The organism is Nonomuraea sp. NPDC001636, assembly GCF_040298265.1.
Taxonomy (GTDB): Bacteria; Actinomycetota; Actinomycetes; order Streptosporangiales; family Streptosporangiaceae; genus Nonomuraea.
Genome location: NZ_JBEOZT010000019.1, coordinates 112,580 through 170,250, shown reverse-complemented (window position 1 = coordinate 170,250; position 57,671 = coordinate 112,580). Strand labels below are relative to the sequence as shown.

Sequence of the window (57,671 nt, the reverse complement as noted above, 5' to 3'; positions counted from 1 at the left end):
CGGCAGGGTGGGCGCACTGCCCACCTGGTACGGGACGGGCGAGAACCAGACGCGCGGCGCGGGCCCTGCACTGGTTCAGCGGATCACCGGCATGGACTCGATCCGGGCCCAGGTCGAGGAGTATCTGCGCCGCGAAGGCGTGTTGCCCGAGCTCAGGAACGGCGTCCCCCGCTACTCCCTCGACGCTTCGGTGAGGGCGAGCCAGATGGCCAACGAGCAACTGGTCGCCGAGCAGTTCTCCGCCGAACGCCTGGAGACCGGCTACGACCAGGCAGCCCAGGCGGGCCTGATCGTCAACCTGGTCCACCACAGCCCCCTCGGCCCGGCCGAGCACTACACCCTGCGGATCAGCCTGAGGCAGGACTTCGACAACGCCGTCTACGAGGGGGTGACCGGCGCCGAGCCGGTGGTGAACCTGGACATCGGCTCCGACACCTACACCTCGTCCCGGAACACGACCGGGTCGTGGGGAGCGGGATTGGGAAGCGGCCTCTCCCTGAAAGATGACCCCGGCCTCGATCTCGGAAAATCCAACCTCTCCGTCGGCCTCGGCCGGAACCGCCAGGTGGAGCTCACGACGGGCAGCACCGTCAACCAGGTGAAACTCCTGGAGGGCACCGGGCAGAGCGCGGTCTTCCGCATCCCGCACGTCGTCCAGGTCGAGCGGCTGACCGGGGCGAACCTCGTACGGCCCGTGGCGGAGGGGCGGGCCGGGGACGCGCGGATCGTGCTCCCCTCCGATCTGCTCCCGCTCGCGCTGTCGTCCGACGGGCACCCGCGTCCGCCGGGGCCGCGGCACCCCACCTCGACGTCGGTGCTCCGGCGGGCCACCGTCGCCCACCTCGACGTCGGCGACATCGCGACGACCGTCGCGGACCTGCTCGGCGGTTCGTTCGACCGCGGCTCGCCCGCGTTCCAGCACCTCGCGGCGTTCTTCAACGTACGCAGCCTGGTCAGCCACCCCGAGGTGTTCACCACCGGTCACCGGACCGGGGTGGACCGCCAGACGGCGAAGGGGACGGCGCGGCACCAGCCGGTCCGCCTCCGCCTGACGCAGGGCCAGTCGCGCTTCCTGTCCGCCACCGACATCCTGGTCGGCGACATCAACCTCACCCTCAGCTCCCAGAGCAGCACCACCCGGATCTCCAGACCGCGCGACGTCGGGGGCTCCATGGGAGTGCCGGCGCCCGGTGAGCGGGCGGAGGAGGGGAGCGGCACCACCTCATGGGGGCGTACGACCTCCAACGAGCGGAAGCTGATCTCCGGCCCCGAGCGACTGACCATCGACACGGGCAGGCACTACGCCTTCGTGATGGACGTCGCCGCGGAAGTGACCGTGGGTTCCGGCATCAGAGCGAAGACGGTCACGCGGAACGACGGCACCGCCGTCTACCTGCTCGCCGAACGCGACGCGCTCGACCTGTACGCGAACGAAGAGGTGGAGCTGCCGCTGCACCAGCTCGCCGACGCGGCCGAACGGGTGATGAACGGCGACCTGAAGCTCGGCCGCCGGGTCGCGGTCAGGTTCATCACCCGGTACCTCCAGGACCTGAAAAGCGCGAGGACCGCCCATCCGTCGGGCGTCCCGGGCCTGACCACCCTGCCCGGCGTCCCCCTCAGCCAGCGGCACGACACCGGCAGGGCCCTCGCCGCGCTCCTCGAACTGTTCTCCTCCGAGACGCTGGCCGAGATGATGCCGCCGGGGGTTCCGCCGGGCCGGCCCGGCGAGCCGGCCGCCGAGACCATCGACCGCATGCTGAGCCGGCCGGAGTTCCGGGACCACGTCAAGGCGCAACTGGAGGCGGCCGCCCGGCGCCTGGAGAACGGCGAGGTGGCCGCAGAGCTCGCGCCGACGTACCAGGACGCCATCGGCATGAGCACCGTCAAGGGGGTCAGCCTCCATCCGGAGGACCGGCCGCGCGCCGAGGTCGAGCTGCTGGACGAGATCGCGGAGGCGGTCGAGGCGGTGGCTCCGGGCGCGCTCGCACAGGACACCGACCTGTGGCGCGCGCTGTCGGCCGACTTCTCCGGCAACAGCTGGCTGGGCAAGATCGACACTCTGCTCGACCCGGACTCCCCGCCCGCCGAGTACACCGTCAGGGGCGACGGGGTCACGGACACCCTTGAGGTCACCGTACGGGCCGTGCTCAGCGATGACGTCCAGTATCGGGGCGAGGTCTCCGACGTGGGGCAGATCCTCCAGCTCTACACCATGCACGAGGAGAACATCTCCGAGTCCTCGGCGCTGACCGGCACCCTCGGCGGTAAGGACACGGAAGACGGCGCGGACTCGGGTTCCACGGGCACCGACCGCGGACGCGGCGCCTCGGCCGCGAGCAACCTGCAAGAGACCCGGGTGCAGCGGGCGGCCTCGTTCGAGGGGACCAGGGCGGAGGTGCGCCAGGGCATCAGGCTCGTGGTCGACGTACGGCGGGTGAGGTCCACGTCGCCTGTTGAGGACGCGTCGCCGGTGGCAGAGGCTTCCCGACGCGTCTCGGGAATCATCGACCGGCTCATCCCGCCCGGCATGGTCGCGCGCGCGGGCACCGCCCCGCAGCCCGCCGTGGCCGATCCGCGGCCCTTCCCCGTGCCCGAGAACTTCATGGTCGAGAGCACGCGGGTGAAGGACCTCGCGAAGGCCGTCGAACGGCACCTGAAGGCGACGATGGACCTCGACCTCTCCCGCCAGGCGTCCCGTGCGCTCGCCCGGATCCTGACCGGCAACAACCGGAACACCAACTTCGAGCTCATGACGGCCGAGGACGGGCTCATGGTGCTCGAAGTACCGCAGGGGCACGGCAGGGTGGCCCGCGTGCACGTCGGAGCCGTGTTGTCCGAGCCCGTGACGATCGCCCAAGGTCACAAGGACTACGAGATCGGGCAGGTCGACCGCAGGCAGTGGGGCACGTCCGCGAGCTCGGACCGTACCCGGTGGCTCCCGGCCGGGATCGCCGTCGGGAGCAACGACATGCGGAGGTGGCTCCCGTTCGACCTGAAGTTCGGCCTGGGCGGCAGCTACCGCAGCCAGGGCGGCGACGGCGTGTCGGTCGGCGGCGGCAACCGCAGGGAGACCAGCGTCTTCGAGAAGGCCGACAGCAGCTCGGTCAGGTTCCGGGTCGACTACACCGTACGCGTCGAGGTCTCGCCGGCCCCGAAGCCCGGGCGGAGGCCGCCGCAGGGGGCCGTCCGCGTCGCCACGGGCCACGCCGATGTGATCGTCTTCGACGAGGTCATGCGGGAGCTGGCCGAACAGGCCGAGAACCCGCCGCCGGTCGCCGGCCACGAGGCTCCCGGGCCGGTCGCCCCCGCTGCCGCCGCCCTGCCGGGGCCGGTCGGCTCGGGGACCGGGCGGCCCGCTCGTTCGTACGGGGAGCTCAGGCAGGCGCAAGTGGACGCCCGCGATCGGAACGAGAACGTCCTGGTCACGCTCCTGCCTCCGTACGGGCCGCCCCTGACCTACGTCGCCACCCCCGACGGCCGCCTGACGGCGCAGGGGGACGACGGAAGATTCGGGCGGCGCTTCGCCGGACTGCCGTCCTCCCTGATCGCGGTGGCCGAGCAGCACGGCATGGACCTGCTGGCCCTGCACGAGCGCACCATGCCGAGGACGGACACGAACCCCGCCACCTCCATCGACCCCGCCGACCCCACCGGACGCCCCGAGCGGCAGGCGGAGGCGGATCAGGCCCCCAGCCTCGCCGAGCACCTGAGGAACGAGCTGAGCAGGCGCGGCATCCTGCCGGCCGCGGATCCGGCGGCCTGGCCGGCCAAGAACAAGCCCGACGACGCGGAGAACGGGCCGGGCGGCGCGCCCCGTCACACCCACGCCTCCCCGCTCAACTCCGCGTTCGTCGCCGACGGCCGCCCGGCCGACGAGGGCGACCTCACCGTCGACGAGGCCAGGAAGGCGTTCAACAACGAGCTGCTGCTGGAGGACTTCGGCGGCGTCGCCGGCGCCTGGCGGGTGGTCTGGGACGGCGGCGACACCCTCGTCCTGGACTCCGACCTGCTCGGACAGGTGCACTTCAAGTTCCAGGTGGGGCCGGTCGAGGGCGGCTACCTGGGCGAGACCACCGCGACGAACACCGGCGAGCGGGGCGATCCGCACCTGGTGACCCTGGCTCCCCGCGTCGCCTCCGACCAGGTGGCCCGGCTCGTCCTGCACGAGATCAGCGACGTGCTCCAGTTCCGTACGGCAGGCGAGCACACGCACCCGCACACGCCGGGAGAGGCCACGCGCGACGAGTGCGTCACCGCCCGCCGCAACGAGCTGCGCTTCCTGGAACGCAAGCAGCACGAGGCCCTGGCGGCGGGCGACACCGCGGCCGCGGACCGGCTGGCCGTCGAGATCGCCGCGGTGGAGGCCGACCTCGCCGCGCGCACCGGCCCCTCGCACCCCATCGACGCCCTGATCAACTGGACGGAAGAAACCGACACCCAGGAAGCTTCAGACCCCCGAGCCGCCCAGGGGCCGGAGGTCCTGGGCATCCCGAGTGATCCGGAGCTGGCGGCCCTGGGTGTCCTTGGCGAGCCGGAGCCCCTTGGCGCGAACGTCTCCAAGGTGACGCTGGCCGACGGCTCTTCCGCCCTGCTCCTTGAGGAGTCCACTCCCCAGAGCAGGGACCTGACCCTGGTGATGACCGAACTGGCCCACCGCCTGGGCCTGGTCGGCCCCGCCAGGGCGGCCGGCGACCGGCACATCCTGATCGACTGGACACCTACCGCCACCTCCGGCGGCTTCCTCGGCACCCGCGAGGCGGTGCTTGCCGGATACCTCGCCGCCCTGGCCGACATCACGCCGCTGGTCACCAGACCGGCCCTCCATGTGCTGCCCAGCACCCGCCCGCTGCTCGACCTGTTCCTGCGCGAGGACGCCTCCGGCCGCCGCGACTGGGCGAGCAACCCGCTGTCCCCCTCGGACGTGCGGGTGCTGGGAGCCATGCTGGAGACCGCACGCGAGGACTTCGCCCGGATGGGCCTGCAGTCCCACTACGACGAGATCATGCGACGGCACCAGGGCATCGCGGGTGGCCCGTTCGCCGGGAACGCGGTCGGCCTGGAGAGCGTGGTGGCCGCCGTGCCGGGGGCCGAGCTGCCCCTCGCCCGTGTCGCGCCGCTCAGCGCCATGGACCAGAGCCCGTCCGCCTCGCTGACGGGCCTGGGCCCGGTTACCGAGGGCCGGGCCATCAACGCGGCTCGCCGCCTCCGCCTCAACGTCGAGCAGACCGTCAGGCAGGGCGTCCCGTCGAAGCGGGCGTCGGCCCTGGGCGAGGTGGTGACGTTCGCCGACGGGTCCCGCGCTCTCAGGATCCCCATCGTCGACGCCCCGGAGGTCCTCGTCCGCGCGCTGGCCAGACAGGCGCTCGGCCTCGCCGGCCCGGCCCTGCACCTCGACGAGGACGGGTACGTGTGGCGTACGTTCGGCAGCGACGCGTTGCGGGCCAGCGTCGCCACGGGCGTCTCCCGAGTGCTCGACGTGCCGGGCTCACACGGGCGGACGACCGAGGTGGTCTTCGGCGACGGCCGGCGGGCCCTGCGCCACGAGTTCCCGACCCGCGCGGCGGCGGACGAGCACGAGGCCAGGCTGGAGGAGGCGTACGAGGCCGGTGACGGCCTGCCCGGCGCGCATCGGGCCACCCCCTACGTCCTCTACGAGGAGCTCCGCCGGCCGGCGGAACCCACTCCCGAGACGCTGGCCCGCCTGGCCACCCGGGCGCTGTACACCTTCCTCGCCCACGGCGAGCCATTGGACCACGCGACACTGCGACGGCTGCTCGACGTCAACCCGCTGCTCGTCCTGTTCGGTGAGGCGGGCGACTGGGAGTTCCGGGGCGGCGCCCCGGTCCTGGCCCCCGGTGACGTCGCCCGGGTCACCGCCGCCTTCGAGGCGCTGCGTGACACCTTCGGCGCGCTCTCCCTCGGCGACCGGTACGAGCGCTTGCTGAACATGCTGAGCGAGTTCACCGGCTCCGACGACGCGAGGCTGATCCCGCTGGCGTTCTCCGAGGACCGGACGACCGTCGAGTATCGCGCGCCCGCGTGGCGGCCCGCACCGGGAACGGGCCCGATCCTGGGCGACCTCCTGCGGAACGATCACCTGGCGCTGGTGATCGCGGAGAACCGGACCGACGTGATCGCCCGGGCCGACGCCGAACTGGCGGCACGGGCGAGCGCGGAAGGCCACGTGTTCGCCCGGGTTCCCGACGGCCTGGTTCCCCGGGGCATCCTTGCCGGGGAAGAGTTCACCGTGGACACCTTGATCGACGGTGTCGACGACGCCGGCCATCTGGCCGAGGGCCCCCACGGCACGCGAGTGACCATCCTGGCTTCCGACTACGTACCGGTCGCGGACGTGTCGGGCAAGCCGCATCACGCGCTGTTCAGGTCCGGCGCCCGGTTCACCGTGACGGCGGTGATGACCGCCGACAACGGTGAGGTCCATTACTTCCTCAAGCAGCACCAGGCCCAGGAACGAACGGGACCGGTGGTCACGCCGAGGATCGGGCTCACCGATGAACTGGCCCGGGACATAGCGCACCATCTCCGGCGGAACGCGGTCACCCCGACCGCGGCGGGCCTCCACGTCCGCAGCGGTCTGGACGTCGGCGCGGCGAAGCGGCACACGGTACGGCCCGTCGAGGGCGCCTTCGTGGTCGAGGGCCGCTACTCCCGGCGGGGGATGATAGTCGACGACCGGCTCCTGCGGGCCGAGGTGGTCGCGGCGATGCTGCTGTGCTTCCCCGACCTGCCGCAGGACGCCGCGATCATACTGGCCGGCCCCCATGACGGGACGACGGCCTTCGCGCAGGAGCTCGCCTGGTACACCGGACGGGTCGTGCTGGCCGCGGACGGAGCCGTGGAGACCACCTCTCTGGGCAACCTCCGTGTCGGGAACGCCGCCCAGGCATCGGCGCAGTTCCGGTTCTTCCTGCCCGGCGACACCTCGGCGGTGGTCGGGGAGCAGCTCAGGGCCTGGCTCGGTCCCGAGCTGGCAGCGATGCCGGAGGATCCGCGGTCCAGTCGGGTGGAACGCAAGGGAGCCAGCCGTCCCGTCCCGCATCTGGCGGCCGTCAGTCCCGTCGAGTCGTCCGGCCCGGTGTCCGCGCCACCGCTGAGCGCCCGGCACCGGGCCCTGATCTCAGAGCATCGCCGCGAGGTCAACGCGGGCATCTGGTACCGCGACGAGAACTCCGCGGTCATGCCCACGGCCGATCCACGCCTGCTGCGACGCACCATGGACACCGTAGACGTCGCGATCGCCGGTGACGGCACCGGATTCTTCATAGGCTCCGAACGACTCAGCGCGGCCGACCTGGGCACCATGCTCGCCCACGACCCGCGCGTGCTCGCGCAGCCGAACGCGTGGATACGCATCCTGGGCTGCGAGACGGCCCGCGACCCGGCGGTGCTCCAGGAACTGGCCGACCTCACCGGCCGGTCGATCCTGGCCGGCAACGAGATCGTCTACATCGGCGCCGACAGGCACGCTCACACCGCGGCCGTTCAGGGATACGACGCGGACGGGCGGCCGGTCTTCCCGTTCGACGACGACGGCCAGTGGTTGCAGGCCCACCCGTCCAGGAGGGTGACGCCCGCCACGCCCTTCGCCGTCCCGACACCGCCGCCCGTCCTCGAACGGCGTGGCCTGCCCCAAAGCGTCGTGGACGAAGCGCTCGCGGCCGATCCGAACGAGTGGGAGTTGTTCGGAGAGCAGGGAGTGGACGGCACCGTGGCGCACCTCACCCTGCGGGACGGCACCAAGATCGTACGGAAGCGGACCGGCATCGTCGAAGCCAAGGCCGAGGTCCTCGGGTCGCTGGTGGGACGGCTCATCGGCGCCGACGTCCCCATCGTCGTCGCGCACCCGGCGGATCCACGCACGGTCTTCATGGAGTACGTCCGCGGCACGCACCCCGCCGACAGCACGGACACGAACGCCAAGCGCAACGCGATCCTGCTCGAACTCCTCGACCTGTTGATCCTCAACAACGACCGGCACCCGAACAACCTCTACGACACGGGCCCCGGCATGGCCGGCGTGGATCACGGACGCGCCTTCATCGTGCCCCGCGTCGATCGCGGACGCGCCGCCTTGGTGTCCGGCACCAACACCAGCTCTGTCCCGGCAGTCGGTAAGGTTCTTCGCGGCAACTTCGTCGCGGCCGGACCCGAGAACCGTCCCGTATGGGTCGACAACCCACTGAGCCGGCAGGACGTGGACTTCCTCACCGACGTCATGGTGTCGCTGGCTTCCCATTACCGGGACAGCGGCTTCATCCCCGCCTACGAAGAGGCGCTCGAGAGGCTGTACCACATCGGGATGCACGCCAAGGGCGAGATCTCGCTGCTGGCGCCGCCGGCGCCGGCGCCGGCCCGGGTCCAGAGCCATTTCGGCTGGGACTTCGACAACCACAATGAGGTCGTCGAGAACGTGACCCGGCGGCTGGCGGCCGGCGAGGACGTCGCGTCCGTCGTGCCGTACATGACGCGAAACGCGATGACCACGGACGTGGCCTTCGGGCTGGAGCTGGAGTTCGCCCACGCGGGCGGGACCATGGACGTCCGGGCCGGCGACGTGCGCCTGATGGCCGCCGAGCTCCACCGGGCGGGGCTCGCCGCCAGCCCGGAGGTGTTCGGTCACCACAAGGCCCCCGACTCGATGAGCGGCCGGCCGTACATGGAGCGGGAGGCGAACCCGCGTCTCATCGCCGGCGAGTTCGTCTCCGGCATCCTCCGGGACACCGAGCGGACATGGGCGGAGCTGGCCCGGATCACCGAGATCATCAAGTCCCACGGCGGCGAGATCACTCCGGCGACGGGCGGGCACATCCATGTCGGCGCCCCGGGTCTCGGCACCGACGTGAAGGCCATGCACCGGCTGCTCACGCTCTACTACGGCTACGAGGACATCCTGTTCCGGCTCGGGCAGGACCCCAGGGAGCCCTTCGGCATGCACCGGCCCTACCGGCACTGCGAGCCCAACGAGGTCACCGGCGGCACCGAGCGCTCGACGGAAGCGCTCCGCGAGGTCCACCGCCGCCCCTCCGCGCTCAACCTGGCCCATGTCATCGGCACGGCCGACGATCACGTGGAGTTCCGCCACAACGACGGGCACCTGGATCCCTCGATCATCCAGGCACGGATCAAGCTCGTCGCCGCCATCGTGGACTACGCGCGCAACGGCGAGGAGCACCTGCCCGCGCGGGAACAACTGGGCACCCACCTCGAACATGACCGGGACCCGCGGCGGGACGCGGCCTCCTTCATCGAGATGGTGAACACCCTGTTCCCCCGCCAGGCGGACAAGGAACAGCTGACCGCCCTGTTCGCGATCACGACATGGCAGCCGGCCTCGGACGACGGACGATGGTGAGCGAGATGAGCGTACGCATCAGGAACACGTCGGCGGCCGAGGCGCCGCCGCCACCCCCGGCCAGGGCCGACGGCACGCCGTACGCCTACGAGGTCATCGACGGCTGGTGGCGGATCTACGGGGACGAGCCCGCCGAACTGATCACGGAGCTGATCCCCGGCTATGCCGGCACCCTGGAGGACAGGGAACGTTACGCGCTCGCCGCCGCGGCGCGGCTGCAGGCCGAGCTGGCGGCGGCAGGGCGGTTCGGCGACTGCACGGACGGAGAGCGTGAGGTGATCCTGGCCGACCGCGCGCGGATGCCCCCCGTCGAGCACTGGACCGCGGCCGTGCCGCTCGTGCTCGTCACCACGCTCTGCCCGCCGCCGAGGCCGACCAGGGAGATCGTCTGGATCGACCCCACGGACGACCTCTCCCTGTTGTCGAGCCTCGGGCAGGCGGGGTTCGTCCATGTGAGCGGCGCATGAGCACGCTCAAGGTGGTGGTCATCGCCTCCGGCACGGTCATCGGCAGGCTGATGCGGGCCGGGGACCAGGTGGAGTACAGCTCGGCCGACGTCCGGTCGTTGATCGAGTCGATGGCCGCCGCGCGGGAGTGGAGCCCGGCCGAGGCGTTCGACGGGTTGCGCGGCTGGAGCGACGGCTACGTGGAGATCGTTCCGGAGATCTCGGTGGCCAGGGTCTTCGACGGGGTCAGGGACGGCGTGCCGTACTTCCTGCCCGACCGTCCGCGGATGCGGGACCCGCGGCTGGTCGACTACCTGAGGGCCGGCGCGGCCGTTCTCTCCACGGCGAATCTCGACCTCGATCGGCTCGACCCGGCGCGCGGCGCGGTGGTGCCGCTCAGCTTCCGGACCGACGGCACCTGGGTCTGGACGGACACCGTCACCTACTACCTGGAGGAGCACGGCATCCGGCCGGACGAGGAGCTCTGCGCGCACATCGTGGCACAGGACTTCCGATGTCCGGCGGTGAGCCAGGCCGTCGCCCAACGAACTCTGCGGGAGCTGCGACGGTCCTCTGGTGGTTAGCCGATTCTGCCGGAGACGGCGTCGTCCGCGTCGTTGCCCCAGACGTCGTCGTCCTCGTGCAGCCAGGTGCTGTTCTCCGTCTCCTCCTGCTCGCCGGCCGCCCCCGCGCCGCCCATCGGCAGGTACGGGAGGCCGTTGCCGGTCGCGGACGCGGATCTGGCGTTGAGCGGGAGCGCGCCGATGCCGGTCATGGTGCCGCCGACGCCGTTGCCGGTGCCGCTGCCCGCGGGAGGGATGCTCCCGTTCGGGAAGGAGGTGGAGGTGTCCGGGGTCCAGCCGGCCGGACGCCGGAAGTCCTCCAGGGTGGTCGAGCCGGAGGTGTCCGGCAGGCCGCCCGTGTCCGGCAGGCCGGTGTCCGGGCCGGTGCCGCCGCCGGGGTACGGGGCGCCGCCGCGGTCGGCGCCACCGGGATCGCTGCCACCGGGGGTGCCGGTGCCGGGGTGGGTTCCGCCGGGGTCGGTGCCCGTGCCGGAACCCTCCGGGGTGGTCCCGTCCGGAAAGCCGTCCGAGCTGAGGGGGTCGCCGGGCAGGCCAGGCGTGGACGGGCCGCCGGGCGAGGTGTCGTCGATGCCGTCGAAGTCCTCGTCCTGGAAGTGGTCGTCGGGACGGGTGAAGGAGTCCGGATCGATGCCGTCGCTCTCGGTGCGGTCAGGCGTCTCCGCCGGGGGGGTCGGAGCCGTCGGGTCCTTGAGGTCGGGCACGACCTTGTGGATGGTGAACGGCCACTGCTCGTAGGCATGGCGCAGGTCGTTGTTGAGCAGCCGGAGATGCTGGCCGGCCAGTTCGTCCGGAGAGCCCCACTCGTATCCGGCGTTCATCGTCCTGTACCAGGCGGGGATGCTGTCGTCCCAGGTCTCGCCGTTGTCGCTCCACGCCTCGCCCCTGTGCTCCACGAAGTACTGGTGGGCCTGCAGCCGCTTGCAGAGCGCCTCCAGCGGCCCGCCCACCGCCCTGAACTTCTCGGCCAGCTCGCGGATGGTGGCGTGCAGCGTGCGCAGCGACTGCTGCGACTCCACCGACGAGGGCCCTTCCCAGACCTTGGCCATCGCGGTCGCGCCCGACACCAGGGCCTCGTTCATCGAGGTGAGCCGGTCGGCGGCCGACAGGTAGGACGCCGCCACCCCCTGGAGGGAAGACACGTCGATCTCCGTGATCACCTTCTTGATCCCCTCCACGCTCCGGCCGTCGTCGTCGACGGAGAAGGACGCACCCCCGGCAGGGCGGATCGGGTGGTCCGCGGACACGTCTACGGCCATCTCTAGCCTCCGTTCGCGGCGTCGGCGCGCTTGTAGTTGCCCGCGCCGGCGTCGATGAGCGCGAAGGCGATCCTGAGCTTCTCGTTGACCTGCTCGTAGACCGCGGTCAACTCCTTGTGGCCCTGCATCAGCGCCGCTCCGAAGCTCTTGCCGCCGTCCCAGCGATTCACCTTCGCGAGGTGATCGGCGAACACCTGCAACGATCCGCCCTGTTCCGCCACGTCGGGGTGGGAGCCCTGACGTGGCGTCGTGGCGGTGGTCAGTCGGGCGTTCGGATCGCTGCCGTACAGTTCTGGAAATTTCGCCCAAAGGGCGTTGGCGACTTTTACCAGCTCCGCCGGAGCGTACTCGACACCGTCCCTGTCGGCGACCAGACCGGGCCAGCTCTGCTCCAAATGCCAACCATTGCCGGTTGGTGCCATGACAGCCTCCCGCATGCGATTGATCAAGAAGCCTACTAGGCGGCCATGTCGTATAAAAGCGTGATATCCATCATCATTAAATTTCTTTCGCAACCTGCGTAACATTGTCCGTCATGCAGACCCGGAAGGATCTTTACCAGGCGCACAAACTGATGACCCAGCGCCTGGGTCTGGCGCTGCTGCAGGGCGAGCCCGATCTGCCCGAGTCCCCCATGCGGCGGTACAACGTGGCGACCTTCGCCGGCATCATCCTGCTGGTGCTGATCACCGCCGGGTTCGGGATCTGGGGCATGCTCAGCCCAGGAGGGGCCACCAAGCTCAAGGAGGCGGGCCAGCTGCTTGTGGAGGAGGAGACCGGCGCCTCCTACATCTACAACCAGAGCGACGGCAAGCTCCAGCCGGTGGAGAACTACGTCTCGGCGCGGCTCCTGCTGGACAGCCAGGAGATCAAGGTCCGTACGGTGTCGGCCGAGTCGCTGGCCGGCTTCGCACGGGGGCACAAGGTCGGCATCTCGGGGGCACCCGACTCGCTGCCGAAGCCCCAGAAGCTGATCAGATCTCCGTGGACGGTCTGCGTGGTCGAACAGCAGGACGCGACCGGGGTCCGCCGTCCGTACGTCACGTTGCTGGGCGGGATCGACGTCGGCGGCACGCCGGTGGGCAGCGACGCGCTGCTCGTCGACGACGGGCAGCAGAACTGGGTGTTGTGGAACAGCTACCGCATGCTGGTCAGGAACCCGCGCCGGCTCACCGACCAGGCGCCGCGCCGCGTGCCGATCTCCTGGGTGAACTCCATCCCCGCGGGTCCGGACTTCGCCGCACCGGCGATCGCGCAGCGCGGCAAGCGGGTGCCGGGCCCCGGCGGCCGGCCCGCGCGGGTGGGGCAGGTCTTCACGCCGGCCGCCGTGCCCGGGGTGCCGGAACGCTGGTACGTGCTGCTCGCCGACGGCCTCGCGCCCGTCACCCACACGCAGGCGACGCTCCTGCTCCAGGACCCGGACACCAAGATCGCCTACGGCGGCGGCCGGGTGCGCCCGATCGCCGTGGACGCCGCCACCGTCAACGCCGCCAAGATGTCGGCCCTTCGCCTCCTGGGCGGCGGGCTGCCGGTCACCATGCCGCGCTTCCGCGCCCCGGCGGCGGACGCCCCCTTGTGCGCGGTGTACGCCGACACGGTCAGGGGCTCGGTCCGGGCACGGCTGACGACCGGGGCGACGCTGTCCATCCCGAAGCCGCCGAGCAGCGGCAACCCCGACCGCGTCGACCAGGTGCTGCTGCCGCCCGGCGGCGCGGCGCTGGCCGGCCAGCTCCCGGGCGAGGGCCGGACCGACGCCATCCACGAGTACTCCCTCATCACCGACGAGGGCAGACGGTTCCGGCTGGCCTCCCCCGACCTCGTCGGCACGCTGGGCTACGACGCCAGCCAGGTGGCGCCGGTGCCCGCGCATCTGCTGCGGCTCATCCCGGAGGGCCCGCTCCTGGACCCCGCCGCCGCGCGGAATCCCGTCGCGGAGACGTCGTCCGAACGCCTCCGCGGCCGGTCCTGAAGCCCGTCCGCTCAGGTGCGGGGTAGACCGGCCTGCGTGTCCTGCTTGGGCATCAGCGAGTGGCTCTCCACGCTGTACTCGAGCGCGGCGGTGCTGAACTCCGGCATGTCGCCGGACTTCAGGGTGTCGAGCTCGTTCGGTATGCCCTTCATCGTGGGGAACATCTTCCCGCTGGCCTCGGACTGCTGGACGGCCTGGTAGAACAGGGTGCCGAGGACGGTGACCGCGATGCCGTGCTTGATCAGCACCTTCTTCATCGACGTGGTCGTGGTCCTGCTGACTTTGAGGTCGAGCGCGTACGCGATGAAGTTGCCGTAGACGCTGTGGCGAAGCGCCAACAGAGTCATGGCGTAGAGCGCCAGGTATCCGGCGACGCAGACGCAGGTGAGCGCCCCCACGTGGTACAACTTCGCGCTCTGGTCGACCGCCTCGCCGGTGGCGTTCCGTGTCGACCTGAGCGTGGCCAGGGATTTGGTGAAGTCCGCGTAGGCCTTGTCGAACTGCTCCCGTGCCGTGCCCTCCCAGGTGGTCCCCGTGCCCGTGACCGTGGCCTGCAGTTGCTTGAGCTGTTCCTCCAGCGCGGCCAGTTCGGAGGTCGTTCCGCCGTTGTCGGTGGTGCGCCAGGTCTTGGACGACCCCGACATGCGCCCCGGATCGGAGATCATGAGCCCGATCATGGCCACTATGTAGAAGGCCCAGGGACGCCTGATCAGGACCGCCGCGCCCGAGGCGGTGAAGAAGGCCTTGTAGTACAGGCCCTTGCCCTCGTCGTAACTCATCTACATCTCCTTGCCGATGATCTCGGGGGCGATGTCCTCGTCGTCCTCCCAGACGCCCTCGTCCTCCGACAGCAGCGAGCCTTCCTGCCGGTCGCGGTCGTCGAGGCCGTTGCCCGAGCCGCTCATCGGCATCATGGGCATCATCGGCATGCCGCTGCCCATCCCCCCGGACGCCCCCAGGCCGGGAACCTTCGGACCGGCCGCGGCGCCACCTCCCGAGCCCGCGCCGCTGCCGGTCGGCGACCCCCATGTGGTCCCCGGCCGGGTGCTCAGGTCGGTCAGGTTCGGGTTCGGCGTCCCGTTCAGGGCCCTGGGGTCGTACGACGACAGGCCGGTCGTGTCCCGCGGCGAGTTGATCGCCGAGTCGATGTCGGGGACCTTCATGTTCGGATCGCCGGCGCCGGACAGGCCGGAGTCCGGCCGGTCGATCCCCGGCAGGTCGGTGCGGGGAAGGTCGCTCCCGGGCCGGTCGGCGTCCGGCAGGTCGCCGTTCGGCGGGGCCGTGCCGGGCAGGTCGGTATCCGGCCGGTCCATGACGGGCAGGTCGGCGTCCGGGAGGTCGGCACCGGGCGGGTCGGTGTCCGGCATGTCGAGCTCCGGCGAGTCGGGCATCTTCGGGGTCGGCACTCCGCCGCCGGTCGGGTCGTAGTCCTGGTCCTTGCGGTACAGGCCGGCGTTCTCCTCCTCGGCCTTGTGGTAGTTGGCGTCGGCCGCCTTCAGCGCGGCCTGCCAGCTCTGCAGGGCCTTCTTGCCTCGCTCCAGGGCGGTGGACTGGGCCGCGATCGCCCTGTCATGGGCCGCGGTGAGCCCGTAGCCGATCACGCCGAAGGCGGGGAAGGGCACCCCCATGTGGCCGGACTTGGCGCGCAGTGTGTCGATGATCGCCGTCTGTCCGTTGATCTGGCCGCTCGCCGCGTTGAGCGCGCCGTCGGTGAAGGAAATGCCCGACGACGGCTGCGGCAGCTGGGTGCTCATCGGGATGCCGTACTGGCCGTAGGGCTGCTGCCCGGTCGGCTGCGCGCCGGCGCCGTTCTTCTGCTGGTCGCTCACCTGATCACCGGATCCGTCACGTCATGGTTGCCGTTCCAGGCCGACCTGTCCTCCGACAGGTAGGTGGTGCGCTCCAGGTCTCCGCCCGCGTCCCCGATCGGGCCCGCGCCGCCCGTCATCGGGAGGAACGGTGTGCCGGACAGGCCCGCCGCGCTGCCGCCGCGCATCGCCCCGAATCGCCCGCCGGGTGTGTACGCGCTGTTCGGCGAACCGATCACCGACGGTACGGGCTGGTTCGTGGCGACCGGCGCCGCAGTCATGCCGGGGGTCGCCACGAGGGGTGGACGGTCGCCGATCGCAGGCTGGTAGAACGAGCTCTCGGTCCGGCCCGGGTCGGACTCGGGAGCGGCGTCGTCGAGCTCGGTCCTGTCCTGGGCGCCGATCACCGGCGGGGTGGTGCCGTCCTCCGTGCCCGTGCCCGCGCCCGTGCCGGTGTCGCCGGCCTGAACGCCGGGTTGTTGTCCGGGTGTGTGACCGACGGCTGGCTGGTCAGAGCCGGCCGGCTGGCCGTCCGGGGGCGTCCCCGGAGCGGCGTCGTCCGCGCCGTCCAGGGAGGATTGGTCCTGCGTGCCCGGGTCGCCGGCGCCGGTCGTGCGCCCGTCGCCCGTGCCCGTCCCGGCCGGGTCGCCCGCGCCGGTCGTGGGATCGTCGCTCCTGCCCGTCCCGCCGTAGACGACGCTCGTCGTGGCGAGCGGGCCGCCCGGGACCGTGACGGCCGGCAGCTCGTAGGTGATGTCGTACGGGACCGAGCCGAGATGCAGGTCGCGGATCTTCTCGTTGAGCTTCCGCAGCGCCGCCTGCGCCCGCATGTTCTCCAGCAGGGCGACGGCGTTGGCCTCGTCGTCGCCCTGCCGGTCGAGCCCGTACAGCGCCCGGTGGACCCGTACGGCCTCCTGGACGTCCGGGTCGTTCTTGTCCAGTTTGATGCCTTCGACCTCGGCGATGGCCACGGGAATGGAGGCGGCGTAGCCCTCCAGGCTGCGGCCCATCTCCGCGAGCTTGTGCGCCAGCTCGTTGCCGGTGGCGTACAGGAGCTCAAGGGCGATGCGGGCCCGGTCGGCGTCCGGCCCCTTCCAGATGGTGAGGATCCGGCCCGCGTCGTCCTCGAGCCCGACGACCGCGTTGAGGACCGCCTCGGCCGTGCTGATGTAGGTGGATCCGGCGAGTTTGACCAGGTCCGGCTGTGCCGTCGCCAGCAGGCGCTGGATCTCCGCCTTCGGATGGACCTCCGTCTCACCGGAGGGGACCTGGTCGCCCCGGATGACGAGCGTCTCACGCTTGGAGCCGACGCCGGCCATGGTCACCCGCCCTCGTTCCGGGTGTCCGCCTCGGCGTGGTTGGCGGCGCTCGCCTCGATCGCGGCGATGACGCTCCGGTACGCCTCCACGAACTCGGCGTAGACCTGGCCGAACTTCTGCCCCGCACCGTCCCTGCCCGCGGTCGAGCCGAACACCTTGGCGTCGATCCACTCGCCGAACTGGGCGGCGCCGGGCTGGACGTCGGCCAGGGCGCGCCCGCTGACGCCCGGCTTCTCCATGGCCTGCAGATTCTTCGACATGGCCGCGGCGATCGACCGCATCACGGAGGGTTCGTGCATCCTGCCGTCGCCCTGGAACTTGTCGGCCGTGTGCGGCGGGATGCCGAGCGGGTCGGTTCGTGGTTCGGGTTCCTGGTTGCCCATCGCTCACCCCTGCTGATACGAGACCCCGGTCACCACGCCGCCGCGGCGACCGGGAGGCGGAGGCGCGTCAGTCCGTCCAGATGGCGATGTTGCGCCGCTCGGCGGCCTCGTAGTTGCCCTTGGCGATGTTGACCGCGGTGGCGGCCTCGAAGAGCTGCCTGCCCATGGCCCGTTCGTGGGCGTCCCACTGGTCCTTCTTGGTGTTGAAGAACTGCTCGGCCTCGCCTTCCCAGCTGGTCGCCAGCTCCTTCTTGATGTCGGCGAACAGGTCGTCGGTGACCTTGTCGAGCTCGGTCACGACCTTCTTGAGCTCCTCGTAGGCCTGTTCCATGCTGCCGAACTTGACGTATGTGTGATCATCGGGAACGGTCACTGGGGTCTCCGTGGCGTCGGCCGGCTAGTTGCTGTTGATGACGTTGTCGATCCGGCCCGTGAAGCCGTCCCTGCCCAGGGACCCCGACAGGTCCATGTTCTGGTCGGCGGCGTTCCGGTAGACCCCGGCGCCCATGTTGAGCCGGTCGTGGATGTCCTCGAGGATCTTGATCACGGCCTTGAACTCGACGTCCCACTCGTCGAGGGCGTGGCTGAACTTCTGGGCCGCGCCGCCCCGCCACCCCTGCGTGGTCAGGTCGCCCTTGATCGTCTGAACGCGCTGGCGCATGCCTTCGATGTACTGCGCGGTGTCCTCGCAGTACCCGGCGGCGTTGGTCAGCTGCGTCGGACTTGCTCCGTACAGTGCCACTGGACCTCCAAGTGGACATTTCCTTGTCTCGCATACCGGTTGGCCGACATGAATAGGGCGAACCCCTGCGAAACAACATCGACTCGCATGTTAACCACCACCCGTCCCAGCGATCACAACGGTCCGGTCGACGAGAACAGATCTGCGCTCAATGCCAAAACATTCTGCGCTCTGTGCTAAAGACGCGAAGAACCCGGCATCACAGGATTGCCCCTCGAACAAATCGCCTTTTCGCTTTTTGGGAGATGAAGAACTTGAGAATCACGAAGAGGACGGCCGGTGCGGTCGTCGCGACCGTGCTCGGCACGACCGCGGTCTTCACCGCCACCACCGCCTCGGCGTCCCGTCAGACGGCCGAGACGCCCGCCGTCGTCTGCGGCCCGGGTTACACCGTCCAGCGCCAGGCCGCGTTCGCCGGCGGCGTCGCCTACCTGCTCTACAACCCCGGCAAGCAGAACGCCTGCGCGGTGACGTTCAAGACCAAGGACGTGGGCACGCGCAGCATGGTCTGGTCCGCGGTGGACGTGAAGGGCGCGGGGGTGGTGAAGAACGAGGAGATCACCCCTCTGCACACCGTGCCGGTCTATCACGCCGCGCCGACCGGGTCCTGGGTGAAGTTCTCCGGCGGCGTCAGGACCGCCGACTCCGGCGGCGCGTACGAACGCATCGGCTGAGACCCGCGGGCGGGCCTCGCGACAGCCGACCTGTACGGCTGACCGTTCACGCGGTTAGTGTTTCTGATCGTTTGGGCGGGTCGCAGGCTTTGGGGGCGCGGATGGCCGAGTTCGGGAGCATCGACAGCCTGGTCAACTGGACCACGGACGAGGACCCGGCGGTGACCGGGCGCATGTCCGCCACAGTCGTCATGAGCGACGGCGACACGGGCGAGCCCAGACCGGTCACTCCTGCGACGGCCGTCGCCGGCCTCGGACAGGAGCCGTACGTCCGGGAGGTCGAGGACGACGGCGAGCACCGGCCGGACGACGGCACCGTGGAGCCGGGGAACCCGGGCGACCTCGTCGAGATCTCCGGCGACGAGGCCCCACCCGAGCCACACGACCCGCCCCCCACCGCCCCGACGGCCTCCACCGACCCGACGGACCCCGCCCGCGAGGACACCCCGGCCGCCGAGGACGACCCGGCCCCCCAGAGCCCGCCCACCCGGGAAACCGGCCCCTCCGACTCCACACCCTCGGATCCCCCCGCCGCCCCCGAGACGCCCGCACCCACCACCCCACCCGCCGACTCCGCGGGCACCGGCACCCCCGACGCCGAGCGCCCCCCGTCGCCCACGACCCCCGACCGTCCTGAGAAGACCCCGTCGTCCGGGGAGCCGACGCCCGACCGACCGGCCGCGACCACCCCCGAGGACACCACGAAGGCGCCCGACGCCGCGAAACCCCCCACGGTCACCACCCCCAAGGCTGACGACACCGAGAAATCCCCCAAGGCGACCACCCCGGCGGGCGGCGGCGGCGGGATGCCGAGCGGCGCGACCCCGGACCCCACCACCACCGCCACCCCCACCACCCCCGCCGCCGCGAACAAGGACGGCTCAGGCAGGGAACGCCCCCAGGACCCGAAGGCGACCGCGCTGAGCGACGGCGGCGTGTCCGGCGACTGGCGCAAGGCCCGCCCGGAGGCCATGGAACAGCTGGGCCAACGCCTCGCCCCGACGCAGGCGGGCGGTACGCAAACGCCGGGAGACCGCTTCAGGGCGGTGGAACGCACGGTCAGAGGCGCCACCCCCGGCTTCCCGGGCTTCGGGCTGGTCGGCAAGTTCGCCTTCGACGGCGCCTACGACGCGGCCCGCAACTCCGCCGCCGACTACCTCAAGCACGCCAAGAACCAGCTCGGCCGCTGGCAGACCCAGCTCAACGAGGGCGCCAAGGTCATCAGGGACGCCAACGACAAGAGCACGCCGAAGAAGTAGGGACCATGGACCATTACCGCAACGGCACAACCCTCTACACGACGGCCGTGGCCTTCTGCAACGCGGGCGCCATGATGAAGACCAACGTGGCGCTCTCCGTCGTGTGCAAGATGTGCGCCGCGCTGATCGGCACGATGCTCTCCAGCCCCGAGGACATCCGCGGCACGGCCCACGAGGTGCGCGCCGCGACGCACGAGGTCGAGCAGGCGAAGGAGAGCGTACGGCAGCTCATCGCCGGGGTCTCCAGCCAGGACTGGGAGCAGATGGCCCGGCCCGAGATGGAGAAGGTCGCCGAGAGGTTCACCCTTGAGGTGGCCAAGACCGGCGGCGTGTACAAGGAGCTGGCCCACACCCTCGACCAGCTCGCGAAGCTGTCCCACACGGGTGCGGTGTCGGCCGTCACCCTGGGCGGGTTGTTGCTGAGCCTCTCGGCCGCCGGGCACTTCTTCCCGGGCAATCCGCTGGCGGCCTCGGCGGCCGTGCGGGCGCAGGGGGCGCTCAGGCGGTTCCTGTCCAAGATGCTCGTGGCGTACGGCTCGGCCGCCGCCCTGGCCTGGCTCGCGAGCGGGCTGATGTCCGCCTTCAAGGACACGGGCATGTCGGAGGCGGTCACGCTCACCGGCAAGGACGCGCCCGCCTTCGAGCAGGTCGTCATCGCCGACCTGCCCACGCAGCGCCCGGCCTAGCTCACAACTCCAGCCGTCGCCGGATGCGGTCGAGTTCGCCCATCACGTCCTCGAACGTGCGGTTGTAAGCGGACTCCGCCTCCTTGATCTGGTTCAGCGCGGCGTCCGGGTTCCTGAGGTACGTCATGGGGTTGTCCTCGGAGTCGCCGAACGTCTCGCTCATGCCCTCGGCGACCTGCCGCTGCAGGTCGGCGGTGGCGTCGTTCAGCGCCGTCTTGATGAGGTCGGCCAGCTCGCCGGACGACAACCGCAGGCCCTTGGGGTGCAGTTGCAGCTCGCGGACGCCCTCCTGGCCGCACTCGACGGTGACCAGCCCCTGCTCGTCCTGGGCCCGTCCGACGAAGGAGTCCATCTTCTTCTGGAACTCCTCCATGCGGGCGAACTGCTGGTCGGCCCCCTTGAGCAGCTTCTCGATGTCGATGTTCGCGAAGTCTCCGAATTCCTGCACAGCCTCACTCCTCCGCTCGAAACGGCCAGCAAAGTATCAGCCCGACAACCCGCGCACCCAGGTGTAGAGCTCCAGCACACCGGCCGCGAGCGGGAAGAGCTCGACGATCAGCAGCAGGTCCAGGATGTCCCCGGCCCGTCCCCAGAAGGGCGACGGCTTGCCCGCGGCCAGCCCCCGCCCGACGCCCACCATCAGCAGGGACGCCCACAACACGCAGACCGCCACCGCCAGCGCGCCGATGACCCCGCCCTTGGAGCTGAGCGCGAAGGCCGTCATGGCGAGCCCCGCCATCCCCGGCCCGAGGAGCCAGAGCCGCTGGCCGACGCCGGAGAACACGCGGGCGCGCATGATGAGCGTCAGCGAGAGCGCGACGGTCATGATGTACGCGATCAGGCCGTCGTGCAGCACCAGCAGCGCCTGGGCGACCAGCGCGGCCAGCCCGACGGCGACGATCTGCGCCGTGGCGTAACGCTGGGCGATCACGGTGCGCTCCTGGATCGCCGCCGCGTCGAGCCGCTGGTTGTCGGCGCGCAGTTCCTCGGCCGTCGTGGGCATGGCCGGCAGCGGCACCCGGGCCAGCCGGAACGACAACGACGGCACCAGCGGGCTCAGCGCCAGCAGCACGGCGATGGCCACGGCCGCCACCCCCGCGGGGACGGTTCCGGTCAACATGACCACCGCCGCACAGACCGCGCCACAGGCCGCGGCGATGGACGTACCGAGAAAGCCGGGAATGCCGTGCGAGATCGTCATCCCGGCGACGGCGGCGGCGAGCGCGGTGCAGGCGAACGCGGCGAGCAGGTGAGGAGCGCCGGCACCGGCCAGGCCGCCGGTCCCGGCGGGCGTGAACAGCCCGGCCAGGAAGGCGTAGGGCAGCGCCGCGTGACCGATCAGCGCGCTCGCCGTGGAGTCGCCCATGGCCCGCGACAACACGGTTCCGGCGGCGATGAGCAGCAGCGCGAGCGTTCCGAAGACGACGGGCCCGACCAGCGGGGGCAGGCCCGCCAAGGCCAGGCCGACGGCCCCGAGGACGAGCAGCCCCGTGGCTCCGGCCGCGCCCACAGTCGCGGTGTGGGCCGCCGTCCACTTGCCCGGCCCCTCGCGCACGCCGGTGGCCACGACGTCGGCGACGTCGTCGAAGACCGCGGCCGGCAGGATCGACTCACGGGGGCGCAGGTAGAGGATCTCGGCGTCGAGCACGCCGAGCGCGCTGAGGCTCTGCTCCAGGTCGAGCGGGGAGCCGCCGAGCCGCTGCAGGGTCCATCCCGGGGACGACGTGGCGTCACCGCCCACCTCGCCGAGCATGCGCAGCAGCCCCGGCAGCACGTGCGGCAGGGGGATGTCGGCCGGCAGCGTCAGGTCGGCCTTGCGGCTCGGGCCCACGATCGTGACGTTGCACAACGTCGGCAGCGGCAACGGCAGTTGCGCGAGCGCGCCCTGCTGAACCGGCCCCGACGGCGCCTGAGCGGGCTCGGCGGCTTCCCCGGCGGTGGGCCGGGACTCGGGCGGCGGGGGCTTCTGAACCATCGATCCCACGGTCCACTCCGTCCCAAAAGGATCACGGACAGCACAGACCATAGCGGGTCGATTCTGGTAAGAACGTCGCGTGAGCAAAGTGGTTGTCCGGCGCCCGGAGCGTCGTCCCGGCCCGAAGCCACCTCGCGGAGAAGTCATGCTGGAGTCTCCGCCGGAGATCCCCGAGGTTCAGGGCCAGGGTTTCATGCTGGTGCTCACCTACCTGCCCATGGTGGCCGGGGCAGCGGCGATGGCGCTGATGTTCACCGCGGGGGGCGCCAACACCAGCCCGGTCATGTACGTGGCCAGCGGCCTGTTCGCCGTCTCGATGGTCGGCATGAGCATCGGCCAGATGGGACGCCAGTCCGGCGAGCGCAAGCACCGGCTGAACGGCGCCCGCCGCGACTACTTCCGCTACCTCGGCCAGATCCGCAGGAAGGCCAGGCGCGCGGCCAGGCAGCAGCGCGAGGCCCTGGAGTGGAGCGGGCCCGAGCCGGACTCCTTGTGGTGGATCGCGATGGGCCCCCGCCTGTGGGAACGCCGCCCCCGCGACGAGGACTTCAGCACGATCCGCCTCGGCACCGGCGTGCAGAAGCTGGCCATCCAGCTCTTCCCGCCTGACTCCAAGCCCGTCGAGGACCTGGACGCGCTCTCCTCCGGCGCGCTGCGCAGGTTCATGCGCGCGCACTCCACCCTCGCCCGGCTGCCCGTCGCCGTCGCCCTCGCCTCCTTCGCGCGCATCCGGCTCACCGGCGACCTCACGGCGATGCGGGACCTCGTCCGTGCCGTGATCGGCCAGGTCGTCACCTTCCACTCCCCCGACGACATGCGGATCATGGTCTGCGCCGACCACGAGCGCATGCCCCACTGGGAGTGGGTCAAGTGGCTCCCGCACGCCCACCACCCCGACCTGGCCGACGCGTCCGGGCCCGTCCGCCTGATGGCAGAGGACCTGGGCGATCTCGATCGCCTCGTCGGCGGCGACCTCAAGGAGCGTCCCAGGTTCCAGCCGGGCTCTCCGGCCGACGAGCTGCCGTACCACCTGGTGATCGTGGACGGCGGGCACATGCCGCACGACTCCCAGCTGGGCAGCGACGCCATCCAGGGCGTGACCGTCATCGACCTGACCGGCTCCACCGGCGCCGTCGAGGAAGGCAACACGCTGCGGCTGGAGGTCCAGCGGGACGACCTGCACATGATCAAGATCGACCACGCGGGCAAGGAGCGCAGGACGCGGCTGGGCGCGCCGGACAGGCTCTCTTACGTGTGGGCGGAAGGGCTGGCCAGGCAGCTGTCCCCGCTGCGCGCCTCGTCCAGGAGCGGCGGCGACGGCGAGGACATGTTGTCGATCAACACGACGCTCACGGACCTGCTCGGCATCAGCGATCCCCGCGGCCTGGACCCGGCCGTCACCTGGCGCCCGCGCGCCGGGCGCAACAGGCTGCGGGTGCCGATCGGGCTCGGCGCGGACGGCCGCATGGTCGAGCTCGACATCAAGGAGTCGGCCCAGGGCGGCATGGGCCCGCACGGCCTGCTGATCGGAGCCACCGGCTCCGGAAAGTCGGAGCTGCTGCGCACCCTGGTGCTCGGGCTGGCCGTCACGCACTCCTCGGAGATCCTCAACTTCGTCCTGGTCGACTTCAAAGGCGGCGCGACCTTTCTCGGCCTCGACTCGCTCCCCCACGTATCGGCCGTCATCACCAACCTGGAGGACGAGCTCCCGCTGGTCGACCGCATGCACGACGCGCTGCACGGCGAGATGGTGCGCCGGCAGGAGCTGCTGCGGGCGTCGGGCAACCATGCCTCGCTGCGCGACTACGAGCGGGCCCGCGAGCAGGGCGCGAACCTGTCGCCGCTGCCCACGCTGTTCGTCGTGCTCGACGAGTTCAGCGAGCTGCTGTCCACCAAGCCCGAGTTCATCGACCTGTTCGTGATGATCGGCCGGCTCGGCCGCTCGCTCGGCGTGCACCTGCTGCTGGCCTCCCAGCGGCTGGACGAGGGCCGGTTACGCGGGCTCGACACGCACCTGTCGTACCGGATCGGGCTGCGCACGTTCTCGGCCATGGAGAGCCGGGCGGTGCTGGGCGTGGCCGACGCCTACGAGCTGCCCTCGGCGCCCGGCAACGGCTACCTCAAGTTCGACACGACCGGCATGACCAGGTTCAAGGCCGCCTACGTCTCCGCCGCCTACCAGCCCGACCCCCGGCACGTGACCGACAGCGGGCAGCCCGCGGCGCGCGAGGTCATCGAGTACGGCCACGCCTACGCGCCGCTGCCCGCCGCCGAGACGCCCGCGGAGCAGGCGCCGGCGGAGCCGGAGGAGAGCGGCGCCCAGTCGAGCCTGCTCGACATCGTGGTCGGCCGGCTGAAGGGACGCGGCCCCGCGGCGCACCGCATCTGGCTGCCGCCGCTGGCCGAGCCGCCGACGCTGGCTCACCTGCTGCCCGCGCTGTCGGTGACGCCGGAGCTCGGGCTGTCCACGCCCGGCTGGGACGGCCGGGGCCGGTTGCACGCCGTCATCGGCATCATCGACCGGCCCTTCGACCAGCGGCGCGATCCGTACTGGCTGAACCTGTCCGGCGCGGCCGGGCACGTCGGCATCGCGGGCGGCACGCAGAGCGGCAAGAGCACCGTGCTGCGCTCGCTGATCGCCAGCATGGCGCTCACGCACACGCCCAAGGAGGTGCAGTTCTACTGCCTGGACTTCGGCGGCGGCACGCTGTCGGCCCTGGAGGGTCTGCCGCACGTGGGCGGCGTGGCCAACCGGCAGAACGCCGACCGGGTCCGCCGTACGGTGGCCGAGATCTCGGGCATCCTCCAGCAGCGCGAGCGGGACTTCGCCGACCAGGGCATCGACTCGATCGCGACGTACCGCAAGCGGGTGGCCGACGGCAGCGTCGAGGACGACGGCTGGGGCGACGTGTTCCTGGTCGTGGACGGCTGGCTGACGGTCCGGCAGGAGTACGAGAGCCTGGAGCCGGTGATCACCGACCTCGCCGCGCGCGGGCTCGGCTACGGCGTGCACGTCATGGCGACCACCAACAAGTGGTCGGAGTTCCGGCCGGGCATCCGCGACCTGTTCGGCACCAGGATCGAGCTCAAGCTCGGCGACGCGTACGAGTCGGAGGTCAGCCGCAGCGCCTCGCTCGCGGTGCCCGAAGGCACGCCGGGACGCGGGCTCACCAAGGACGGCATGCACTTCCTGTCCGCCCTGCCGCGCATCGACGGCGTACGCGGCGCCGACGACCTCGCCGACGGGCTGCGTTCCCTCGTGGAGGTCGTCGCCGAGTCCTGGCAGGGGCCGGCCGCCAGGCCGGTCAGGCTGCTGCCGTCCCTGCTGCCCGCGGCCGCGCTGCCCGGCCCGCGGGAGACCGGCGGGAACCGCATCGCGATCGGCATCGACGAGGCGACGCTCTCCCCTGTCGCGGTCGACTTCGAGGCCGATCCGCACTTCGTCGTCTTCGGCGACACCGGGTGCGGCAAGTCGAACGTGCTGAAGCTGATCATGGAGGGGCTCGTCGCGCGCAAGACCCTCAAGGAAGCCCGGCTGGTCGTGATCGACTACCGGCGGTCGTTGCTGGACACCGCGGCCACCGAGCATCGCATCGGTTACGCCGTCTCCAGCGCGGCGGCCGCGGAGCTGGTGCAGGAGGTGCGCTTCGCCCTGCTCAAGCGCCTGCCGCCCGCCGACCTGACCCCCGACCAGCTCCGCGACCGCAGCTGGTGGCAGGGGTCGGACCTCTACATCGTGGTGGACGACTACGACCTGGTCGCCACCTCCAGCAACCCGCTGCAACCGCTGGCCGAGCTGCTGCCGCAGGCGCGGGACATCGGCCTGCACCTGATCCTGGCCCGGCAGATGGGCGGCGCGAACCGCGCCATGTACGACCAGGCGGTGCAGCGGCTCAAGGAGATGGCCAGCCCGGCGCTGATCATGTCGGGCAACCGGGAGGAGGGCGTGCTGTTCGGCAAGGTGCGACCACAGCCTCTCCCACCCGGCCGGGCCTTCTTCGTGGACAGGCGATCGGGAGACAGGCTGATCCAGACGGCGTCGTTGGAAACGGAGGAAAACGGGTCTCTCCAACCGTGATGATCTCTACTATGCTCGATCTTCATGAGCAAAGGCGTCGTAGATGTTTCCTATACGGCACTCGACGAGTGCCGGACGCGCGTGCACATCGCCTCGAAGGACTTCGCTCTCGACGAGATTCTCAAGGCCAGCGAGTCGCAGACACCGGCCGACACGACGGAACCCAGGCTGCTCGGCATGATGCCCGGCGTGACCGACCTGGCCGCCAAGATCGATGCCGTCTGGGCCGCCGTCCGCGTCGAGCTCGGCAGCGGCCAGCGCAGGCTGGAGGCCGTGGAGCGGGCGCTCGACGAGGTGGAGAGCAATCTCCGCAAGGCGGCGACGGCTTCGGGCGCATGACCGACTACGGCGTACTCGCACCGGACATCAGCGACATTCCCGGCGGGTGGGAGTTTCTGCAGCTGCTCGCCTGGGTCACGGGCGAGCCCAAGACCATCGAGGACATCGCCTACGCCTGGGAGTCGTGCGGGTCCCACGCCGCCATCGAGACCTCCGCGCTCATCAAGAACCTCAACGAGGTCGACGACAAGTGGGACGGCGAGTCGGCGGACGCCTTCGACCACTACATGCGCCGGTTCCCCCCGGCGGGCGGTTCGTTCAACGATGCGGTCCACGACGGCGCAGCGAAGCTCAGGACCGTCGCCGCGGAACTGAAGACGGCCGTGCCGAACATCTCGCAGCTGCGTGACGACACGGTCGGCGCCGCGCAGAAGTACATGGTCAACTACCTGGCCGGGCACCCGCACACCAGTGAGGCCGACGCGCGGGCCGTGATGTTCGCCGACCCGTGCTTCACCGACATCGTGAAGAGCAACCTGGAAAAGGCCAGGGGATTCACCAAGAAGGTCGAGGACGCCATCGGGGCCGCCAGGACCACGCTGGGCGGCATGCTGAAGCCCGACACGAACGCCGGGCTCGGCTTCTTCACCGCCATCCCCGACCCCGGAGGCCCGGACTTCGACCCGGGCGACAAGAAGGTCATCTGGACGAAGGCGGCCTCCAAGGAGACGCGGACGTCCGGCACCGGCAAGGGGTCCGGAGGGGGCTCCGGGGCGGGCGGCGGCCCGTCGGCGGAGAGCACGCCCGCCCCCAAGGCCGAGGTGGTCGAGTGGATCAAGCAGGCGCTCACCGTCATCAGGTCACCGGAGATGGCCGACGTCATCCGCCAGCGCGGCATCGACATCACCGACCTCGACCCGAACGACCCCCAGGACGTCCAGCGCATCTGGACGATCATCTACCACGAGTCCGGCGGCAACCCCAATTCCATCAACACCTGGGACATCAACGCCAAGAACGGCATCCCGTCCCAGGGCCTGATGCAGACCATCCCGCCGACGTTCAACGCGCACGCCCTGCCCGGCCACGGGAAGATCCTCGACCCGGTCGACAACATCATCGCGGGCGTCCTGTACACCTACAGCCGCTACGGCAACCTGGCCGGACACCCGGGCATCTCGTCCCTGGAACGAGGCGGCGGCTACCAGCCCTACTGACCGGCGGCGCCCGTCGGGAAACGGCGACGCACCCTGCCCGGAGCCGTCCGGGCAGGGTGTGTACCGGACCGGGTCAGCCGCAGTTGGCCCAGCCTGCGGCGGTGCTTCCGGCACCGACGCTGCCGGAGAACTTCACGCACCTGCCCGGGGCGGCCAGCTTCACCGGCCCGGCGTAGTACTTGTAGTCGCCGCTGTCGGTCGCGCTGTCCCCGTCCTGGACGTCGAGCGTGGCGCTCACCGGGCTCTCCTTGCCCACACCTACGTACTTCATCGTCACCACGCAGTTCTGCTTGGTGCCGCTGTTGTACAGCTGGAAGGTCTCGCCGCCGTTGAACGACTGTGAACGCTGCACGTAGAAGCCGGACCCGCACACCTGGATGGGCGTGTAGGGGTTCTTCGGCTCCGGCTGCGCCGCCGCCGGCGCCTCGCTCTCGGGCGGCTCCGGCGCGGGGGCCTCCGTCGTGGGCGGCGGGGTGGGCGCCTGCTGGGTGGTCTTGGTGGGAGCCGGAGCCTCCGTGCTCTTCTTGGGCGCCGGGGTGGGGGCCTCGGTGCTCTTCTGGGGGGTCGGCGCCGGGGGTTCGGTGCTCTTCTTGGGGGTGGGGGTCGGCTCCTGGGACTGCTCCGGCGTCCTGGTGTCCCTGGCCGTCGGCGTCGCCGTGACCGTCTTGGTCGCCTGGGGGCTCTTCGGCTGTGAGGCCGTCGGCTGCGGGGTGGTCTGCGGCGGCGTGGTGACCGGCTGGGTGGACAGCGGCGAAGGCGTCGGCACCGTGCTGTACACGGGAGCGGTCGGCACGCCGGACGGCTCCTCGGTGGGCAGGATGAGCGGGCCCACCCCGTACGAGTCGGCGTCGGACGGCGTGGCCCAGGGCACCGCCACGTCGGCCTGGTCGGCGCCCGGCTCGCCCGGCTGCGGAACCGTCCCGTCACCGGGGTCGGTCGTCCCGTTGCCGGCCGAGTCGGCGGACCCGGTGGCCCCGTCGGTGGACCTGCCCTCGGCCGCGACGCCGACCGAGTCGATCCGGTTCGTGTCCGTGTAGCGGCTGGCGCCCCACAGGCCCACCCCTGACAACACCATGAGCGCCGCGACCGACGCCGTCAGGCCGACCGGAAACTTCCGGCGGGGGGCAGCCGGATCCACGACCGACGCCTGCCACACCTTGGGCCGATGCGGCGCCTCCCGCATGGGCTGCTGCACCCTGGGCGGCTCCCAGGTCTGCTGGGGCTGCTGCGTCTGCTGGAGCTGGGGCTGGGGCGGCTGCACCGGCACGCCTTCGAGCGGCGCTGCGCCCTCCGCCGCCGCCAGAGCCGGAGGAACGAAGGCCGGGGTGTTGGCCGAGGCGTTCGGCGACGGCAGCTTCGCCGTGACCTCCTGGTCCGCCGGCGGGCCGCCGAGCAGGCGCAACAGCGCCGCGTCCGTGGCAGGCCGCTGTTTGGCGTCCTTCGACAGCGCCGCGGACACCACGTTGCGCAGGGGCTCGGCAAGTGTGCCCAGCTCGGGCGTGCCGGTCAGCACCTCGTCGGCGTCCTGACCGAACGGCGCCTTCCCGGTCGCCGCGAAGACCACCGTGGCGGCCCACGCGAACAGGTCGGCGGAGGGGCCGTACGGCTCGCCTCTCAGCTGCTCGGGTGAGCGGTAGCCGATCTCGCCGACGGCCTCGCCGAGGTCCAGGTCGGTCACCCGGACGCCGTCGGCGCCCATGATGACGTTGCCGGGGGTCAGTCCCCGGTGCGTGACGCCCGCCAGGTGCGCGGCGGTCAATGCGGTCAGCGTCCCGACGGCCACCCGCTCCACCCCGTCGGGGTCGAGCGGCCCGTCGGCGGCGACGGTCTCGGCCAGGCTGCGCCCCTCGACGTGCTCACGTACGACATAGAGGTGGCCCTCGTGCAGACCGGCGTCCAGCGTCCGCGCGATGGACGAGCTGGACAGGCGCCGGACCTTGGCGAAGCGCGCGACGCCTTCCGCGTCGGCGTCCGGCTTCGCGGCCAGCACTTTGATCACCCGGAGGGGCGCGTCCTGCGACTCGCGGCCGAGGAAGGCCACCCCGCGCGGCCCCTCCGGCAGGCGTTCCAACAGGTCGTGGTCGCCCAGCCTCGGTGGATCGTCTGGCTGTAACGGGTGCATCGTAGGTTCCCTTCGTATCCAGGCGCTGCGCTGCGGGCAGCGCCTGCATCAGTGGTCAACTGACGTCATGGGGCGGTGGGCCCGTGCGCCATCCACGGCTTCTGCCAAGCGGCAGCACCAGCGCGAGGGCGCCGGCCACGGCGGTGAGGATCAGCGCTCCCGCCGTTACGGCCAGCGCGCTGTTCCGGGCCGCGAGGTTCTCCGGCGGGACCTTGGCGATCGCGTCCGCCGCGATGGGATCGGGCGGCGGCGCGGCCACCACGGGGCGGCCCGCGGGCTCGAAGGGCAGCACGGCGCTGACCGCCTGCACCGGGTTCACCATGCCCGCACCTGTGCCCTCGCCGATGGAGCCGTCGGCCGTGGCGATGATGCGCCGCCGTACCTGCTCCTGGTCCAGGTGCGGGAAGCGGGCGCGCACCAGTGCGGCGGTCCCGGACACGTAGGCGGCGCCGAAGCTGGAACCCTCAAGGTCCAGCTTGTACGACCTCCCCGGCCAAGGGGCGATGATGCCGACCCCCGGCCCCAGGACACCGACGGGCGTGGCCGTGTTGGAGGAGTCGGCGCGTCGCCCGTCGGGAGTGGCCGAGCCCACGGCCAGCACGCCCTCGTAGGAGCCCGGATAGGCGGGCACGTCCTCCTTCTTGTCGGTGATGTTGCCCGCGGCGGCGACGATCACGACGTCCCTCGCCAGGGCGTTCCGGACGGCCGCCTTGAGTGCGGGATTGTCGGCCGCCTTGATCGAGATGTTGATGACGTCGGCCTTGAGCTGGACCGCCTTGTCGATGGCCGCCGCCAGGGTGGCGACGTGGCCCTCGGCCTGGCTGCTCTGCTTGAGCACCATGACGGTCGCCCGCGGGGCCACGCCGTGGAAGGCGACGCCTGGATAGACGCGCCCGGCGATGATCCCCGTGACGGCGGTGCCGTGGCCGACGCAGTCGGTGTAGCCGGTCCCGGTGAAGTCGACGTAGTCGGAGAGCCAGGGCAGTTGCGGGTGCTTGACGTCGAGGCCGCTGTCGATGATCGCCACCCGCACGCCGGCGCCGGTGCTCAGCCGCCATGCCGTCTTGATGTCGAGCCGCGTCTGTGCCCAGGGCTCTCCGCCGGGCAGCTTCACCACGCCCGGTTCGGGGCTGCACTCGGCGTCCGCCGTCGTGGCGGCCGCCGGAGCAGCGGCGACGCCGAGTCCCAGCACGGCGGACAGCAGCACCCGGCCGATTGTCCGCGCGCGTCCCGTCCTGCCCGGACGTCTCCAACAGCCGTGCCCCGGGTTCGCGGGGCGTGGTCCCCACTTCCGGGTCATCACAGTGGCGTCGCCCGCTTTCATACGGCGACGGTCACTCCACCGCTCTGCCAGGGTCATCTCAGCCATCCGGGTCCAACCGCGTCTAACCGCCGAACGCAGCGCTCGACACGACCAGCGGGGCGGCGGGGAACGCGGGCGGCCTGGCTCCGGCATCAGCGCCCACGTGTACACCTGTCCCGATCATGTCGATTCGTTCGCAAGGCAGTCTTGCGACGCCGGGTGACCCGTGTCGTTAGCGGAGAGCGCGAGATATCTTGGCGAGGAGTGCATGCCGTCCAGCACCGAGGACGCGTGAAGGTGTACCCCTCCGGCTCTGTCGGAGGACCTGAAGCCGGCATGATCGTGCTGGCGGAGGGGAGAGTCACACTCGGCAGGCGCAGGGTCGGAGATGGTCGTCGCCCGCGCGATGGCCGGACGGGCCACCCGCACCTCCTCGCCGTCGCACGCGAGGAGTCGGGCGCGCCCTTGCCGGCGCTGTCAGGCGCAGCTCACGGGAGGTGAGGAGGGCAGGGAGATCGGCTGCTGCCGCCGGTACGCCTCCAGGTCGACGTGGTTGCCGTTGATCGCGTTGCGTCTCTGGAGCTCCGCCCAGTACGCCGGATCGAGGAAGATCGCGGGGTTCCACAGCGGCTGCGTCAGGTCCTTCAGCTGCCCCAGGTACAGGACGGCGTCGGCCAGCTTCCCCAGCGGGAAGCCGCACAGCCGGGGCGCGTCCATGAACTGTCCCGCGTCGGCCGACTCCAGCCAATTGCCGGAGCACGTGATCACGGTACGCCGTGGCAAGGCCGCCAGGCGGGGATGGCTGCCGGCCACGATCACGTACACGCGCCGGCCGGTCTGCTCCTCGATCAGCGGGACCGCGTGGTCGGCGTTCTGGCCCCGCTCCGGCGAGTGCGTCACGTGCCCGCTGCCGTAGCAGATCAGCGCCCGGCGGTTCCTGGCGAGCACCTCCCGCCGCACCAGGGACGCCATGTGGCTGTCACGCTGGGCGAGGAAGCCGTCCACCTGGTCCTGGGTGGTGATGCGGGACCAGTCGATGGGCGGGTCCCCGAGGAGCACCCGGATCCTCCGAGCGGGGGGCAGCGTCCAGTTGACGGCGCGGACCGTCCGGAAGAACTGCTCACGGATCGGCTGGTCGCCGGTGCCCCCGGGCGATTGCGTGGTGTTCCGCCAGACCTGCCGCAGCACGTGGTCCTCGACGGCCGCGCCGGCGACGAACCGGTCGATGACCGGCTGGTAGAGCGCGTTGCCGAATTCGACGACGATGTCGTCGACCACGTCCGGCAGCCGCGGGTCCGTGAGCAGCATCTGCTGCGCGTCACCGTGTTCCTGCTGGCCGTGCGACTCGCCGACGGCGACGAGCCGGTGGTGTTCGAAGGCCGACAGGACGGCCTGGGTGAGGCCCCGTGCGGACACCTCGCCCATGCCCGTCGAGCTGCCCGTCGAGCTGGACGCCAGCAGTCCGCCGGCAGCCGTACCGGCCCCGGTGACGGCGAGGAACCTGCGCCGGGTCAACCGCGGATCTGTCACGTCTCGTCCTTTCCGAAGGGGGATCACGGACGGTTGTACGGCACGGCCGGTGTCGGCCGGGTGTCAGCCGCTGACACCCGCCCGACACCCGATCCCTGGCATCGTGTCCAGTGACCGCACGCGGTGGACGGAACGGCGCCACCGCCGGGGTGAGGAGGACGGTCGTGCGAGTGCTGGTCGTCGAGGACTTCGAGGTTCTGGCGCGGGCGATCGGGACCGGGTTGCGGCGCGAGGGCATGGCGGTGGACGTCGTCCTCGACGGCGACGACGCGCTGGCCCGCCTGGCCGCCACCCGGTACGACGTGGTGGTGCTGGACCGCGATCTGCCGGGCACGCCCGGCGACGAGGTGTGCCGCGACATCGCCGCCGGTGGCGCGGGGTCGCGGGTGCTGATGCTCACCGCCGCGGGCACCGTGCGGGACAGGGTCGAGGGTCTGGGGCTGGGCGCGGACGACTACCTGCCCAAGCCGTTCGACTTCGCCGAACTCGTGGCCCGCGTGCGCGCGCTGGGGCGCCGCTCGGCGCCCGCCGTGCCGCCGATCCTCCGGGCGGAGGACCTGATCCTGGACCCGGGCAGGAGGGTGGCCTTTCGCGGCGGGCGGCGCCTGGAGCTGACGCCGAAGGAGTTCGCGCTGCTGGAGTGCCTGCTCGCCGCCGGGGACCGGGTCGTGTCCACCGAGGAACTGCTGGAACGGGTCTGGGACGAGGCCGCCGACCCGTTCACCACGGCCGTCAAGACGACCGTGCGCCGGTTACGGGCGAAACTCGGCGAACCACCGGTGATCGGCACCGTCCGTGAGGGCGGCTACCGCATCGGGGTGCCGCGATGAGCCTGACGGTGATCGGCCGCGCCCGGCGCCACTGGCGACGGCCGTCCCTGCGCGCGCAGCTCACGACGTTGTACGCCGGACTGGTTCTGGCCGTCGTCGTCCCGATGATGCTGGTCGCCGGTTTCCTGTTCGGCAGGGACCAGGTCCGCCTCCGGGCCGGGGACGCCGCCCCACCGCCCGGCACCTCCGCCCAGCAGGTCGACGCCGTGCTCACGGTCGCCGGGATCGTCGTCGTGGTCCTGACCGTGCCGGCCGCGTGGTGGCTGGCCGGGCGCTTCCTCCGCCCGCTGCGCGCCATGACCGTGACCGCCCGGGAGATCTCGGCCACCAACCTCAACCGCCGGCTCGGCCTGCGCGGCCCGGACGACGAGCTGACCAGGCTCGGGCGTACGCTCGACGACCTGTTCGAGCGGCTGGACTCCTCGTTCGCGGCGCAGCGCCACTTCGTGGCCAACGCCTCCCACGAGCTGCGCACCCCGCTGGCCGGTCAGCGCGCCGTGCTCCAGGTCGCGCTCGCCGACCCCGAGGCGGACGAGGCGAGCCTGCGGGCCGCGTGTGAGGAGGCACTCGCTCTCGGAGCGCGGCAGGAACGCCTGATCGGCGCCCTCCTCACGCTGGCCGAAGGAGAGAAGGGCATCGAGCACCGCGAGCCGGTCGACCTGGCCGAGGTCACCGAGCAGGTGGTGTCGTCGCGCCGCTCGGCGGCCGCCGGGCGAACGGTCACGGTCCGTACGTCGCTGGACCCCGCGCCCGTCAGCGGTGACCCCGACCTGATCGCCAGCATGATCGGCAATCTGGTCGACAACGCGCTGCACCACAACGTCCCCGACGGACACGTCACCATCGCCACCGGCCTCACCGGCGAGGGCGCCCGCCTGACGATCGGCAACACCGGCCCGTCCATCCGGCCGCAGGACCTGCGGCGGCTCTTCCAGCCGTTCCAGCGGCTCGGCGCCCCACGCACCCACACGACCGACGGTCACGGACTGGGCCTGGCGATCGTCCGGGCCGTCGCCCAGGCGCACGACGCACGGCTGACCGCCCTTCCACGCGCCGAGGGCGGCTTGGACGTGAAAATACTGTTCGGCTGATCCCGGTTCCGGCGGACGGTCACGCGTCCCGGCGGACGGGTTGCGTGATGCGCTCAAGCCATCGTCGTAGAAGGGCGGTCTCGGCCGGTTCCAGGGCCTCGGTCCCGGTGAGATCGAGTTGTGCGTGCAGGCGCAGCGCGGCGGCGTACAGCGGGTCGGCGTCGTTCTGAGCGGCCGGCCCGGTCAGGACGTGCGAGAACACGGCGTCTCGCATGCGGTGGGACAGCGCGGGGTCGTCGAACAGGGCCGGTCTGGCGATGTGGTCGAGGGCGGTGCCGACGTTCGCCGACAGGATCAGCTGGGCGGCGGTCTGCGGCTCGGCCTTCAACGCCCCGGCCGCCGCGCACCGCGTGAGCGCCGCCACCAGCAGGTCCATCACGCGATCTCGCGCCGTCGAGTGTGACCACGGCCGCGGAGTGAACATCAACTGATAGAGGGCCGGCTTCGCCCGCGCGAACGCCATGTGGCCGTCCCAGCCGGCGCGCAGGTCGGCGACCGGGTCGCCGGTCTGCTCCTGGGCGGCCTTGAGCGCGGCGTATTGCTCGTAGCCGTGGTCGGCGACGGCGTCCAGCAGCCCGCGCTTGTCACCGAACAACCGGTAGAGCACGGGCTGGCTCACGCCGACCGCCTCGCAGACCGCGCGCGTGGCCACCTCGTGGTCCGAGGACGACGCCAGCTGCCGCTCCGCGGCCTCGATCATCGCCGCGCGAAGCGGGTCCGTCTCTGCCATGCGATCGATGATACCGCCAACCGCTAGCGGCGATACGAACCTGTGCTACCGTCGATTCACGTAACGCCGATACGGAAGATTCGTATCGCCGCTAGAACCAAGGAGTTTTCATGAGTGACCAGCGTGTGGCCGTCGTCAGCGGCGGCTCCCGCGGGATAGGCAAGGCGATCGCCGTGGCGCTGGCGGCACGGGGCTGTGCGGTCGCAGTGGGGTTCCAAGCGTCGGCCTCCGCCGCGGCGCAGGTGGTCGAGGAGATCGCGGCATCCGGCGGCCGGGCGATCCCGGTCCAGGCCGACGTGGCCGACGAGGACGCCGTCGCGGAGATGTTCGAGGCGACGGAGAAGTCCTTCGGCGGGGTCGACGTGGTCGTCAACTCGGCGGGGCGGCTGTCGTTGTCCCCGATCGCCGACCTCGACCTCCACGAGCTGGACGCTCTGCACCGCACCAACATCCGCGGCGCGTTCGTGATGGCCCGGGAGGCCGCGCGCCGCCTGCGCGACGGTGGCGCGATCGTCAACCTGTCCACCTCCGTGGTCGGGCTGCAGTTCCCCGGCTACGGGGCGTACGCCGCCGGCAAGGGAGCCGTCGAGGCGATGACACTGGTGCTCGCCCGGGAGCTGCGCGGGCGGAACATCACGGTCAACGCGGTCGCGCCCGGCCCGACGGCCACCGACCTGTTCCTCGACGGCAAGGACGAGGCGACGATCCAGCGGCTCGCCAAGCAACCACCGCTGGAGCGGCTCGGCACCCCCGAGGACATCGCCGAGGTCGTCGCCTTCCTGGCGAGCCCGGCCGGGCACTGGATCAACGGCCAGGTCGTGCGCGCCAACGGCGGGATCATCTGATGGCCGCCGCCGCCCTGGGGTGGCCTCCCGCGCCGTTCCCGCCTGATCCCGTCTGATCCCGCCAGGCACCAGGGCACAGTCCGTCGCCGACCGTATCCACGCCGAGTTCTACCGCCGCGCACTCTGAATCCCACACGAAAAGGAAACCGACATGCCGTTCGCCAACCTCAAGGTGCCCGCCGACACCCTGACCCCCGAGTCCAAGAAGAAGCTCATCGACGCGGTCACCGACGCCTACGCCAGCGTCTACGGAGAACGAGCCAGGGCCACCACCCTGGTCCTCCTGGAGGAGGTTCCGGACGGCGGCTGGGGTCTGGGTGGCCACGTCCTCACCGCGGACATGCTCGGCCGCAGCTGACCCGTCCGGGACGCCGGGCCGCCCCCGGCAGGCCGGGGCGGCCCGAAGCCGCAGATCAAGCGCGGAGGGCGAGTCCGCCTACACCGCCGGCACCGTCCTGCGCGTCGATGGCGGCATCGGCGAACTCGCCTACTGACCGCCATTCGTCAGCGGCCTTGGCGAGGTGGTTCATGAGCGGGCCGTCGTATCACTGATCTTGCCCGAGGCGGCCCCGACCACCGCTCACGGAATGGGCACGGTACCCCCGCCCCCCTGCGCGCCGACGTCCTGGGCTTGCAGCGATCGTCGCCTGCGCCCGCGTCCTGGCCAGGGGGCTGCGGGAGTCCGGCCGGCTGGACGGTTGCCCCGTCACCACCACGGCGCTGGAGAGCGCCGGTCGGCACCTCGCCCGGCTTATCGACTCCTACCGATGAGTTGAGCCGGCTTACGGCTGTCGCGCCGGCTCTCTGAGCACCTCGGTGAGGGCCGAGATGTTCTGATCGCCGTAGCCCGCCTCAACCGCCCGCCTCAACAGGTCGCGGAGCGGGGCGAGCCAGGCCGTGTCGACGTTCGTCTCCCTGGTCAGGTCCTCGTCGTGGGCCGCCGCCGCCAGGAACAGGTTCACCGAGGAGGCGGCGTCGGAGTAGTCGCCGCTGTCGATCTCCTTGGCGTAGATCGGCAGCAGGGACTTGATCATGTCCAGCCACTTGCCGGCAAAGCGCACCATCGAATGCACCTCCAGCCCGCGCGCCTGGACCGCAGCGGCGCCCTGGAAGAAGCCGACGAGTGCCGGCAGCAGCATGGCGCCCACCGCCATCTCGTACAGCGCCGCCAGGTCGGCCTCGTCGCCGAGATGGACAGTGTCGCCACCCAGCACCTTCAGGGTCGTCTCGAACTCCTCGAAGACCGCCTTGTCGCCGCTGTAGTACAGCAGGGTGTCCGGCGCCCCCACAGCCGAGGGCACGTTCTTGACCGCACCGGCCAGGACCCGGGCGCCATGGCCGGTGGCCCAGGCGGCGGTCTCTCGGGCGCCGGCCGGGGAACCGCTGTTGAGGGTGACCAGGGCCCGTCCACGCAGCGACGCGCCGGCGGGCCGCAGTGCCGTCCGGGTGTCCTCGAAGGTGGTCAGGCAGGTGATGACCAGGGGACTTGCCGCCACCGCGTCAGCGACAGCCTCCGCATGTCCGGCTCCCATGGCGACGAGGGGCGCGGCTTTGGCGGCGGTCCTGTTCCAGACGGTGGTCGGGTGTCCGGCCTTGACGAAGGCCTCGGCCAGCGCTGTGCCCATCGAGCCCAGTCCGATGACGGTCACGGGTGTCATGTTCTTCGCAGTCATGTGCATGCTCCAGCCACAGAGATAGGGAGATGGGCGCGCTGACGTGGATACCGTTGTGGTCTGGCGCGGGCCGTTTCCATGCTGGCTGGAGCACCGCCATTCTCTCAAGTACCTACATTTTTGCCGGGTACTGACATAAATGTCAGCATGGGTCGGTGAAGGAGACGAAGAAGCGGACATTCACCTGCGGTCTCGACGCTGCCATCGCGGTCATGGGAGGCAAGTGGAAGGGACTGATCCTTTTCGCGCTCCAGGATGGTCCCCTGCGCTTCGGGGAGTTGCGGCGCGCGGTGCCTGGCATCAGCGAGCGGGTGCTGATCCTGCAGTTGCGGGAGATGCAGACCGCCGGGCTGCTGCATCGCGAGGTGTATCACCAGGTCCCGCCGAAGGTGGAGTACTCGCTCACCGAGTTCGGTCATTCACTGAACACCGCGATGGCGCCGCTCGGGGAGTGGGGCGAGGAGCACGTCGAGCGCATCGAGGCCATTCCGTGGGACCAGGTGGGGTGAACGTGAGCGGATGGATCGGCAGGCCTTGCCGCTGCCGGGCGGTGTCGGTGCGGCCAGGCCCGCTACCTGCCGTTCGGACGGTCCGGGCACTATTGGGCTGTGGAACGTCACGAGTTTGGTGCCGCGGTGCGCCAGTTGCGGGAGCGAACGGCGCCTGCGGCTGTCGGGCTGCCGATCGGCCGTCGGCGGGTGCAAGGGTTGCGGCGGGAGGAACTCGGCGAACTCGCGGGGATGTCCGCGGACTACGTACGCCGGCTGGAGCAGGGGCGCAGCCATCCGTCGGCCGGGGTGGTGAACGCCATCGCCCGAGCGTTGCGGGTCGGGCGGGCGGACTACGAGCGACTGTGCGCGCTGGCCGGATACGCCGCCGCGGACGGGCAGGTGCCGAACGAGGTCGGTCCGGGTGCGATGCGGCTGCTGGAGCGGTTCACCGACACTCCGATGTTCGTCTCCGACGCGGCGATGAATCTCGTCGCCGTGAACAGTGCGTTCATGGCTCTGGGGCATTGGGAGCTCACCGGGGACCCGTGGGACTGGAACATCGCCTGGCGTACGTTCTGCGACCCGTTCAGTGGTTTCAAGCAGTCTGCGGACGACGCGACCGATCATCAGGCGGTCCTGGTCGCCCGCCTGACGAGCGCGCAGTTGCGCTACCCCGCCGACGCGTCGCTTGCCGCGCTGGTGGACGAGATGCGGAGCCGAAGCCGCCTGTTCGACACCTTGTGGCGCGCGCCGCGACCGGTGGCGGCCTACGAGAGCAGTGCCGCGTTCATCCATCCGGACGGCGGCTCCGTCACGCTCGTCGGCAACCTGCTCGCCATCCCGGGCGACGATCTGGCTGCTCTGATGCTCACCGCGGCGCCGGGCTCGGCCGATGCGGCGCGCCTGGCTGAGCTCGTCTCCGACGGCGGGGAGCCGGCCATCATCGAGGTGGGCCGGCCTGGCCCAGGCTAGTCGCGCCGGATCCTGCGAAATTGAGTGACGTCTCCAGCGACCGCGGACCCCATGGCTGCCTCCGGGCAGCTTCGGCAACGCGGGGCTGGACGCCTTCGCATCTCGAAGCAGGGCGCAGAGTCACCTCCGCGCCGGAATCGCTTCGCGTTCGAAGCACTTGGCGGCACTCACAGAGGCAGGTTCTGCGATGAAGGCAGTACGTTTTCACGAGTTCGGCGGTCCTGAGGTCCTGCGGTACGAGGACGTGGCCCAGCCCGTCCCCGGAGCCGGTCAGGTCCGGATTCGCGTCGCCGCGACGTCGTTCAACGGCGTCGACGGCAACATCCGCGGGGGCTACATGCAGGGCCCGATCCCGGTCGAGCTTCCCCACACCCCAGGCATCGACGTCGCCGGCATTGTCGACGCGCTCGGTGACGACGTGGACGACGTCGCGGTCGGCGACCGGGTCGTCGGCCTCCTGCCGATGACGGAGCCCGGGGCGGCCGCGGAGTATGTGCTCGCGCCGGCGGAGATCTTGACGGGCGCGCCCAAGAACATCCCGTTGGCCGACTCGGCGGCGTTGCCGCTGGTGGGCCTGACCGCGTGGCAGGCGCTGTTCGACCACGGCAAGCTGACCGCCGGTCAGCGGGTGCTGATCAACGGCGCCGGCGGAGCGGTCGGCGGATACGCGGTGCAGTTGGCCAAGGAGGTCCGTGCCCACGTGATCGCCACGGCGAGTCCACGCAGCGCCGAGCGGGTCAAGGCCGCGGGCGCCGACGAGATGATCGACCACACCGTCACCGACGTGACGGCGGCGGTGACCGAGCCGGTCGACCTCGTGCTCAACCTCGCGCCGGTCGCCCCGGAACGGCTGGCCGCGCTGGTCACGCTGGTCCGTGACGGCGGCGCCGTCGTCAACACCACCGTCTGGATGCCCGCCCCGTCCGACGAAAAGCGCAGGGTGCGCGGCATCGACCTGTTCGTCCGCAGCGACACCGACCAGCTCGCCGACCTGGTCGCTCGTGTCGGCACCGGCGAGCTGCGCGTCGAGGTCGCCCAGCGGGTGGCGCTGGCCGACCTGCCCGCACTCCACGCCCAGGCCGGCGCGGGCGAGCTGCCGGGCAAGACCGTCGTCCTCGCGCCCACCGCCTGATCCGCTCACAGGAGTGTTCTTCGGTCGGCCCGAACTGCCGTCCCTGAACTGGCATCCATGCCCGCGGTGCCTCATGGGCAGGGTCGCCGTCCGAGGTTGACCAGCATGGGGTTAGGTTCTCGGGATGAGGACATATGAGGATCTGCCGGCGGAGCTGGTGACCGAGCGGCTGCGGTTGCGGCGGTGGGTGCCGTCGGATGCAGAGCAGTTCCGCGGGTTGTGGTTCGAGCGGGACCCGCGAGTACCGGCGGCCCGGCGGATCGACGCCGAGGGACGGCCGACGGTCGAGGACGTCCGCCGCTGGCTCGTTGACAATCCGCTGACGGCGGCTCCTGGGCTCGGGTTGCTGGCCATGGAGCTGCGCGACACCGGTGAGTTCATCGGGTATTGCGGATTGACCGTCGGCCAGGGATCGTTCGACGAACCTGAGATCGCGTACGAGCTGGCACAACGAGCTCACGGCCGGGGTTATGCGACGGAAGCCGCCCGTGCGGTCTTGGAAGCCGCGATTCGGACAGGGCGTCGCCGCCTCTGGGCCACTGTGCGGGAGTGGAACACACCCTCGTTCCGCGTCCTCGAGAAACTCGGCTTCCACCGAAGCGACCGCATCGACGAGGACGTCGAACACGGCAACTCGATCTGGATGACGCGCGTACTCGACCCGCGGTAGACCGCCAGATCGCGTAGCTCGCGCAGGCGGCCGCCTTCACCGCCACGACAGGCCCGGCGGCGTCCTGGCCACCGGCCGTCGTCCGCCGGCCTCGGGGGCGGGAAGAGCCATGACCTCGCGGGCGATCTCCACGAGGCGGGCGGCCAGCGGGTGACCGTTGGAGACGACCATCAAGGGCACAGGTGGGGCCTGGTTGAGCTTGATGTAGCGGATGTCCGGGTGTGCGTAGCGACGGACGGACTCTGGCGCCACTCCGACGCCGTGGCCCGCGGCGACGGCCTCCACCCATTCGTCGAAGTTGTCCGCCGTGCACTGGATGGCCGGTCGGTCACCCTCGGGCCAGAGGTCCGGGGTGGTCGTGCCGGTGAGCGTGTTGGCGACCAGCGGCCACCGCGCAAGCTCGGCCCAATGGAGAACGCGGCGTCCGGCCAGCGGCGAACTCCTGGCGACCGCCGCGACCCTGGCCTCGTGCCGCAGCAGGTGACCATGGGTGTGCTCGCCGTGCAGCACGGCCACGTCGCACGCGCCGTCGTCGAGCCCGGCCGCCGGGGCGTCCCTGCGGACCAGCCGGACGCGCGCGCCGGTGGCCTCCTCGAACGCCTGGCTCACCCGTGGCCAGCCGTCCGGCAGCAGCCACGTGAAGCCGAGCCGTAGCAGGGAACCGGCGGACGGCGTGCGCAGCGCCTGATCCAGGCGCGGCAGCAGGTCCGCGAGGTCCTCCCGCAGCCTTCGGCCCTCGGCGGTCAGCTCGACCCGCCGGGTCGTGCGGTCGAACAGCCGGGCGCCCACCGAATCCTCCAGGGAGCGGATCGTGCGTGACAGCAACGGCTGCCCCACGCGCAGCCTCGCCGCGGCGTAGGAGAAGCCGCCCTCCTCGGCCACCGCCATGAACGCCCGCAGGTGCCGCAGCTCCACACCATTCATGCGCCCCAAGCATAAACGCAGCCCCGGAAGCATTTCTCCGCGCCCCTGATCCCTTCCTACGCTGCGCTCCATGATGCGCAAAGTCGTGGTTCTCGCCCTGGGCGCGTTCGCCCTCGGACTTGACGCTTACGTGATGGCAGGGCTGCTGCCGGTGATGGCGGCGGATCTCGGCACCTCGATCGCGGTGATCGGTCAGACGGTTACCGCCTTCACCCTCGCCTACGCGATCGCCGCCCCCTTGTTCGCCACCGTGCTCGGGGCGGCGCGCTCGCGCACCGTGCTGGTGCTCGCGCTGGCGGTGTTCACGGTGGCCAACGGCCTGACCGCCGTGCTGTCCTCGTTGCCGCTGCTCCTGCTGGCGCGGGTGATCGCCGGTGCGGGCGCGGGCCTGTACGCGTCGCAGGCCAGCGTCGCGGCAGCCGACCTGGCGCCGGAGCAGCTGCGCGGCCGCGCGCTCGGCCTGGTGATGGGCGGGATGAGCGCAGGCACCGTGCTGGGAGTGCCGCTGGGTGTCCTGCTGGCGGAGCAGGCGGGATGGCGCTCCACGATGTGGCTGATCACCGCTCTCGGCGCGGCCGTGATGATCGCCGTGTACGGTCTGCTGCCGTCGGCCCCGGCGGGCCGGGTGGTCTCGGCGAGGCAGCGTCTGGCCGTGCTGGTCGACCGGAGGATCGCCGTGGTGGCCCTGGTGTCGTTCCTGGCCGCGGTGGCCAGCCTCGGGCTCTACACCTATCTCGCGCCGGTCCTCGCGGACGCGGGCGGGGTGGACGCGGTCACCCCCTATCTGTGGGTCTGGGGCGTCGGTGGGGTGCTGGGCAGCCTGGCCGTCGGCCCGCTGGTGGACCGGCTCGGCCGCACCGCGGGGCTGGTCGCCGCCATCCTGGGCACGCTGGCGCTCACCCAGCTCCTGCTGCCGTTCCTGGCCGGGGCCTGGGCGCCGGCCGCCGCGCTGTCGCTGATCGTCTGGGGAGCGGCGGGATGGGCGCTGCAGGTGCCGCAGCAGCAGCGACTGCTCCACATCGGCGGAGAAGTGCGCGGGCCGGTGGCCGTCGCCATGAACAACTCCGCGCTCTACCTCGGCAGCGCCGTCGGGTCGGCGATCGGCGGTGCCGCACTCGCCGCGGGACTGTCCCCCTCCGCGCTGCCCTGCGCGGCGGGCGCGGCCTCAGCCCTCGCGCTGCTGACGCACGTCCTGAGTGGACGCCGCCGTTCGCCGGTCCCTGCGCCGGACCCGGGCGCTTGATGATCTCCCACCCGCAGGGCGGTGACCTACGCCTGTCTCACCAGCCGCCAAACCGGTTGATGTGCGTCGGCGAGGTTGATGGCCCCTTCTGTCTTCCCGGCCCGCCTGTGTGAGAGAGGAGGGCTTCCCCCTCCGGGGCGGCCCCACGACCTGGAAGTCAGCACTCGACGTCGAAATCGAGTTCGTCGTAGCGGAACTCCGCGATCTGCTCCCGGGTCCCGGAGATGAGGGTGATGCAGCCGTCCCCGAAGACCTCGCTCTCCGGGATGGAGGCGAACAACACCTTCCCGCGCGCTTCCACCGGGTTGTGCCAGGCGCGGGAGTAGCCGCCGAGCTGGATGTCGAATCTCCATCGGAGGTCGGGAATCTCCCCCATGTCATCGAGGAACTTGGCCACCAGGCGGGCCCGCTCGGCGTCCCCCTCGGCGTAGTCGGCCGCTTCCGCGACGTCGGACCAGCGAAGAGCGGCAGACCGGGTGGTGCCGGGAACCGCGTAGAGCGGGAACGGCTCGTGAGCCTTCGCCTGCGAGTGGCGTTCGACGGTCTCGGTGCCTGGCGGCAGGTGGATGACGACGCCTTCGTCGAGGTCGGTGATCTCGGCGAGGATGACCAGGTGGCCGTCGGCGGGGAAGTCGATGTCGAGGACGCCGGCGGGCAGGGCGGCGCAGTCGATGGTCACCACGTGCGGCACGTACGAGGGCAGTTCCAGGCCCTCGGGCAGATGGGGAAACCCGACGGCCCGAGCGGCCGGACGGGCATTCTTCTTCAGCTCTTCCGGCAGTTCGTCATAGGGGCAGAGGTAGACACAGGGGCGCAGGAGGCGGATGAACGCCTCGGTCACCGGCTCGGGTAGGTCAAGGGCCCGTCCGGCGTCGAGGACGGCTTCACGCACGCTCACCTTCATGGACGTCACAGTGTCATGCACGACTGACACCCCGCGCCCCGGCCAGGTATGGATCCCCCTGATCCGTCATGCCGGCAGGCCACGGATGCCCTTGATCGCGATGTCCAGCAGCCGGTCCGCCTGCTCGTCGTCCTCGTGCTGCTCGGTGGCCAGTGAGATGGCGTTGACGAGCGCGAGCAGGTCCTCGGCGCGGATCCCTGGGCGTACGGCGCCTGCCTGTTGCGCTCGTCGCAGGAGTTCGCGCGCCGCGTCGGTGATCATCGCCTGGCAGCCCTCGTTCTGCTCCAGCAGGTCGGCATCCTGGCTGCCGTGCAGCAGCGAGGCGGCCAGGCCGCGACTGGCGCTCGCGTAGGCGTTGAGGTCGCCCAGCCAGGTCAGGAGCGCGGGGCCCGGCTCGTTCTCCTCGGCGCGTTGTGCCGCCATGGCGCACAACTCCTCGACGCGGTCGTGGAAGACGGCTTCGAGCAGGGCGCGACGGGAGGGGAAGAGGCGGTGCAGCGTCGCCGAGCCCGTCCCGGCCTGACGGGCGATCTCCTTCAGGGCGGCGCCGGCGCCGTCGCGCGCGAAGACGTCCCGGGCCGCGCTGACGATGCGGTCGTAGTTGCGCTGGGCGTCGGCACGCAGGGGCTGCCGCCGGGTGGCGTGGGGCATGGCCTCCTCCAGGTTTTGACAAGTGGGCTGGCGCTCCGGTTAGAGTAGCCGAACCGTAAGTGGGCCGCCAGCCCACTTATGTTCGAAACGACTGGGAGAGATCATGCGCGCCGTCCAATACACCCGTTTCGGCCCTCCCGAGGTGCTGCGCGTCGACGACGTGCCCACGCCTCGGCCCGGACCTGGAGAAGTGCTCGTCGAGGTCCGCGCCGCGAGCGTGGACGCCGGCGAACTCGCCTTCCGCGCGGGCAGGCTGCGCGGCATCGCCCGCGCCCGCTTCCCCCGCGGCCTGGGAGGCGACTTCACCGGCCGCGTCGCGGCCCTGGGCCCCGGCGTGCACGCCTGGAGCGCGGGACAGGAGGTGTGGGGGCTGATGCCGCACTTCGCCTTCGGCGCCATCGCCGACTACGTGGCCGTCCCCGAACAGCGGCTCGCCCGGGCCCCCGAGAACCTGAGCCTGCTCGACGCCGCCGCCCTGCCCTCGTCCGGCACCACGGCCCTCACCGCCCTGACCGACAAGGCCGGCCTCACCAGCGGTGAACGGCTCCTGGTCCGCGGCGCCACAGGCGGCGTCGGCAGCATCGCCGTGCAACTGGGCAAGGCGCTCGGCGCCCACGTCACCGCGCTCGCCGGCGCCCGCAATCTCGGCTGGGTCACCGAACTCGGCGCCGACGCGGCCCTGGACTACCGCACGACGCGGCCCCAGGACCTCGGTCGTTACGATGTGATCCTCGACGTCGTGGGCACCGACCTCGGCGCCTACCAGGCCCGGCTCGCCCGGGGTGGCCGCATGGTCGCGCTCGCCTTCGACCAGGACCGCATCCTGACCTCCATGGTCACCACGGGACTGCGAGCCGCCCTCTCGCCCCGGCGCATGAAGCTCTTCAGCAACAACCCCTCCCCCGCGCGGATCGCCGAGCTCACCGCCTCCGCCGAGGCGGGCAGCGTCCGCCCGGTGATCGACACCGTCTACCCGATCGGCGACGTCGCAGAGGCTCACCGACGACTCGAAGCCGGCGGGGTCCGCGGGAAGCTCGTCATCGACCTGCAGCGCTGACCGGCGCAATCCGCCGTGCTCGTCCCCCGCCCCGGGATGGACCGTCCCGGGAGGCCGCTCGTGTCCGCGACTGCCCACCCATGACGCAGCACTAGCCGAAGGCGGCGCGGTCGGGGGTCGGCAGCCACTGGCGTGCCGGGTCGAACGGCCGGAAGCCGCTCTCGACGAAGCGGATGAGCAGGGTCAGCGCCGGATGGTGGTTCTGCCGGTGATGCAGCAGCGAACACGGATAGACGGGCGCCGGATCAACGAGCGGGATCTGCATGATGCGGGGATGCCACGGCAACCGCAGCCCTTCACCGCCGAACCCGATGTGCTCACCGGAGGCTATCCGTTCCACGAAGTACTCCCAGCCGAAGTCGGGCCCCGAGGTGTCGATCCGGACGTCGAACGTGCTGCCGAGAAGGTCGTAGAAGTCGGCCCACTCGCTGCTGGGGGTGTTGCCGGGCATCCACACGGTGGATCCGGACAGGCGTTCCATCTCGACGTGCTGCCGGCTGGCGAGGGGGTGGTCGCGGCTGACGAGGAGATGCACCGGTTCCAGGTAGGCGGGGATGTGCCGGAGCTCCTCGTTTCGCGTCCCCGTGACGCGGCCGAAGAACGCGTCGATGGATCCGCGGGTGAGGGCGCCGTGCGCCGATCTGAGGCCGTTCGAGGTGAGGATCTCGATGTCCACGTCCTCGACGGTCCGGTGGAACGCGCGGAGCAGGTCGACGGTCCGTAGCCGGGTGTCCAGGACGTCGACCCGCAGTGCGCGGCGCCGGGAGCGCAACAGGTCGACCGCCTGGTCGGCGAGGCTGACGAGAGAGCGCGCGTGATGGAGGAACGCCCTGCCGTCCTCGGTGAGCTCGGCCCCGGCACGGGTGCGGAAGAACAGCCGGACGCCGAGGCCGGACTCCAGCTTCGCGATGCGCTTGGAGATGGCCTGCTGGCTGATCGCCAGCCGGGTCGCGGCCTCGCTGAAATATCGGTCCTCGGTGAGGGCCACGAAGGCCCGAACCGCGCCGAGATCCAGGTCCAGCGGAGCTTGCGCGACAACTTCTGGTTGTGGGTAATCGGTGTGTCGATTGTTGGACAACCACGCCTGCTCTCGGGTCGAATGCTCGAGTTCGCGACCGAGCCTACAACCAAGGGGTGTGGTTTCTGGTGGGATCCTTCGTGCACCTCCACGTGCACACCGAATACAGCATGCTCGACGGCGCCGCCAAGGTCGGCCTGCTGATGGAGGAGGTGGCGCGGCTCGGCATGCCGGCCGTGGCGATGAGCGATCACGGCAACGTGCACGGGGCGTACGAGTTCTACCGGACGGCACGCAGGACGGGGATCAAGCCGATCATCGGCATCGAGGCCTACGTCGCCCCCGCCTCCAGACACCATCGCGGGCCGGTGTACTACAGCGACGACCTCTCGTTGCGCCGCTCCGACGACGACACCGGCGAGGGCGGGGACGTCTCCGGGCGCGGTCTGTACACGCACATGACGATGTGGGCGGCCGGCGATCAGGGCCTGCGTAACCTCTTCCGGCTGCAGTCCCGGGCCTGGCTCGAAGGCCATGTCCAGAAATATCCGCGCATGGATGACGAATTGCTCGCCGAGCACGGCCAGGGCATCATCGCCACGACCGGCTGCCCGTCCGGCGAGGTGCAGACCCGGCTCCGGCTCGGCCAGTACGACGGGGCCGTCGAGGCCGCCGCCCGCTACCGCGACATCTTCGGCCCGGACAACTACTTCCTGGAGCTGATGGACCACGGCCTCGCCATCGAGCGCCGGGTCCGCGACGACCTGCTCAGACTCGGCAAGGAGCTCGACCTGCCGCCGCTGGCCACCAACGACTCCCACTACGTCACGGAGAGCCAGGCCCAGGCCCACGACGCGTTGCTGTGCGTAGGAACCGGCAAACGGCTCGCCGACACCGACCGCTTCCGGTTCGGCGGCAGCGGCTACTACGTCAAGTCCGCCGCGGAGATGCGCGCGTCGTGGGACGCCGAGGTGCCGGGCGCCTGCGACAACACGCTGCTGGTCGCCGAGCGGGTCGGCGACTACGGGGAGGTGTTCGCGCACCGGGATCTGACACCGCGCTTCCCCGTACCGGAAGGGGAGAGCGAGTCGAGCTGGTTGCGCAAGGAGACCCTGGAGGGGGCGCGCCGCCGCTACGGCGGCCGGCCGTCGCAGGAGGTGCTGGACCGGATCGACTACGAGCTGTCGGTCATCGACACCATGGGCTTCCCCGGCTATTTCCTGGTGGTCGCCGACATCTGCCGGTACGCCCGGGAGCACGGCATCGGCCTGGGCCCCGGCCGCGGCTCCGCCACCGGGTCGCTGGTCGCCTACTGCACGGGCATCACCCAGCTGGACCCGATCGAGCACAAACTGATCTTCGAACGCTTCCTCAACCCCGAGCGCGTCTCCATGCCGGACGTCGACCTCGACTTCGACGACCGCCGACGGGACGAGATGATCGACTACGTCACCCGCAAGTACGGCGACGACCGGGTCTGCCAGATCGTCACGTTCGGCACCATCAAGGCCAAGGCCGCCGTCAAGGACTCCTGCCGGGTGCTGGGCCTGCCGTACGCCCTGGGCGACCGCATCACCAAGGCGTTCCCCGCGGCGGACGGAGGCAAGGAGATCCCGCTGGCCGCCATCCACGACCCCGGCCATCCCCGCCACGGCGAGGCGGCCGAGCTGCGCCAGATGTACGAGCAGGACCCCGACGTCAAACGGGTGATCGACACCGCCACCGGCATCGAGGGCCTCACCCGGGGAACCGGCGTCCACGCCGCCGGCGTGATCCTCTCCAGCGAGCCGCTCATCGACGTGATCCCCCTGGTCAAGCCCAAGACGAACGGGCCTGTCATCACCGGCTTCCCCTTCACCCAGGCCGAGGACATGGGCCTGCTGAAGATGGACTTCCTCGGCCTGCGCAACCTCACCGTCATCGGCGACGCCGTCGCGAACGTCCGCGCCAACAAGGGCATCGCCATCGACGTCCTGGACATCCCGCTCGACGACGCCGCGACGTACGAGCTGCTGACGCGCGGCGACACGCTCGGCGTCTTCCAGCTGGACAGCGGCGGCATGAGAGTGCTGCTGAAGCTGATGCAGCCGACCACGTTCACCGACATCGCCGCGGTGAACGCGCTGTACCGGCCCGGCCCGATGGAGATGAACGCCCACACCAACTACGCCCTGCGCAAGACCGGCAGGCAACCGGTCGAGCCGATCCACCCCGAACTGGAGGAGGCGCTGGAACCCATCCTCGGCGACACCTACCACCTGGTGGTCTTCCAGGAACAGGTGATGGCCATCGCCCAGCAGCTCGCCGGCTACTCCCTCGGCGCCGCCGACATGCTGCGCCGGGCCATGGGCAAGAAGAAGAAGGAGGTCCTGGACGCCGAATGGGACCGCTTCTCGGCGGGCATGCGCGGGTGCGGCTTCTCCGCCGAGGCCGTCAAGGCGGTGTGGGACGTCCTCGTCCCCTTCAGCGGCTACGGCTTCAACAAGTCCCACACCGCCGGCTACGGCCTGGTCTCCTACTGGACGGCCTACCTCAAGGCCAACCACCCCTGCGAGTACCTGGCCGCGCTGCTCACCTCCGTCGGCGACGACAAGGACAAGATGGCCGTCTACCTGTCGGACTGCCGGCGTCTGGGCATCAAGGTGCTGCCGCCCGACGTCAACGCCAGCCGCCTGGACTTCACCGCTGTCGGGTCCGAGATCCGCTTCGGTCTGGGCGCGGTGCGGAACATCGGAGCGGGCGTCGTCGAGGCGATCGTCGCCACCCGCGAGGCCCGCGGCGCGTACACCGGCTTCAACGACTTCCTCGCCAAGGTCCCCGCGGTCGTCTGCAACAAGCGGGTCGTCGAGTCGCTGGCCAAGGCCGGCGCCTTCGACAGCCTGGGCCACCCCAGAAGGGCCCTGGTCGCCGTGCACGAGACCGCGGTGGACGCGGTCGTCGACGTCAAGAGGCACGAGGCGCACGGCCAGGACTCGTTGTTCGGCGAGCCCGGCCAGAGCAGCGCCTTCTCGGTCGCGATCCCCGAGGACGAGTGGGACCAGGCCACCCTGCTCGCCTTCGAACGCGAGATGCTGGGCCTCTACGTCTCCAGCCACCCGCTCGACGGCGCGGAAGGCGTTCTGTCCGCCAACCGCGACACCACCATCGCCGACCTGCTCGCCTCGGGACGCCAGGACGGCCTGACCCGGATCAGCGGCATCGTCTCCGGCCTGCAACGCAAGGTCACCAGACAGGGCAGCCCATGGGCGATCGTCACCCTTGAGGACCACGACGCCGCCGTGGAATGCCTCGTCTTCCCCAAGACCTACACCCTGTACGGCGAGACGCTGGCCGAGGACCGCGTCATCTCCGTCCGCGGCCGGATCAACGTCCGCGACGAGACGGTGAGCGTCTACGGCGAGGAGATCACGATCCTGGACGTCGCCCGGGCGGACACCTGCCCACCCGTGGTGATCTCGGTCCAGGAGGCGCAGCTGAACCTGCGGGTCGTGCAGGAGCTGAAGCGGATCCTGCTCACCCATCCCGGCCGGGCGCCCGTCCACGTGTGCCTGCGCCGCCGCGGCGCCGGGAGCGTGCTGCTGAACCTCGTTCCGTTCCAGGTCACTCCGGGGCCCGCGTTCTACAGCGACCTCAAGGCGCTGCTCGGCGCCGGCGTGACCGGCGGCGCATGACCGGCGGGTGGCCGACATCGGCGTCCGGTGCCGGGAGACACCGGTCAGCTCGCGGCCGGCCGCGTCGCGTCTGCGTTCCTGACGGTCAGGGGGGCGATGACGCCGGCGGCGACGAACAGCAGCGCCAGGACGCCCCAGGTCCAACCGCCCACCAGTTCGAGCAGGCCGGTGATCAGGATGGGGCCGAGAACGTAGCGGCTGACCGAGCGACCCATGCCGAACGCCGCCAGGTACTCGCCTCTCTGGTCATCCGGGGAGAATGCGTACGACAACGTCCAGGCCGCGGGGACAGCGATCAATTCCGCCGCGGTGAGCATCACCAGCGCGGCACAGAAGAGCGCAAGAGGCAGCGACTGGGCCGCGTACCAGAACAGCAGACAGGCGGCGGCGGCGAATGCCGCGGCGACGGGCTGACATCGCCGGGCAGCTCCGAGGCTGGTGATGTGGCGTGCTATGAGAGCTTGGAAGGCGAGCGCGAGGACTGTGTTGATGGCGTACAGCACCCCGAGTAAGCCGTCCGGCAGTGTGGTCGCTCGGGCCAGCCACAGCGGAAAGGCGAGGTTGAGTATCGGCTGCCAGAGCTGCAGGACGCCGTCCACGCCGGCCAGCGAGAGCAGCCGCAGGTCACGCAGCACGCCCAAGCCTCGCCGGACCGGGGCGGGCGCTTCCGTTCGAACCGGTTGGGGCAGGGTGGCGAAGGCCGCGGTGACCAGAAGATAGGCCGCCGCGTTGGCCAGGATGATGGTCCGGAAGAGACCGGTGCCGGCCAGCAGCCCGCCGAGCGGACCGCCGATGCTGATCGCCAGATTGATCACGGTCCGATACGAGGCCAGCACCTTTACCCGGCTGTCCCCTTCGACGATCTCCGCCACGTACGCCTGGGTCAGTGCGGTCGCGATCTGGTCGGCGACCGTGATGACCGTGACGACTACGAGATACCCCCACCAATCGCCGACGAAGGCGTAGGCGGCGGTTCCGGCGGCGCGTAGGGCATGCACCAGCACCAGTGCCCGCCGGACGCCGTAGCGGTCGGCCGCCCGGCCCAGCGGTATCGCGGCGGCCATGGCCGCGGCACCCGCGATGCTCAGGCCCAGCCCGACCTGGCCTGCGGCGAGCCCGACCACGCCGGTGAAGTAGACGGCCGAGAAGGCCAGGAAGAGCCCAGAGCCGAGGAAGTCCACGAAGCTGGCGCCGAGCAGCCGCCGCACCGCTCGACGCTCGCCGCGACCAGTATCTTGTGTCATAGGTGCACTATTTTGCACCCTGAGGCAGCATTGCGCCATGAACGATCCCGCCGAGGCCGTCGGCCATACCCTCGCCGCGAACCTGCGCGCTGCACGTCAAGCCCGAGGCTGGCGGCTGGAAGAGCTGGCCACCCGGTCCGGCGTCAGCCGCGGCATGCTCCAGCAGATCGAGACCATGCGCACCAACCCCAGCATCGCGACGCTCGCTCGGATCAGCGCCACGCTCGGTGTGTCGATCGGCGAGTTGGTGGAGCCCCCGGAGGAGCTTGGGCGCGTCTCCCGTGCCGCCGACGCCGTGGTTCGCTCCGAAGGCCGCGCCAGGCTGTTGATCAACGACAGCCAGCCGCCTTTCACCGAGCTCTGGGAGTTCCGGCTGCCCGCCGGCGACAAGATCTCCACGCCCGCGCATCCGCCCGGCACCCGGGAACTGTTGCAGCTCCACTCGGGCAGCGTCGCGGTCACCGTCGGCGGGGCGCTCTTCCAACTCGCCGCGGGAGACGCGCTCCGTATGCGGGGCGACCGCCCGCACGCCTACAGCAGCCAAGGCCCAGAGCCGGCCCACTTCACGATGGTCGTGGTCTATGCCGGCGCCCGAGACCCTCGCTACGCGAGCCTCGCCCCCGGCTGACGCGACGGTCTGGCGTGAGGCTCCCTCGGCTCGCTTCCCCGAGGTGGCCTTCGTCCCCTGACCGGCTGGCCGGCAGGCGGCAGGCCGCGGGCGTTGTAGCGCGGACGGGGCCCGCCACCAGCTGTTTGTAATGACCTTGTAGCGACTGTGTAGGGGGTCTCTGGCAGCGGCTCCCACTCTTGATCGCAGAGGGCGCGATCGGTGCGCCCCCTGAGAAACCGGGAGTTCGTCATGGTCAAGACCGCCCGTCGTTACGCGAAGTACGCCGTCAGCACCCTGTCCAGCGCCATCTTCGGGCTGCAGGTCTGACGAACAGCGAGTGATCCCCCGGGAGCCCGCTCCCGGGGGGACACCACGACGGGAGGAAAGCGGCGTGTTCGGCACCGCGGTACGCCAGCTCGGCTACGCCTGGTCGATGATGTCGGGGCGCAGGTTCCGACTGCGGGACGTCTACACGCTGGTCGACGACATGCGCGAGACGCTGGAGACGTTCGGCTCGCCCGGCGAGGGCGCCGACGACCTGATCGCGGGCAACGACCCAGAGCTCCAGGAGGACCTCACCCGGCGGCGGCTGCGGCGCACGGTGGCCCACGCGGCGGCGGAGAGCCCGTACTACCGGCGGTGGTTCGCGGAGCACGGCGTGGACCCGGCCTCGATCACCCCGCAGACCCTGTCCTCGATCGCCCCCACCTCCAAGGCCGACCTGCGCGGCAGGCCTGCGGCGTTCGTCTCCGACCGGGCCAAGCCCTCCGTGCTCGCGCACACGACGGGCACGACGGGCACGCCCACGCTCGTGTGGTTCTCCGCCTACGAGATCGAGCTGCTGTCGTGCCTGTCGGCGCTCTCGCTCATGATGTCGGGGAACGTGCGCACGGACGACGTGTGGGCCAACGCGAGCAGTTCGCGGTCCGTCGCCCAGATCCTCACCGAACGGGCCGTCACCCGTACCGGGGCCGTGTTCGCCCACCTGGGCACCATCGACCCGGCCGCCACGCTCGACCGGCTGGCCACTCCGCTGCACGTTCCGGGCAAGCGCCCGCAGATGTCTCACCTCAACGTGCCGGCCTCCCACCTCGCGGCGCTCGTGCAGGAGGCCGAGCGGGGCGGCTGGCGGGCCGCCGACTTCGGGCTGACCACCATCTGGTCCGGCGGCGAGGTCCTCACCGACGCGCTGCGCGAGCGGGCGGAGCACGCCTTCGGGGCCGAGGTCCGCGACGGGTACGGCATGACCGAGATCGCCCCGGTGTCCGGCCGCGTCTGCCCCGACGGTCATCTGCACCTGTCCGCCGACCAGGGCCTGGTCGAGATACTCGACCCCGAGACCCTGGCCCCGGCCGCTCCCGGCGAGGTCGGCACGATCGTCGTGACGCCGTACTCCACGTTTCGCGACACCACGCTCCTGCTCCGGTATGTCACCGGCGACCTCGTCCAGGTTCTGGCCGAGCCCCCGACGTGCGCCCTCGCCGCCCTGCCCGCCACCTCGCGGGTGCTCGGCCGCAGGTCGCCCGGCGGGCTGACCACGCGTGACGTGCTGGACCTGCTGCAGGCTGAGCACGCGCTGCCGCTGCCCACCCGGTACGCCCTGGAGGGCGCCATCCTGTACGTCGTCGCGGGCAAGGCCGAGCAGGGCCTGCTCGGCCGGCTGGAGGAGCGCGCCCACGGGCTGCCCCTGACCGGCATCGTCCTGGTCGAGACCGCCGAGGACCTGCCCACGCCCTGCCGGCTGCGCACGGATCTGCTGGAGATCAGCTTCGAGCGAGGACTGTGATGACCCCGTACGTGATCGCCCTGTACGCCCTCGTCGCCGCGGCCGTCGCGCTCACCGCCGCGTACCTGCGCCGTTACGTCATGCCCAGACCGCCGGTCGGCCGGATGGTGGGCGCGGACATCGCGGTCATGGTGGTGACGCTGGTCGTGATGCCGTTCGCGTACCTGCACCTGCCCACGGGCGTCGTCGCGTCGATCTTCGGGCTCGTGGTCCTGACGTTGGCCCAGCTCACCCTCGCCCCCGTGCTGGGCGGCCGGTGGGGCATGATCGCCGCCCTGCTCCTGTGCGTCGCCGACGTCACCGCCTTCGCGCTGGGCTGGCCGGCCGCGCTCCTGGTGATCAACGACGCCCTGTTGATCCTGCTCGTCGTCGGCGTGGTGAACATGTGGGTGCAGGCGGCGATCACGCCCGCGCAGGTGGCCGCCCTGGCCGCCGCCCTCACCCTGTACGACACGCTGGCCACCGGGCTGACGTCGCTCACCGCCGACTTCGTCCAGCGGATGCAGGGGCTGCCGTTCGCGCCCGTGCTGGCCTCCTCCTACGGCGACGATCCCGCCCTCATCGGGCTCGGCGACTGCCTGATGTTGTCGATCTGGCCGGTGGTGGCGCTGCGGGCGTACGGGAAGGCGGCCGCGTGGTGGGCCGCCGGTCTGGAGGCCGTCCTGCTGGCTCTGTCCATCGCCTTCGTCCTGTCCCATGGCCGGCTGCTGCCGCTGCTGACCGTGCTCGGGCCGCTGATCGTCGTGCAGTGGCTGTACTGGCGGCGGTGGCAGGCCCGCCGGACGCCCGCCCCGGCCCGGCCCGAGGTGAACCGGGCGCTGGAGGTGAACCGGGCGCTGGAGGTGGCCGACGCGCCCGCCGGGATGTGGGCCGCCCTGTCGCCCGAGGGCGTGCCGGTCGCCGAGGGCGCCACACCGGGGCTGGCGCGCAAGGCGGCCAGGCTGGCGGGAACGCGGGACGTGCCGGTCGTGTGGCGGCTCGGCGAATAGCCGTCGGTCAGGGCGCCAGGAACGCGGCCACCTCCCGTCCCTCCGCCGCGTCGCCGAACAGGGTGAGGGAGCCGCGCCACGCCGCCGCCGCCTCCTCGTGCCGCCCCAGCTGGGCGTAGGCCCGGCCCAGCTCCCGGAGAACGCGGGCTCGCCACACCGGAGGCCCGTCGCCGCCGAGCCGTTCCAGCGCCGCCCGCAGGTCCGCCACCGCCCGGCGGGGCTCGCCCTGGCGCAGGTGCACGACGCCGAGCGTGTGCCCGGCCAGCGCCTCGCCCAGGGTGTCGCCGCTTTCGACGAACAGCCGCAGGCTCGCCGCCAGTGTCTCGGCCGCCTCGTCGAAGCGGCCCAGCGCACCCAGTGCCTCGCCCAGCCGCCGCAGCGCCTTGCTCGTCTCGGCGCGATCGCCGAGCGCCCGCGCCGCCAGCAGGCCCTCCCGGTAGCGGACGACGGCCTCCGCCGTCTCGCCCCGGTGGTAGAGGGCGGTGCCGAGGCCGCGCAGCAGGTTGCCGCGGATGGCGTAGTCGTCCTGGTCGGTCACCTCCAGCCGCGCTCTGGCGATCTCCACGGCCCGCCCGTGCTCCCCGCGTTCGACGTGGATCCAGACGGGCCAGGTCCACGCGTACGCCAGCCCGGCGGCGTCGCCGTGCGCCGCCATCAGGTCGAGGCAGGCGTACGCGTCGGCCAGCGCCTCGTCCAAGTGGCCCATGCCGTGCCGCGCGGCGGCCCTGACGATCAGCGCGTACGCCGCTCCATGCCTGTCGCCGGCGCGGCCGAACTCCGCCAGAAGCGTGCCGCACATGCTCTCGGCCGACGGGAACCGGCCCCATTCGATCTCCACCGTGGCCAGCAGCAGCCGGGCCCGCAGCGCGGCGCGCCCATCGCCCAGCCCGATCACGATCCGCTGGACCCGCTCGGCGTCGGCCAGGAACCGATCCATGATCAAATAGCTGGTGAGGTGGTGCCCCAGCTCGGCCGCCACGTCGTTCAGGCCCAGCTCGGCGGCGGTGCTGAGGGCGAGCATCAGCGTACGCCGCTCGGCCGCCAGCCACATCTCGCTCACCCGTACGTCGGGCGCCGGTCCCTCCTCCGGCTCGCGCTCGTACGGCGGGGCCAGCAGGATCGGCAGGCGGCGCGTGGCGGCCCGGGTACGCCGCAGGCATTCCAGCACGTGCCCGGTGAGCGCCGCACGCCGCCCCTCGGGGCTCTCCTCCGCCTGCGCCCGTTCCCGGGCGTACACCCGCAGCAGGTCGTGCAGCCGGTAGCGGGGCTGTCCGGCCCCGTCCACCTCGGTCGAGGTGAGCATGCCCCGCGCGACCAGCGTCTCCAGCGCCGCATCGGCCTCCAGCGCGAGCTCGTCCGCGTCCGCCTCCGGCGCGGCCGTCCCCAGCTTGTCCGCATCGGCGTCCGAGCCGGGCGGTCCGGCGGGCGCCGCGTGCGTTTCCGTGGCGGGTCCTCTGAGGAGGGCCGCGACCGACCACTCCGCCACGCTGTCCAGCCCGGCCAGGCCCAGCAGCCGGAACGCGCGCCTGGCCGGGTCCGGCAGCGCCGCGTAGCTCGGCTCGAACGTCGCGCGCACGTCCAGCCCGCCGACGACCAGCTCGTCCAGGCCCCGTCCGGCCAGCCGGGTGGCGAACTCGCTGACCGGCCAGACCGGCCGGGTGGCCAGGCGGGCTCCCGCGACTCGGATGGCCAGCGGCAACCGGCCGCAGGAACGCAGGATCTGCTCGGCCGCGCCGGGCGCCGAACCGATGCGGTCCGGGCCCGCCACGCGTTCCAGCAGGAGCCTGGCGTCCTTCTCGTCGGGGAGATCGAGCGTGAGCCGTACGGCGCCTTCCAGGGCGGGCAGCGGGGAGCGGGAGGTCACCAGGACGGCGCCGCGCGCGGTGCCCGGCAGCAGGTGGCGGAGCTGCTCCTCCTCGACGGCGTCGTCCAGCACGAGGAGCACCGCCCGGTCGGCCAGCCGCTGACGCAGCAGTCCCGCGCGTTCCTCCACCGGGACGGGGATGAGCGCGCCGTCGAGGCCGAGCGAGCGCAGCAGCACGTCCAGCAGCTCGCCGGCCTCGCGGGGGCCGCGTGCGTCCCGTCCGAGCCGGACGAAGAGCTGCCCGTCGGGATAGTCGGCGCGCAACAGGTGCGC

45 protein-coding genes (2 of these 45 running past the window's edge) are annotated in these 57,671 nt (G+C 71.3%); 24 read left to right on the top strand and 21 right to left on the bottom strand.

Annotated elements, in window-relative coordinates:
* The 3 genes in view from ABT158_RS31360 to ABT158_RS31350 are tightly spaced (at most 5 nt apart) and all read left to right on the top strand, a layout consistent with a single transcriptional unit that may run on beyond the window.
* Nucleotides 1-9,373, top strand: the 3' portion of a protein-coding gene (locus ABT158_RS31360) for a WXG100-like domain-containing protein (RefSeq protein WP_352359524.1). Its footprint begins 5,669 nt before the window's first position; the window shows 9,373 of its 15,042 coding nt (coding positions 5,670-15,042); its start codon lies beyond the left edge, outside the window; its stop codon occupies nt 9,371-9,373.
* Nucleotides 9,374-9,378: 5 nt separating this feature from the next.
* Nucleotides 9,379-9,840: a hypothetical protein gene (locus tag ABT158_RS31355; protein WP_352359522.1), complete on the top strand. Its 462-nt coding sequence runs from the start codon at nt 9,379-9,381 to the stop codon at nt 9,838-9,840.
* Complete coding sequence (locus ABT158_RS31350) at nt 9,837-10,403, top strand: hypothetical protein (RefSeq protein ID WP_352359520.1); 567 nt, start codon at nt 9,837-9,839, stop codon at nt 10,401-10,403. Before ABT158_RS31355 ends, ABT158_RS31350 begins: the two co-directional genes overlap by 4 nt.
* Here ABT158_RS31350 and ABT158_RS31345 read toward each other — a convergent pair.
* Both ABT158_RS31345 and ABT158_RS31340 read right to left on the bottom strand, forming a co-directional pair.
* Nucleotides 10,400-11,659 carry a WXG100 family type VII secretion target gene (locus tag ABT158_RS31345; RefSeq protein WP_352359518.1) on the bottom strand — a complete coding sequence of 420 codons (1,260 nt, stop codon included), beginning with the start codon at nt 11,657-11,659 and terminating at the stop codon, nt 10,400-10,402. The genes ABT158_RS31350 and ABT158_RS31345 overlap by 4 nt on opposite strands.
* A 2-nt stretch (nt 11,660-11,661) precedes the next feature.
* Nucleotides 11,662-12,081 (bottom strand): hypothetical protein, encoded by a 420-nt coding sequence (locus tag ABT158_RS31340; RefSeq protein WP_352359516.1) that lies wholly within the window; start codon nt 12,079-12,081, stop codon nt 11,662-11,664.
* A 113-nt stretch (nt 12,082-12,194) separates the two neighbouring features.
* Here ABT158_RS31340 and eccB point away from each other — a divergent pair, with 113 nt between their 5' ends.
* On the top strand, nt 12,195-13,628 hold the full coding sequence (eccB, locus tag ABT158_RS31335; RefSeq protein WP_352359514.1) for a type VII secretion protein EccB: 1,434 nt from the start codon (nt 12,195-12,197) through the stop codon (nt 13,626-13,628).
* Nucleotides 13,629-13,639: 11 nt separating this feature from the next.
* On the opposite strand, the gene ABT158_RS31330 is transcribed toward eccB, so the two are convergent.
* The 6 genes from ABT158_RS31330 to ABT158_RS31305 form a co-directional block, all read right to left on the bottom strand.
* Nucleotides 13,640-14,407: a WXG100 family type VII secretion target gene (locus ABT158_RS31330; protein ID WP_352359512.1), complete on the bottom strand. Its 768-nt coding sequence runs from the start codon at nt 14,405-14,407 to the stop codon at nt 13,640-13,642.
* The gene (locus ABT158_RS31325) at nt 14,408-15,457 is read right to left on the bottom strand and encodes a hypothetical protein (RefSeq protein ID WP_352359510.1); all 1,050 of its coding nucleotides are present in this window, start codon (nt 15,455-15,457) and stop codon (nt 14,408-14,410) included.
* The gene (locus ABT158_RS31320) at nt 15,454-16,761 is read right to left on the bottom strand and encodes a hypothetical protein (protein ID WP_352359508.1); all 1,308 of its coding nucleotides are present in this window, start codon (nt 16,759-16,761) and stop codon (nt 15,454-15,456) included. The genes ABT158_RS31325 and ABT158_RS31320 overlap by 4 nt, the downstream gene beginning before the upstream one ends.
* A complete protein-coding gene (locus ABT158_RS31315; protein WP_352359506.1) occupies nt 16,758-17,138 on the bottom strand; it encodes a hypothetical protein in 381 nt (126 codons plus the stop codon). The genes ABT158_RS31320 and ABT158_RS31315 overlap by 4 nt, the downstream gene beginning before the upstream one ends.
* 67 nt (nt 17,139-17,205) lie before the next feature.
* Nucleotides 17,206-17,511: a WXG100 family type VII secretion target gene (locus ABT158_RS31310; protein WP_352359504.1), complete on the bottom strand. Its 306-nt coding sequence runs from the start codon at nt 17,509-17,511 to the stop codon at nt 17,206-17,208.
* Nucleotides 17,512-17,535: 24 nt separating this feature from the next.
* Nucleotides 17,536-17,880 carry a WXG100 family type VII secretion target gene (locus ABT158_RS31305; RefSeq protein WP_352359503.1) on the bottom strand — a complete coding sequence of 115 codons (345 nt, stop codon included), beginning with the start codon at nt 17,878-17,880 and terminating at the stop codon, nt 17,536-17,538.
* A 254-nt stretch (nt 17,881-18,134) separates the two neighbouring features.
* On the opposite strand from ABT158_RS31305, the gene ABT158_RS31300 reads away from it, so the two are divergent.
* From ABT158_RS31300 to ABT158_RS31290, 3 genes are all read left to right on the top strand, one after another.
* Nucleotides 18,135-18,554: a hypothetical protein gene (locus tag ABT158_RS31300; RefSeq protein WP_352359502.1), complete on the top strand. Its 420-nt coding sequence runs from the start codon at nt 18,135-18,137 to the stop codon at nt 18,552-18,554.
* Between the two features lie 101 nt (nt 18,555-18,655).
* Nucleotides 18,656-19,813 carry a hypothetical protein gene (locus ABT158_RS31295; RefSeq protein ID WP_352359501.1) on the top strand — a complete coding sequence of 386 codons (1,158 nt, stop codon included), beginning with the start codon at nt 18,656-18,658 and terminating at the stop codon, nt 19,811-19,813.
* Nucleotides 19,814-19,818: 5 nt separating this feature from the next.
* Nucleotides 19,819-20,499, top strand: coding sequence for a hypothetical protein (locus ABT158_RS31290; RefSeq protein WP_352359500.1), 681 nt, complete (start codon nt 19,819-19,821; stop codon nt 20,497-20,499).
* A 1-nt stretch (nt 20,500) separates the two neighbouring features.
* Here the strand turns inward: ABT158_RS31290 and ABT158_RS31285 are convergent, their stop codons facing one another.
* Entirely contained in the window at nt 20,501-20,947 is a 447-nt protein-coding gene (locus ABT158_RS31285; RefSeq protein WP_352359499.1) for a YbaB/EbfC family nucleoid-associated protein, read from the bottom strand.
* Between the two features lie 36 nt (nt 20,948-20,983).
* Nucleotides 20,984-22,474, bottom strand: coding sequence for a type VII secretion integral membrane protein EccD (eccD, locus tag ABT158_RS31280; protein WP_352359497.1), 1,491 nt, complete (start codon nt 22,472-22,474; stop codon nt 20,984-20,986).
* Nucleotides 22,475-22,619: 145 nt separating this feature from the next.
* Between eccD and eccCa the strand changes: the two genes are divergently transcribed.
* The 3 genes from eccCa to ABT158_RS31265 are packed head-to-tail and all read left to right on the top strand — an operon-like array spanning nt 22,620 to nt 28,048.
* Nucleotides 22,620-26,552, top strand: coding sequence for a type VII secretion protein EccCa (eccCa, locus tag ABT158_RS31275; protein ID WP_352359495.1), 3,933 nt, complete (start codon nt 22,620-22,622; stop codon nt 26,550-26,552).
* A 24-nt stretch (nt 26,553-26,576) separates the two neighbouring features.
* Entirely contained in the window at nt 26,577-26,891 is a 315-nt protein-coding gene (locus ABT158_RS31270; RefSeq protein WP_352359493.1) for a hypothetical protein, read from the top strand.
* Nucleotides 26,888-28,048, top strand: coding sequence for a transglycosylase SLT domain-containing protein (locus ABT158_RS31265; protein WP_352359491.1), 1,161 nt, complete (start codon nt 26,888-26,890; stop codon nt 28,046-28,048). The genes ABT158_RS31270 and ABT158_RS31265 overlap by 4 nt, the downstream gene beginning before the upstream one ends.
* A 73-nt stretch (nt 28,049-28,121) precedes the next feature.
* Here ABT158_RS31265 and ABT158_RS31260 read toward each other — a convergent pair whose 3' ends face one another.
* The 3 genes from ABT158_RS31260 to ABT158_RS31250 all read right to left on the bottom strand — a co-directional run bounded on the left by ABT158_RS31260 (nt 28,122) and on the right by ABT158_RS31250 (nt 33,003).
* Nucleotides 28,122-30,170 (bottom strand): serine/threonine protein kinase, encoded by a 2,049-nt coding sequence (locus ABT158_RS31260; protein WP_352359489.1) that lies wholly within the window; start codon nt 30,168-30,170, stop codon nt 28,122-28,124.
* Between the two features lie 55 nt (nt 30,171-30,225).
* Nucleotides 30,226-31,377, bottom strand: a complete 1,152-nt coding sequence (locus ABT158_RS31255; RefSeq protein WP_352359487.1) for a S8 family serine peptidase — start codon at nt 31,375-31,377, stop codon at nt 30,226-30,228.
* Between the two features lie 573 nt (nt 31,378-31,950).
* Entirely contained in the window at nt 31,951-33,003 is a 1,053-nt protein-coding gene (locus ABT158_RS31250; protein WP_352359485.1) for a hypothetical protein, read from the bottom strand.
* A 164-nt stretch (nt 33,004-33,167) separates the two neighbouring features.
* Here ABT158_RS31250 and ABT158_RS31245 point away from each other — a divergent pair, with 164 nt between their 5' ends.
* Complete coding sequence (locus tag ABT158_RS31245) at nt 33,168-33,833, top strand: response regulator transcription factor (protein ID WP_352359483.1); 666 nt, start codon at nt 33,168-33,170, stop codon at nt 33,831-33,833.
* The gene (locus tag ABT158_RS31240; RefSeq protein WP_352359481.1) at nt 33,830-34,924 is read left to right on the top strand and encodes a sensor histidine kinase; all 1,095 of its coding nucleotides are present in this window, start codon (nt 33,830-33,832) and stop codon (nt 34,922-34,924) included. Before ABT158_RS31245 ends, ABT158_RS31240 begins: the two co-directional genes overlap by 4 nt.
* Before the next feature lie 19 nt (nt 34,925-34,943).
* Here the strand turns inward: ABT158_RS31240 and ABT158_RS31235 are convergent, their stop codons facing one another.
* Nucleotides 34,944-35,654 carry a TetR/AcrR family transcriptional regulator gene (locus ABT158_RS31235; protein ID WP_352359479.1) on the bottom strand — a complete coding sequence of 237 codons (711 nt, stop codon included), beginning with the start codon at nt 35,652-35,654 and terminating at the stop codon, nt 34,944-34,946.
* Nucleotides 35,655-35,764: 110 nt separating this feature from the next.
* On the opposite strand from ABT158_RS31235, the gene ABT158_RS31230 reads away from it, so the two are divergent.
* Both ABT158_RS31230 and ABT158_RS31225 read left to right on the top strand, forming a co-directional pair.
* A complete protein-coding gene (locus ABT158_RS31230) occupies nt 35,765-36,499 on the top strand; it encodes an SDR family oxidoreductase (protein ID WP_352359477.1) in 735 nt (244 codons plus the stop codon).
* 151 nt (nt 36,500-36,650) lie between these two features.
* The gene (locus ABT158_RS31225; protein WP_352359475.1) at nt 36,651-36,857 is read left to right on the top strand and encodes a 4-oxalocrotonate tautomerase family protein; all 207 of its coding nucleotides are present in this window, start codon (nt 36,651-36,653) and stop codon (nt 36,855-36,857) included.
* 424 nt (nt 36,858-37,281) lie between these two features.
* Here the strand turns inward: ABT158_RS31225 and ABT158_RS31220 are convergent, their stop codons facing one another.
* Entirely contained in the window at nt 37,282-38,157 is an 876-nt protein-coding gene (locus tag ABT158_RS31220; protein WP_352359637.1) for an NAD(P)-dependent oxidoreductase, read from the bottom strand.
* A gap of 170 nt (nt 38,158-38,327) precedes the next feature.
* On the opposite strand from ABT158_RS31220, the gene ABT158_RS31215 reads away from it, so the two are divergent.
* From ABT158_RS31215 to ABT158_RS31200, 4 genes are all read left to right on the top strand, one after another.
* Nucleotides 38,328-38,681: a winged helix-turn-helix transcriptional regulator gene (locus tag ABT158_RS31215; RefSeq protein ID WP_352359473.1), complete on the top strand. Its 354-nt coding sequence runs from the start codon at nt 38,328-38,330 to the stop codon at nt 38,679-38,681.
* 99 nt (nt 38,682-38,780) lie between these two features.
* Entirely contained in the window at nt 38,781-39,635 is an 855-nt protein-coding gene (locus tag ABT158_RS31210) for a helix-turn-helix domain-containing protein (RefSeq protein WP_352359471.1), read from the top strand.
* Between the two features lie 187 nt (nt 39,636-39,822).
* Nucleotides 39,823-40,767: an NADP-dependent oxidoreductase gene (locus ABT158_RS31205; protein WP_352359469.1), complete on the top strand. Its 945-nt coding sequence runs from the start codon at nt 39,823-39,825 to the stop codon at nt 40,765-40,767.
* A gap of 124 nt (nt 40,768-40,891) precedes the next feature.
* Nucleotides 40,892-41,437, top strand: a complete 546-nt coding sequence (locus ABT158_RS31200; RefSeq protein WP_352359467.1) for a GNAT family N-acetyltransferase — start codon at nt 40,892-40,894, stop codon at nt 41,435-41,437.
* 36 nt (nt 41,438-41,473) lie between these two features.
* On the opposite strand, the gene ABT158_RS31195 is transcribed toward ABT158_RS31200, so the two are convergent.
* On the bottom strand, nt 41,474-42,361 hold the full coding sequence (locus ABT158_RS31195; protein ID WP_352359465.1) for a LysR family transcriptional regulator: 888 nt from the start codon (nt 42,359-42,361) through the stop codon (nt 41,474-41,476).
* Nucleotides 42,362-42,431: 70 nt separating this feature from the next.
* Between ABT158_RS31195 and ABT158_RS31190 the strand changes: the two genes are divergently transcribed.
* Nucleotides 42,432-43,604, top strand: coding sequence for an MFS transporter (locus ABT158_RS31190; protein WP_352359463.1), 1,173 nt, complete (start codon nt 42,432-42,434; stop codon nt 43,602-43,604).
* A 157-nt stretch (nt 43,605-43,761) separates the two neighbouring features.
* Here the strand turns inward: ABT158_RS31190 and ABT158_RS31185 are convergent, their stop codons facing one another.
* Both ABT158_RS31185 and ABT158_RS31180 read right to left on the bottom strand, forming a co-directional pair.
* A complete protein-coding gene (locus ABT158_RS31185; protein ID WP_352359461.1) occupies nt 43,762-44,529 on the bottom strand; it encodes a hypothetical protein in 768 nt (255 codons plus the stop codon).
* A 45-nt stretch (nt 44,530-44,574) separates the two neighbouring features.
* Nucleotides 44,575-45,159 carry a TetR/AcrR family transcriptional regulator gene (locus ABT158_RS31180; protein WP_352359459.1) on the bottom strand — a complete coding sequence of 195 codons (585 nt, stop codon included), beginning with the start codon at nt 45,157-45,159 and terminating at the stop codon, nt 44,575-44,577.
* 103 nt (nt 45,160-45,262) lie between these two features.
* Here ABT158_RS31180 and ABT158_RS31175 point away from each other — a divergent pair, with 103 nt between their 5' ends.
* Complete coding sequence (locus tag ABT158_RS31175) at nt 45,263-46,216, top strand: NAD(P)-dependent alcohol dehydrogenase (RefSeq protein ID WP_352359457.1); 954 nt, start codon at nt 45,263-45,265, stop codon at nt 46,214-46,216.
* A gap of 91 nt (nt 46,217-46,307) precedes the next feature.
* On the opposite strand, the gene ABT158_RS31170 is transcribed toward ABT158_RS31175, so the two are convergent.
* The gene (locus ABT158_RS31170) at nt 46,308-47,294 is read right to left on the bottom strand and encodes a LysR family transcriptional regulator (RefSeq protein ID WP_352359455.1); all 987 of its coding nucleotides are present in this window, start codon (nt 47,292-47,294) and stop codon (nt 46,308-46,310) included.
* A 65-nt stretch (nt 47,295-47,359) separates the two neighbouring features.
* Here ABT158_RS31170 and dnaE point away from each other — a divergent pair, with 65 nt between their 5' ends.
* On the top strand, nt 47,360-50,905 hold the full coding sequence (dnaE, locus tag ABT158_RS31165; protein WP_352359636.1) for a DNA polymerase III subunit alpha: 3,546 nt from the start codon (nt 47,360-47,362) through the stop codon (nt 50,903-50,905).
* A gap of 44 nt (nt 50,906-50,949) precedes the next feature.
* Here the strand turns inward: dnaE and ABT158_RS31160 are convergent, their stop codons facing one another.
* Nucleotides 50,950-52,113, bottom strand: coding sequence for an MFS transporter (locus ABT158_RS31160; protein WP_352359453.1), 1,164 nt, complete (start codon nt 52,111-52,113; stop codon nt 50,950-50,952).
* Nucleotides 52,114-52,186: 73 nt separating this feature from the next.
* On the opposite strand from ABT158_RS31160, the gene ABT158_RS31155 reads away from it, so the two are divergent.
* The 3 genes from ABT158_RS31155 (at nt 52,187) to ABT158_RS31145 (ending at nt 55,534) form a co-directional block, all read left to right on the top strand.
* Nucleotides 52,187-52,777, top strand: a complete 591-nt coding sequence (locus tag ABT158_RS31155; protein WP_352359451.1) for a helix-turn-helix domain-containing protein — start codon at nt 52,187-52,189, stop codon at nt 52,775-52,777.
* A 373-nt stretch (nt 52,778-53,150) separates the two neighbouring features.
* Nucleotides 53,151-54,545, top strand: coding sequence for a phenylacetate--CoA ligase family protein (locus ABT158_RS31150; RefSeq protein ID WP_352359449.1), 1,395 nt, complete (start codon nt 53,151-53,153; stop codon nt 54,543-54,545).
* On the top strand, nt 54,545-55,534 hold the full coding sequence (locus tag ABT158_RS31145) for a hypothetical protein (protein ID WP_352359447.1): 990 nt from the start codon (nt 54,545-54,547) through the stop codon (nt 55,532-55,534). Before ABT158_RS31150 ends, ABT158_RS31145 begins: the two co-directional genes overlap by 1 nt.
* 7 nt (nt 55,535-55,541) lie before the next feature.
* Here the strand turns inward: ABT158_RS31145 and ABT158_RS31140 are convergent, their stop codons facing one another.
* On the bottom strand, nt 55,542-57,671 hold the 3' portion of the coding sequence (locus ABT158_RS31140; RefSeq protein ID WP_352359445.1) for an AfsR/SARP family transcriptional regulator. The gene runs 1,074 nt beyond the window's last position; only the last 2,130 of its 3,204 coding nucleotides appear in the window; its start codon lies off the right edge, out of view — the gene reads right to left on this strand; it ends in the stop codon at nt 55,542-55,544.

Bases quoted from the DNA above. Each gene is read 5' to 3' on its own strand.
- ABT158_RS31340 (WP_352359516.1), bottom strand. From the start codon at position 12,081: ATGGCACCAACCGGCAATGGTTGGCATTTGGAGCAGAGCTGGCCCGGT.
- eccD (WP_352359497.1), bottom strand. From the start codon at position 22,474: ATGGTTCAGAAGCCCCCGCCGCCCGAGTCCCGGCCCACCGCCGGGGAA.
- ABT158_RS31265 (WP_352359491.1), top strand. From the start codon at position 26,888: ATGACCGACTACGGCGTACTCGCACCGGACATCAGCGACATTCCCGGC.
- ABT158_RS31155 (WP_352359451.1), top strand. From the start codon at position 52,187: ATGAACGATCCCGCCGAGGCCGTCGGCCATACCCTCGCCGCGAACCTG.
- ABT158_RS31330 (WP_352359512.1), bottom strand. From the start codon at position 14,407: ATGAGTTACGACGAGGGCAAGGGCCTGTACTACAAGGCCTTCTTCACC.
- ABT158_RS31295 (WP_352359501.1), top strand. From the start codon at position 18,656: ATGGCCGAGTTCGGGAGCATCGACAGCCTGGTCAACTGGACCACGGAC.
- ABT158_RS31350 (WP_352359520.1), top strand. From the start codon at position 9,837: ATGAGCACGCTCAAGGTGGTGGTCATCGCCTCCGGCACGGTCATCGGC.
- ABT158_RS31230 (WP_352359477.1), top strand. From the start codon at position 35,765: ATGAGTGACCAGCGTGTGGCCGTCGTCAGCGGCGGCTCCCGCGGGATA.
- eccCa (WP_352359495.1), top strand. From the start codon at position 22,620: ATGCTGGAGTCTCCGCCGGAGATCCCCGAGGTTCAGGGCCAGGGTTTC.
- ABT158_RS31195 (WP_352359465.1), bottom strand. From the start codon at position 42,361: ATGAATGGTGTGGAGCTGCGGCACCTGCGGGCGTTCATGGCGGTGGCC.
- ABT158_RS31175 (WP_352359457.1), top strand. From the start codon at position 45,263: ATGCGCGCCGTCCAATACACCCGTTTCGGCCCTCCCGAGGTGCTGCGC.
- ABT158_RS31225 (WP_352359475.1), top strand. From the start codon at position 36,651: ATGCCGTTCGCCAACCTCAAGGTGCCCGCCGACACCCTGACCCCCGAG.
- ABT158_RS31200 (WP_352359467.1), top strand. From the start codon at position 40,892: ATGAGGACATATGAGGATCTGCCGGCGGAGCTGGTGACCGAGCGGCTG.
- ABT158_RS31260 (WP_352359489.1), bottom strand. From the start codon at position 30,170: ATGCACCCGTTACAGCCAGACGATCCACCGAGGCTGGGCGACCACGAC.
- ABT158_RS31220 (WP_352359637.1), bottom strand. From the start codon at position 38,157: ATGACACCCGTGACCGTCATCGGACTGGGCTCGATGGGCACAGCGCTG.
- ABT158_RS31290 (WP_352359500.1), top strand. From the start codon at position 19,819: ATGGACCATTACCGCAACGGCACAACCCTCTACACGACGGCCGTGGCC.
- ABT158_RS31145 (WP_352359447.1), top strand. From the start codon at position 54,545: ATGACCCCGTACGTGATCGCCCTGTACGCCCTCGTCGCCGCGGCCGTC.
- ABT158_RS31355 (WP_352359522.1), top strand. From the start codon at position 9,379: ATGAGCGTACGCATCAGGAACACGTCGGCGGCCGAGGCGCCGCCGCCA.
- ABT158_RS31180 (WP_352359459.1), bottom strand. From the start codon at position 45,159: ATGCCCCACGCCACCCGGCGGCAGCCCCTGCGTGCCGACGCCCAGCGC.
- eccB (WP_352359514.1), top strand. From the start codon at position 12,195: ATGCAGACCCGGAAGGATCTTTACCAGGCGCACAAACTGATGACCCAG.
- ABT158_RS31205 (WP_352359469.1), top strand. From the start codon at position 39,823: ATGAAGGCAGTACGTTTTCACGAGTTCGGCGGTCCTGAGGTCCTGCGG.
- ABT158_RS31345 (WP_352359518.1), bottom strand. From the start codon at position 11,659: ATGGCCGTAGACGTGTCCGCGGACCACCCGATCCGCCCTGCCGGGGGT.
- ABT158_RS31315 (WP_352359506.1), bottom strand. From the start codon at position 17,138: ATGGGCAACCAGGAACCCGAACCACGAACCGACCCGCTCGGCATCCCG.
- ABT158_RS31190 (WP_352359463.1), top strand. From the start codon at position 42,432: ATGATGCGCAAAGTCGTGGTTCTCGCCCTGGGCGCGTTCGCCCTCGGA.
- ABT158_RS31240 (WP_352359481.1), top strand. From the start codon at position 33,830: ATGAGCCTGACGGTGATCGGCCGCGCCCGGCGCCACTGGCGACGGCCG.
- ABT158_RS31235 (WP_352359479.1), bottom strand. From the start codon at position 35,654: ATGGCAGAGACGGACCCGCTTCGCGCGGCGATGATCGAGGCCGCGGAG.
- ABT158_RS31270 (WP_352359493.1), top strand. From the start codon at position 26,577: ATGAGCAAAGGCGTCGTAGATGTTTCCTATACGGCACTCGACGAGTGC.